The sequence below is a fragment of the Flavobacterium sp. HNIBRBA15423 genome, assembly GCF_052655965.1.
This window is the reverse complement of sequence record NZ_CP199751.1, coordinates 2,710,560-2,768,230: the sequence shown is the minus strand read 5'-3', so window position 1 is coordinate 2,768,230 and position 57,671 is coordinate 2,710,560. Positions and strand designations below refer to the sequence as shown.

Annotated in this window: 48 protein-coding genes (2 of these 48 cut by a window edge); 20 read left to right on the top strand and 28 right to left on the bottom strand. The window is 30.7% G+C overall.

Features of this window, described 5'->3' with window-relative positions; all coding sequences use genetic code 11:
* From rplJ to ACULEV_RS12505, 6 genes are all read left to right on the top strand, one after another.
* Positions 1 to 144 carry the end of a 50S ribosomal protein L10 gene (gene rplJ, locus ACULEV_RS12530; RefSeq protein ID WP_445455394.1) on the top strand. It extends 354 nt beyond the left edge of the window, so 144 of the gene's 498 nt are visible here — the last part of the coding sequence; its start codon lies beyond the left edge, outside the window; the stop codon is at positions 142 to 144.
* 59 nt (positions 145 to 203) lie between these two features.
* Entirely contained in the window at positions 204 to 572 is a 369-nt protein-coding gene (gene rplL, locus ACULEV_RS12525; protein WP_445455393.1) for a 50S ribosomal protein L7/L12, read from the top strand.
* A 123-nt stretch (positions 573 to 695) separates the two neighbouring features.
* Positions 696 to 4,508 carry a DNA-directed RNA polymerase subunit beta gene (gene rpoB / locus ACULEV_RS12520; protein WP_445455392.1) on the top strand — a complete coding sequence of 1,271 codons (3,813 nt, stop codon included), beginning with the start codon at positions 696 to 698 and terminating at the stop codon, positions 4,506 to 4,508.
* A 112-nt stretch (positions 4,509 to 4,620) separates the two neighbouring features.
* Entirely contained in the window at positions 4,621 to 8,919 is a 4,299-nt protein-coding gene (gene rpoC, locus ACULEV_RS12515) for a DNA-directed RNA polymerase subunit beta' (protein ID WP_445455391.1), read from the top strand.
* 72 nt (positions 8,920 to 8,991) lie between these two features.
* Positions 8,992 to 9,300, top strand: coding sequence for a DUF3467 domain-containing protein (locus ACULEV_RS12510; protein WP_445455390.1), 309 nt, complete (start codon positions 8,992 to 8,994; stop codon positions 9,298 to 9,300).
* A 159-nt stretch (positions 9,301 to 9,459) separates the two neighbouring features.
* Positions 9,460 to 9,969, top strand: coding sequence for a GNAT family N-acetyltransferase (locus ACULEV_RS12505; RefSeq protein ID WP_445455389.1), 510 nt, complete (start codon positions 9,460 to 9,462; stop codon positions 9,967 to 9,969).
* 67 nt (positions 9,970 to 10,036) lie between these two features.
* Here the strand turns inward: ACULEV_RS12505 and ACULEV_RS12500 are convergent, their stop codons facing one another.
* The 4 genes from ACULEV_RS12500 to ACULEV_RS12485 all read right to left on the bottom strand — a co-directional run bounded on the left by ACULEV_RS12500 (position 10,037) and on the right by ACULEV_RS12485 (position 14,501).
* Positions 10,037 to 11,377 (bottom strand): DEAD/DEAH box helicase, encoded by a 1,341-nt coding sequence (locus ACULEV_RS12500; RefSeq protein WP_445455388.1) that lies wholly within the window; start codon positions 11,375 to 11,377, stop codon positions 10,037 to 10,039.
* A gap of 194 nt (positions 11,378 to 11,571) precedes the next feature.
* The gene (gene rluF, locus ACULEV_RS12495) at positions 11,572 to 12,363 is read right to left on the bottom strand and encodes a 23S rRNA pseudouridine(2604) synthase RluF (protein ID WP_445455387.1); all 792 of its coding nucleotides are present in this window, start codon (positions 12,361 to 12,363) and stop codon (positions 11,572 to 11,574) included.
* Between the two features lie 262 nt (positions 12,364 to 12,625).
* Positions 12,626 to 13,405 (bottom strand): zinc ribbon domain-containing protein, encoded by a 780-nt coding sequence (locus ACULEV_RS12490; RefSeq protein ID WP_445455386.1) that lies wholly within the window; start codon positions 13,403 to 13,405, stop codon positions 12,626 to 12,628.
* 1 nt (position 13,406) lies between these two features.
* Complete coding sequence (locus tag ACULEV_RS12485) at positions 13,407 to 14,501, bottom strand: Nif3-like dinuclear metal center hexameric protein (RefSeq protein WP_445455385.1); 1,095 nt, start codon at positions 14,499 to 14,501, stop codon at positions 13,407 to 13,409.
* A 45-nt stretch (positions 14,502 to 14,546) separates the two neighbouring features.
* Here ACULEV_RS12485 and lpxK point away from each other — a divergent pair, with 45 nt between their 5' ends.
* Positions 14,547 to 15,554, top strand: a complete 1,008-nt coding sequence (gene lpxK / locus ACULEV_RS12480) for a tetraacyldisaccharide 4'-kinase (RefSeq protein WP_445455384.1) — start codon at positions 14,547 to 14,549, stop codon at positions 15,552 to 15,554.
* Positions 15,526 to 16,338: a purine-nucleoside phosphorylase gene (locus tag ACULEV_RS12475; RefSeq protein WP_445455383.1), complete on the top strand. Its 813-nt coding sequence runs from the start codon at positions 15,526 to 15,528 to the stop codon at positions 16,336 to 16,338. The genes lpxK and ACULEV_RS12475 overlap by 29 nt, the downstream gene beginning before the upstream one ends.
* On the opposite strand, the gene ACULEV_RS12470 is transcribed toward ACULEV_RS12475, so the two are convergent.
* A complete protein-coding gene (locus ACULEV_RS12470) occupies positions 16,322 to 18,526 on the bottom strand; it encodes an ATP-binding protein (RefSeq protein WP_445455382.1) in 2,205 nt (734 codons plus the stop codon). The two genes, ACULEV_RS12475 and ACULEV_RS12470, sit on opposite strands and share 17 nt — an antisense overlap.
* An 88-nt stretch (positions 18,527 to 18,614) precedes the next feature.
* Complete coding sequence (gene gap / locus ACULEV_RS12465; RefSeq protein WP_445458546.1) at positions 18,615 to 19,628, bottom strand: type I glyceraldehyde-3-phosphate dehydrogenase; 1,014 nt, start codon at positions 19,626 to 19,628, stop codon at positions 18,615 to 18,617.
* A gap of 104 nt (positions 19,629 to 19,732) precedes the next feature.
* On the opposite strand from gap, the gene ACULEV_RS12460 reads away from it, so the two are divergent.
* Positions 19,733 to 21,598, top strand: a complete 1,866-nt coding sequence (locus tag ACULEV_RS12460; RefSeq protein WP_445455381.1) for a mucoidy inhibitor MuiA family protein — start codon at positions 19,733 to 19,735, stop codon at positions 21,596 to 21,598.
* An 81-nt stretch (positions 21,599 to 21,679) separates the two neighbouring features.
* On the opposite strand, the gene lipA is transcribed toward ACULEV_RS12460, so the two are convergent.
* From lipA to recF, 7 genes are all read right to left on the bottom strand, one after another.
* Entirely contained in the window at positions 21,680 to 22,555 is an 876-nt protein-coding gene (gene lipA / locus ACULEV_RS12455; RefSeq protein WP_445455380.1) for a lipoyl synthase, read from the bottom strand.
* A 174-nt stretch (positions 22,556 to 22,729) separates the two neighbouring features.
* Positions 22,730 to 23,974: an MFS transporter gene (locus ACULEV_RS12450; RefSeq protein ID WP_445455379.1), complete on the bottom strand. Its 1,245-nt coding sequence runs from the start codon at positions 23,972 to 23,974 to the stop codon at positions 22,730 to 22,732.
* Positions 23,975 to 24,011: 37 nt separating this feature from the next.
* Positions 24,012 to 24,593 (bottom strand): RNA polymerase sigma factor, encoded by a 582-nt coding sequence (locus tag ACULEV_RS12445; RefSeq protein ID WP_445455378.1) that lies wholly within the window; start codon positions 24,591 to 24,593, stop codon positions 24,012 to 24,014.
* Positions 24,584 to 25,693, bottom strand: coding sequence for a glycosyltransferase (locus ACULEV_RS12440; protein WP_445455377.1), 1,110 nt, complete (start codon positions 25,691 to 25,693; stop codon positions 24,584 to 24,586). Before ACULEV_RS12440 ends, ACULEV_RS12445 begins: the two co-directional genes overlap by 10 nt.
* Before the next feature lie 15 nt (positions 25,694 to 25,708).
* Positions 25,709 to 25,912: a membrane or secreted protein gene (locus ACULEV_RS12435; RefSeq protein WP_445455376.1), complete on the bottom strand. Its 204-nt coding sequence runs from the start codon at positions 25,910 to 25,912 to the stop codon at positions 25,709 to 25,711.
* Positions 25,913 to 25,988: 76 nt separating this feature from the next.
* Positions 25,989 to 26,996: a UDP-N-acetylmuramate dehydrogenase gene (murB, locus tag ACULEV_RS12430; protein ID WP_445455375.1), complete on the bottom strand. Its 1,008-nt coding sequence runs from the start codon at positions 26,994 to 26,996 to the stop codon at positions 25,989 to 25,991.
* A gap of 42 nt (positions 26,997 to 27,038) precedes the next feature.
* Entirely contained in the window at positions 27,039 to 28,124 is a 1,086-nt protein-coding gene (gene recF / locus ACULEV_RS12425) for a DNA replication/repair protein RecF (RefSeq protein WP_445455374.1), read from the bottom strand.
* A 200-nt stretch (positions 28,125 to 28,324) separates the two neighbouring features.
* Here recF and ACULEV_RS12420 point away from each other — a divergent pair, with 200 nt between their 5' ends.
* The 7 genes from ACULEV_RS12420 (at position 28,325) to ACULEV_RS12390 (ending at position 34,576) form a co-directional block, all read left to right on the top strand.
* Positions 28,325 to 29,107, top strand: a complete 783-nt coding sequence (locus ACULEV_RS12420) for a tetratricopeptide repeat protein (protein ID WP_445455373.1) — start codon at positions 28,325 to 28,327, stop codon at positions 29,105 to 29,107.
* A gap of 4 nt (positions 29,108 to 29,111) precedes the next feature.
* Positions 29,112 to 29,597 carry a 6,7-dimethyl-8-ribityllumazine synthase gene (gene ribH, locus ACULEV_RS12415; RefSeq protein ID WP_445455372.1) on the top strand — a complete coding sequence of 162 codons (486 nt, stop codon included), beginning with the start codon at positions 29,112 to 29,114 and terminating at the stop codon, positions 29,595 to 29,597.
* Positions 29,598 to 29,708: 111 nt separating this feature from the next.
* Positions 29,709 to 30,008 (top strand): hypothetical protein, encoded by a 300-nt coding sequence (locus ACULEV_RS12410; RefSeq protein WP_445455371.1) that lies wholly within the window; start codon positions 29,709 to 29,711, stop codon positions 30,006 to 30,008.
* On the top strand, positions 30,009 to 31,871 hold the full coding sequence (gene mutL, locus ACULEV_RS12405; protein ID WP_445455370.1) for a DNA mismatch repair endonuclease MutL: 1,863 nt from the start codon (positions 30,009 to 30,011) through the stop codon (positions 31,869 to 31,871).
* Positions 31,871 to 32,674, top strand: coding sequence for a rhomboid family intramembrane serine protease (locus ACULEV_RS12400; RefSeq protein ID WP_445458545.1), 804 nt, complete (start codon positions 31,871 to 31,873; stop codon positions 32,672 to 32,674). Before mutL ends, ACULEV_RS12400 begins: the two co-directional genes overlap by 1 nt.
* A gap of 9 nt (positions 32,675 to 32,683) precedes the next feature.
* Positions 32,684 to 33,532, top strand: coding sequence for a rhomboid family intramembrane serine protease (locus ACULEV_RS12395; RefSeq protein WP_445455369.1), 849 nt, complete (start codon positions 32,684 to 32,686; stop codon positions 33,530 to 33,532).
* Positions 33,533 to 34,576: an endonuclease/exonuclease/phosphatase family protein gene (locus ACULEV_RS12390; protein ID WP_445455368.1), complete on the top strand. Its 1,044-nt coding sequence runs from the start codon at positions 33,533 to 33,535 to the stop codon at positions 34,574 to 34,576. It abuts the gene before it with no gap.
* A gap of 5 nt (positions 34,577 to 34,581) precedes the next feature.
* Here the strand turns inward: ACULEV_RS12390 and ACULEV_RS12385 are convergent, their stop codons facing one another.
* The 7 genes from ACULEV_RS12385 to ACULEV_RS12355 form a co-directional block, all read right to left on the bottom strand.
* Entirely contained in the window at positions 34,582 to 35,193 is a 612-nt protein-coding gene (locus ACULEV_RS12385; protein WP_445455367.1) for a WbqC family protein, read from the bottom strand.
* Positions 35,194 to 35,270: 77 nt separating this feature from the next.
* Positions 35,271 to 36,983: a signal peptidase I gene (gene lepB / locus ACULEV_RS12380; protein WP_445455366.1), complete on the bottom strand. Its 1,713-nt coding sequence runs from the start codon at positions 36,981 to 36,983 to the stop codon at positions 35,271 to 35,273.
* A gap of 46 nt (positions 36,984 to 37,029) precedes the next feature.
* Positions 37,030 to 37,392: a four helix bundle protein gene (locus ACULEV_RS12375; protein WP_445455365.1), complete on the bottom strand. Its 363-nt coding sequence runs from the start codon at positions 37,390 to 37,392 to the stop codon at positions 37,030 to 37,032.
* 52 nt (positions 37,393 to 37,444) lie between these two features.
* On the bottom strand, positions 37,445 to 38,143 hold the full coding sequence (dapB, locus tag ACULEV_RS12370) for a 4-hydroxy-tetrahydrodipicolinate reductase (protein WP_445455364.1): 699 nt from the start codon (positions 38,141 to 38,143) through the stop codon (positions 37,445 to 37,447).
* A 44-nt stretch (positions 38,144 to 38,187) separates the two neighbouring features.
* Positions 38,188 to 38,757, bottom strand: a complete 570-nt coding sequence (locus tag ACULEV_RS12365) for a DUF5683 domain-containing protein (RefSeq protein ID WP_445455363.1) — start codon at positions 38,755 to 38,757, stop codon at positions 38,188 to 38,190.
* Positions 38,757 to 39,653 carry a ParB/RepB/Spo0J family partition protein gene (locus tag ACULEV_RS12360; protein ID WP_445455362.1) on the bottom strand — a complete coding sequence of 299 codons (897 nt, stop codon included), beginning with the start codon at positions 39,651 to 39,653 and terminating at the stop codon, positions 38,757 to 38,759. The genes ACULEV_RS12365 and ACULEV_RS12360 overlap by 1 nt, the downstream gene beginning before the upstream one ends.
* Positions 39,654 to 39,659: 6 nt before the next feature.
* Entirely contained in the window at positions 39,660 to 40,424 is a 765-nt protein-coding gene (locus ACULEV_RS12355; RefSeq protein ID WP_445455361.1) for a ParA family protein, read from the bottom strand.
* Positions 40,425 to 40,949: 525 nt separating this feature from the next.
* Between ACULEV_RS12355 and ACULEV_RS12350 the strand changes: the two genes are divergently transcribed.
* Positions 40,950 to 42,578 (top strand): amidohydrolase, encoded by a 1,629-nt coding sequence (locus ACULEV_RS12350; RefSeq protein ID WP_445455360.1) that lies wholly within the window; start codon positions 40,950 to 40,952, stop codon positions 42,576 to 42,578.
* Positions 42,579 to 42,683: 105 nt separating this feature from the next.
* Here the strand turns inward: ACULEV_RS12350 and ACULEV_RS12345 are convergent, their stop codons facing one another.
* Positions 42,684 to 43,811, bottom strand: a complete 1,128-nt coding sequence (locus ACULEV_RS12345; RefSeq protein WP_445455359.1) for a methionine aminotransferase — start codon at positions 43,809 to 43,811, stop codon at positions 42,684 to 42,686.
* Positions 43,812 to 44,073: 262 nt separating this feature from the next.
* Between ACULEV_RS12345 and ACULEV_RS12340 the strand changes: the two genes are divergently transcribed.
* From ACULEV_RS12340 to ACULEV_RS12330, 3 genes are all read left to right on the top strand, one after another.
* Positions 44,074 to 44,772: a hypothetical protein gene (locus ACULEV_RS12340; RefSeq protein ID WP_445455358.1), complete on the top strand. Its 699-nt coding sequence runs from the start codon at positions 44,074 to 44,076 to the stop codon at positions 44,770 to 44,772.
* A gap of 317 nt (positions 44,773 to 45,089) precedes the next feature.
* Positions 45,090 to 48,359 (top strand): VIT domain-containing protein, encoded by a 3,270-nt coding sequence (locus tag ACULEV_RS12335; RefSeq protein WP_445455357.1) that lies wholly within the window; start codon positions 45,090 to 45,092, stop codon positions 48,357 to 48,359.
* Positions 48,360 to 48,895: 536 nt separating this feature from the next.
* A complete protein-coding gene (locus tag ACULEV_RS12330) occupies positions 48,896 to 49,804 on the top strand; it encodes a glycerophosphodiester phosphodiesterase family protein (RefSeq protein WP_445455356.1) in 909 nt (302 codons plus the stop codon).
* A gap of 59 nt (positions 49,805 to 49,863) precedes the next feature.
* On the opposite strand, the gene ACULEV_RS12325 is transcribed toward ACULEV_RS12330, so the two are convergent.
* The 7 genes from ACULEV_RS12325 to ACULEV_RS12295 all read right to left on the bottom strand — a co-directional run.
* On the bottom strand, positions 49,864 to 52,269 hold the full coding sequence (locus ACULEV_RS12325) for a T9SS type B sorting domain-containing protein (RefSeq protein WP_445455355.1): 2,406 nt from the start codon (positions 52,267 to 52,269) through the stop codon (positions 49,864 to 49,866).
* A gap of 236 nt (positions 52,270 to 52,505) precedes the next feature.
* The gene (locus ACULEV_RS12320) at positions 52,506 to 53,081 is read right to left on the bottom strand and encodes a transposase (RefSeq protein WP_445455354.1); all 576 of its coding nucleotides are present in this window, start codon (positions 53,079 to 53,081) and stop codon (positions 52,506 to 52,508) included.
* Positions 53,082 to 53,172: 91 nt separating this feature from the next.
* Positions 53,173 to 55,296 (bottom strand): methylmalonyl-CoA mutase, encoded by a 2,124-nt coding sequence (gene scpA, locus ACULEV_RS12315; protein ID WP_445455353.1) that lies wholly within the window; start codon positions 55,294 to 55,296, stop codon positions 53,173 to 53,175.
* Between the two features lie 9 nt (positions 55,297 to 55,305).
* Positions 55,306 to 55,599 (bottom strand): type II toxin-antitoxin system RelE/ParE family toxin, encoded by a 294-nt coding sequence (locus ACULEV_RS12310; protein ID WP_445455352.1) that lies wholly within the window; start codon positions 55,597 to 55,599, stop codon positions 55,306 to 55,308.
* Positions 55,589 to 55,822, bottom strand: coding sequence for a hypothetical protein (locus tag ACULEV_RS12305; protein WP_445455351.1), 234 nt, complete (start codon positions 55,820 to 55,822; stop codon positions 55,589 to 55,591). The genes ACULEV_RS12310 and ACULEV_RS12305 overlap by 11 nt, the downstream gene beginning before the upstream one ends.
* A 40-nt stretch (positions 55,823 to 55,862) precedes the next feature.
* Complete coding sequence (locus ACULEV_RS12300; protein WP_445455350.1) at positions 55,863 to 56,495, bottom strand: hypothetical protein; 633 nt, start codon at positions 56,493 to 56,495, stop codon at positions 55,863 to 55,865.
* Positions 56,495 to 57,671: the 3' portion of a methylmalonyl-CoA mutase subunit beta gene (locus ACULEV_RS12295; protein WP_445455349.1), read on the bottom strand. It continues 185 nt past the right edge of the window; 1,177 of the gene's 1,362 nt are visible here — the last part of the coding sequence; the start codon falls outside the window, past its right edge; it ends in the stop codon at positions 56,495 to 56,497. Before ACULEV_RS12295 ends, ACULEV_RS12300 begins: the two co-directional genes overlap by 1 nt.

The window sequence follows — 57,671 nt, the reverse complement described above, 5'->3', positions numbered from 1 at the left end:
GGAGATAACTTATTAGATAGTTTAGTTTCGATTAAATCTAAAGAAGAAGTTATCGCTGAAATTATTGGATTACTTCAATCACCAGCACAAAGAGTTATCTCTGCTCTTCAAAACCAAAAAGGAAAAGAAGAGGCTGCTGAATAATATAGAACGCGCTTTAATAAATTATAATTTTTCACAAAACATTTTAAAAGATAGAAAAAATGGCAGATTTGAAACAATTCGCAGAACAATTAGTTAACTTAACTGTTAAAGAAGTTAACGAATTAGCAACAATATTAAAAGATGAGTATGGAATCGAACCAGCTGCTGCTGTTGTTATGGCAGGTCCTGGTGGTGATGCTCCTGCTGCTGAAGAACAATCAGAATTTACAGTTGTATTAAAAGAGGCTGGTGCTTCTAAATTAGCTGTAGTTAAAGCTGTTAAAGAATTAACAGGTTTAGGTCTTAAAGAGGCAAAAGATATGGTAGATGCTGCTCCTACAAATGTTAAAGAAGGAGTTTCTAAAGATGAGGCTGAAGGTCTTAAGAAAGCTTTAGAAGAAGCTGGAGCTGTAGTAGAGCTTAAATAAGCTAAACTTAGTTTACAAAGCAGGTTTAGGTCTTGAGATTATCTCTCAAAGACCTAAACCATTTTGCGTATATTATCGTTTTATACGTTTTTAATTTTTTTCTTAATAAAAATTTGTCCATTGATGATTACTAATCAGACTGAAAGATTAAATTTTGCTTCTACTAAGAATATACCTAATTATCCAGATTTTCTTGATATTCAGGTAAAGTCTTTTAAAGATTTCTTCCAATTGGAAACGAAATCTGACGAAAGAGGCAACGAAGGTCTCTATAACACCTTCATGGAAAATTTCCCAATAACGGATACGAGAAATCAATTCGTTTTAGAGTTTCTTGATTATTTTATAGATCCACCAAGGTATACAATTGAAGAGTGTATAGATAGAGGTTTAACTTATAGCGTGCCTTTAAAAGCTAGACTTAAATTATACTGTACAGATCCTGAGCATGAAGATTTTGAAACTATAGTTCAAGATGTTTATTTAGGAACTATTCCTTATATGACTCCTAGTGGAACATTTGTAATTAATGGGGCTGAACGTGTTGTAGTTTCTCAATTACATCGTTCTCCGGGTGTTTTCTTTGGACAATCCTTCCATGCAAATGGAACTAAACTGTATTCAGCAAGAATTATTCCTTTTAAAGGATCTTGGATTGAATTTGCAACTGATATCAATAGTGTAATGTACGCTTACATTGATAGAAAGAAAAAATTACCAGTTACTACTTTATTTAGAGCTATCGGTTTTGAAAGAGATAAAGATATCTTAGAAATTTTCGACTTAGCTGAAGAAATTAAAGTTTCTAAAACTGGTATTAAAAAATATATTGGACGAAAACTAGCTGCTCGTGTTTTAAATACATGGCATGAAGATTTCGTAGATGAAGATACTGGTGAGGTTGTATCGATTGAGCGTAATGAGATTATTTTAGATCGTGATACTATTTTAGATAAAGATAATGTTGAAGAAATTATAGATGCAGATGTTAAAGCTATTCTTTTGCATAAAGAGGATAATAATGCTGCAGATTATACAATAATTCACAATACTTTACAAAAAGATCCAACAAACTCTGAAAAAGAAGCTGTTGAACATATTTATAGACAATTACGTAACGCAGAACCGCCTGATGAAGAAACGGCTCGTGGTATTATAGATAAATTATTCTTCTCTGACCAACGTTATAACTTAGGTGAAGTAGGTCGTTATAGAATGAATAAAAAATTACAGTTAGATATTCCTATGGAAAAGCAAGTCTTAACCAAAGAGGATATTATAACTATTGTTAAGTATTTGATTGAATTGATTAACTCTAAAGCAGAGATTGATGATATCGATCACTTATCTAATAGACGTGTAAGAACAGTTGGTGAACAATTATCTTCACAATTTGGAGTTGGTCTTGCTCGTATGGCAAGAACAATTAGAGAGAGAATGAACGTTAGAGATAACGAAGTGTTTACACCTATTGACTTGATTAATGCTAAAACGTTATCGTCTGTAATAAACTCTTTCTTTGGAACGAATCAGCTATCTCAGTTTATGGATCAAACAAACCCATTAGCAGAGATTACTCACAAACGTCGTTTATCTGCACTTGGACCTGGAGGTTTATCTAGAGAAAGAGCTGGTTTCGAGGTTCGTGATGTTCACTATACGCATTATGGACGTTTATGTCCTATTGAAACTCCTGAGGGACCAAACATTGGTTTGATATCTTCACTTGGAGTTTATGCTAAAGTAAATGGAATGGGATTCATCGAAACTCCTTATCGTAAAGTTACGGATGGTGTGGTAGATTTAGAATCAACTCCTATTTATTTAAGTGCGGAAGAAGAAGAAGGAAAAATGATTGCACAAGCAAACATTGAAATGGATGAAAAAGGTAAAATTACTGCTGAGAAAGTTATTGCTCGTGAAGAAGGTGATTTTCCAGTTGTTGAACCTAATGTGGTAGATTATACAGACGTTGCTCCTAATCAAATTGCATCTATATCTGCATCCTTAATTCCTTTCTTGGAACATGATGATGCGAACCGTGCATTGATGGGATCAAACATGATGCGTCAAGCAGTACCTTTATTAAGACCAGAAGCTCCAATCGTAGGAACTGGTTTAGAGAGACAAGTTGCTTCTGATTCTAGAGTTCTTATTAATGCGGAAGGTGATGGTTTAGTAACTTATGTTGATGCAAACAAAATTACTATTAAGTACGATAGAACTGAAGAAGAAAGAATGGTAAGTTTCGAAGAGGATGAAAAAACATACCAATTAATTAAATTCAGAAAGACGAATCAAAGTACTTCTATTAACTTAAAACCTATTGTAAGAAAAGGAGACAAAGTTAGCAAAGGACAAGTGCTTTGTGAAGGATATGCAACACAAAACGGAGAGTTAGCTTTAGGTAGAAATTTAAAAGTAGCTTTCATGCCTTGGAAAGGATATAACTTTGAGGATGCGATTGTAATTTCTGAAAAAGTAGTGCGTGATGATATCTTTACGTCTATTCATATTGATGATTATTCATTAGAGGTTAGAGATACGAAGTTAGGAAATGAAGAGTTAACTAATGATATTCCAAACGTTTCTGAAGAGGCTACTAAAGACTTAGACGAAAACGGAATGATTCGTATTGGTGCAGAAGTGAAACCAGGTGATATTTTAATTGGTAAAATTACTCCAAAAGGAGAATCAGATCCAACACCTGAAGAAAAATTATTACGCGCAATTTTTGGTGATAAAGCAGGGGATGTAAAAGACGCTTCATTAAAAGCTTCTCCATCATTGCATGGTGTAGTTTTAGATAAAAAATTATTTGCTAAAGCTGTAAAAGACAAACGTAAGCGTTCAAAAGATAAAGAAGATATTGATAAACTTGATATTGAGTTTGAAGTAAAATTCAACGAATTGAAAGACAAGTTAATTGAAAAGTTATTTGTTATCATTGATGGTAAAACATCTCAAGGTGTAATGAACGATTTAGGAGAAGAAGTATTACCAAAAGGTAAGAAATTCACTAAAAAAATGTTACAATCTGTTGATGATTTTGCTCACTTAACAAAAGGGCAATGGACAACTGATGACGCTACTAATAAAATGGTAAATGATTTAGTTCATAACTATAAAATTAAGTTGAATGACTTACAAGGTTGGTTAAGAAGAGAGAAATTTACAATTACAGTAGGGGATGAGCTTCCAGCTGGTATTTTAAAGCTTGCTAAAGTTTATATTGCTAAGAAACGTAAGTTGAAAGTAGGAGATAAAATGGCAGGTCGTCACGGTAATAAAGGTATTGTTGCTAGAATTGTACGTCACGAAGATATGCCATTCCTAGAAGATGGAACACCAGTTGATATCGTATTGAATCCACTTGGAGTACCTTCTCGTATGAACATAGGTCAAATTTATGAAACAGTTCTTGGTTGGGCAGGGATGAATTTAGGAAGAAAATTTGCAACACCTATTTTTGATGGAGCATCTTTAGACCAAATTAATGACCTTACTGATGAAGCGGGTGTACCAAGATTTGGACATACATACCTTTATGATGGAGGAACAGGAGAACGTTTTCACCAAGCAGCAACCGTAGGTGTTATCTATATGCTTAAATTAGGACATATGGTTGATGATAAAATGCATGCTCGTTCTATAGGTCCATACTCATTAATTACGCAACAGCCTTTAGGAGGTAAAGCACAATTTGGAGGTCAACGTTTCGGAGAAATGGAGGTTTGGGCACTTGAAGCTTATGGTGCATCTAGTACTTTAAGAGAGATATTGACGGTTAAATCTGATGATGTAATCGGTAGAGCTAAAACTTACGAATCAATCGTTAAAGGAGAAACAATGCCAGAACCAGGATTACCTGAATCATTCAATGTATTAATGCATGAATTGAAAGGTCTTGGTTTAGACATCAGATTAGAAGAATAAATAAACAGTAAACAGTCTCAGTCGCAGTAATCAGTTTTGCGACTGAAAACTGGGACTGAAAACTGTATAACTGAAGAAAAAGTTTTTTACAAAAATCGATAGTAATCATATCATGACAAGATTAAAAGATAAAAACACCGTTAAGAGATTTAACAGAATTACGATAGGATTGGCTTCACCAGAATCTATTTTGGCAGAGTCAAGAGGTGAGGTTTTAAAACCAGAAACTATAAACTATCGTACTCACAAACCAGAAAGAGATGGTCTTTTCTGTGAACGAATTTTCGGTCCAGTAAAAGATTACGAATGTGCCTGTGGTAAGTATAAAAGAATACGTTACAAAGGAATTGTTTGTGATCGTTGTGGTGTTGAAGTAACAGAAAAGAAAGTTCGTAGAGATAGAGTTGGACACATCAATTTGGTTGTGCCAATTGCTCATATCTGGTATTTCCGTTCGTTACCAAATAAAATTGGTTACATTTTAGGTTTACCATCTAAGAAATTAGATATGATTATTTACTACGAAAGATACGTAGTAATTCAAGCAGGTATTGCTAAAGGGCCAGAAGGTGAAACATTAAATAAATTAGATTTCTTAACAGAAGAAGAGTACTTAAATATTTTGGATACTCTTCCAATGGAGAACCAATATTTAGATGATACAGATCCAAATAAATTCATTGCCAAAATGGGTGCTGAATGTATCATGGATTTGTTATCAAGAATAGATTTAGATACTTTGTCATTTGAATTGCGTCATGCAGCAAATACAGAAACTTCTAAACAACGTAAAACAGAAGCTTTAAAGCGTTTAAATATAGTTGAATCTTTTCGTGAAGCTAATTTAAATAGAGAAAATCTTCCTGAATGGATGATTTTAAAAGTAATTCCAGTTATTCCACCAGAATTACGTCCATTAGTACCTCTTGATGGAGGTCGTTTCGCTACCTCAGATTTAAATGATTTATATAGAAGAGTAATCATCCGTAACAATCGTTTAAAAAGATTAGTTGAAATTAAAGCTCCAGAAGTTATCTTGCGTAATGAAAAACGTATGCTTCAAGAAGCTGTAGATTCATTATTTGATAATACAAGAAAAGCGTCAGCTGTAAAAACAGAATCTAATAGACCATTAAAGTCATTATCAGATTCATTAAAAGGTAAACAAGGACGTTTTCGTCAAAATTTACTAGGTAAACGTGTGGATTATTCTGCTCGTTCGGTAATTGTTGTTGGGCCTGAATTAAAATTATTTGAATGTGGTCTTCCTAAAGATATGGCTGCTGAATTATATAAGCCTTTTGTGATTCGTAAATTAATTGAAAGAGGTATTGTAAAAACTGTTAAATCAGCTAAGAAGATTATAGATAAAAAAGAGCCAGTTGTATGGGATATCCTTGAAAATGTAATTAAAGGGCATCCAGTATTATTGAATCGTGCTCCTACATTACACAGACTTGGTATTCAAGCTTTCCAACCAAAATTAATTGAAGGAAAAGCAATTCAGCTACACCCATTAGTGTGTACTGCGTTTAATGCCGATTTTGATGGTGACCAGATGGCAGTTCACTTACCACTTGGTCCAGAAGCAATTTTGGAATCACAATTATTAATGTTAGCGTCACATAATATCTTGAACCCTGCAAATGGAGCACCTATTACGGTACCTTCTCAGGACATGGTACTTGGACTTTATTATATGACTAAAGAACGTTTATCAACTCCAGAGAAGAAAATTTTAGGAGAAGGTATGACATTCTATTCTGCAGAAGAAGTTAATATTGCATTAAATGAAGGTAAAGTTGAATTGAATGCTCGTATTAAAGTAAGAGCAAGAGATTTTAATGAAGAAGGAGAATTAGTTTATAAAATTATCCAAACTACTGTTGGTAGAGTATTATTTAATGAAGTAGTTCCTGAGGAAGCTGGTTATATTAATGAAGTATTGACAAAAAAATCACTTCGTGATATTATCGGAGGAATTTTGAATGTTACTAGTGTACCAGTTACTGCTGCTTTCTTAGATAATATGAAAGATATGGGATATAAATTCGCTTTTAAAGGTGGTTTATCATTCTCATTAGGTGATATTAGAATTCCAGAACAGAAAGGACAATTAATAACTGATGCTCGTGAGCAAGTTGATGCTATTTCATTGAATTATAACATGGGACTTATTACTAATAATGAGCGTTATAATCAGGTTATTGATATTTGGACATCTGCAAATGCTCAATTAACAGAATTAGCAATGAAAAATATTAGAGAAGACCAACAAGGGTTTAACTCAGTATATATGATGCTTGATTCTGGAGCAAGGGGTTCTAAAGAACAGATTCGTCAGTTAACTGGTATGCGTGGTTTGATGGCTAAGCCTAAAAAGTCAACTGCTGGTGGTGGTGAAATTATTGAAAACCCAATTCTTTCTAACTTTAAAGAAGGTCTTTCTATCCTTGAGTATTTTATTTCTACTCACGGTGCTCGTAAAGGTCTTGCGGATACCGCTCTTAAAACTGCTGATGCAGGTTACTTAACAAGAAGATTACATGATGTATCTCAAGATGTTATTGTAAATTCTGTTGATTGTGGTACATTAAGAGGTATTGAAGTAACTGCTCTTAAGAAAAATGAAGAGATTGTTGAATCATTAGGAGAAAGAATTCTTGGACGAGTTACATTACAAGATGTAGTTAATCCGTTAACTTCTGAAGTATTAGTAAAAGCTGGTGAACAAATTACAGATGTAATTGTTAAGAAAATAGAAGCATCTCCTTTAGAAAAAATAGAAGTACGTTCTCCATTAACGTGTGAAGCTACAAAAGGTATTTGTGCTAAATGTTATGGTAGAAACTTAGCAACTGGAAAAATGACTCAAAAAGGCGAAGCTGTAGGAGTTATTGCAGCTCAGTCAATTGGAGAGCCAGGTACTCAGTTAACACTTCGTACATTCCACGTTGGTGGGGTTGCAGGAGGTTTATCTGAAGAATCTAGTATCATTACTAAGTTTAGAGGTCGTTTAGAAGTAGAGGATTTGAAAACTGTTAAAGGTGAAGATGCTGATGGTAACGCAGTTGATATTGTTATTTCTCGTTCTACTGAATTAAAATTAGTAGATGAAAAAACTGGAATTGTTTTAAATACACACAATATACCTTACGGTTCAAGCATCTTTATTAAGGATGGTGAAGTTGTTGACAAAGGAACTTTAATCTGTAAATGGGATCCTTATAATGGGGTAATTATTTCTGAATTTACGGGTAAAGTAGAATATGAAGATATTAAACAAGGGGAAACTTTCTTAGTTGAAATTGATGAACAAACAGGTTTCCAAGAAAAAGTAGTTTCTGAAGCACGTAATAAAAAATTAATTCCTACTTTATTAATTTATGGTAAAGATGGTGAATTAATACGTTCTTATAACTTGCCAGTTGGAGCTCACCTTATGGTAGATGACGGAGAGAAAATTAAAGCGGGTAAAATTCTTGTAAAAATTCCTCGTCGTTCTTCTAAATCAAGTGATATTACAGGAGGTTTACCAAGAATTACAGAGTTATTAGAAGCTCGTAATCCTTCAAATCCAGCTGTTGTTTCTGAGATTGATGGTGTTGTTACTTTTGGTAAAATTAAAAGAGGTAACCGTGAGTTAGCTATTGAATCTAAATTTGGTGAAGTAAAGAAATATTTAGTAAAACTTTCTAATCAAATATTAGTTCAAGAGAATGACTACGTTAAGGCTGGAACTCCATTATCTGATGGTGCTATTACTCCAGAAGATATTTTAAGAATTAAAGGACCTTCAGCTGTTCAACAGTACTTGGTAAATGAGATTCAAGAAGTATATCGTTTACAAGGGGTAAAAATTAATGACAAGCACTTTGAGGTAGTAATTCGTCAAATGATGCGTAAAGTTAGAATTGTAGATGCTGGTGATACTTTATTCTTAGAGGATCAATTAGCTCACACTAGCGACTTTATTGTTGAAAATGATAAGTTATATGGAATGAAAGTGATTGAAGACGCAGGAGATTCTCAAAACTTGAAAGCAGGTCAAATTATCTCTCCTCGTCAGTTACGTGATGAGAACTCTTTATTAAAACGTGAAGATAAAAATTTAGTAGTAGCTAGAGATGTTATTACAGCAACTGCTACACCAGTTCTTCAAGGTATTACAAGAGCATCGTTACAAACGAAATCATTCATTTCTGCTGCTTCTTTCCAAGAAACTACTAAAGTATTAAATGAAGCAGCTGTAGCTGGTAAAATTGATACATTAGAAGGATTGAAAGAAAATGTAATTGTAGGTCATAGAATTCCTGCAGGAACAGGTATGAGAGAATATGATAATACTATCGTAGGATCTAAAGAAGAATATAATGAATTAATGGCTGCTAAAGAAGAATTTAATTATTAGTAGTTGATTATAAAATATGCATATAATCAAAACCTAACAGATTTTCTGTTAGGTTTTTTAAATTAATGAATAATGGAAAATAATAACCAACAAGGGCAAATTAATATCGAATTAGATGAAAAAACAGCAGAAGGAATTTATTCTAATTTAGCGATTATTAATCATTCAAATAGTGAATTTGTGTTAGATTTTATTGCAATAATGCCAGGTGTGCCAAAAGCAAAGGTAAAATCAAGAATTGTACTAACACCACAACATGCTAAAAGATTATTGAAAGCTATGGCAGAAAATATCCAACGATTTGAGGCAGCACATGGTAAAATTGAAGAAGGGGAACAACCTCATATTCCTTTAAATTTCGGACCTACAGGACAAGCTTAATTAAGTATATTTGACTTTTTTTAACCCATTTAGAGGATTTTCTCTTTAGGTTTTTATTAGGGATTTTTATTTAAATGGGTTAAAATTAAGTCTTTACTAACTGATATTTGATGTCTTTTAAAACATTGCTCTTAATCATAATTGTCTAATAATAACATCATGAGAATAATTAAAATTGATAAAAGCCAATTACACATTGTTAAAGATTTAGCTTATGAGATTTGGCCATCTGCTTATGGAGAAATTTTGTCCAAAGAACAATTAGACTATATGTTAACTCGATTTTATGCTGTTGAAACTTTAGAACAACAAATGAATGAAAGAAAGCATGTTTTTTATATTGTTACAAATGATGTTGAAAAACCATTAGGATTTATTTCTTATGAATTAAATTGTGAACCTCAGAAAACTAAAATCCATAAAATATACGTTTTGCCAGAAACGCAAGGAACAGGTTTAGGAAAGCAATTAGTGGCTCTTGTAAAAGAAGAAGCTTTAAAAAATAATCAAAATGCTATTTTTTTAAATGTAAATAAATATAATAATGCCAAATTTTTTTACGAAAAATTGGGTTTTACTATTGTGAAAGAAGAAGTAATTGAAATTGGTAACGATTATGTAATGGATGATTATGTAATGGAAATGAATATTATTATAAAAAGTGTGTAGTTATAATAATAGTCTAGTCTCAATTAAATTTTGAATTTGATTGAAACTATCTATTTAATATACTAATTTATTTTTTCTTCTTTACAGGTATTTTGGCTTTCACGATATTCTCATTTTTATTTTGTAATAAATAATTAGCTAACATCTTCTCAATCAATTCGTCTTTAGTTAAATGATGAAAAACCGTTTTGATTTTATCTTTTAAAGCAGGAGAAACTTCGTTATTTGGTTTTGTTTTGAAAATTTGTTTTGCCCACAAAAAAGCATTGTTATCTTCAATACTTTGGTTGTCTGGCTTTTTAAATTCTGTAAAATTAATGCCTAATTCTTTTTGAAAATCAATTAATTCATCGGTTTCTTCTTTTTGTAAAATTGTCAACGATAAACCATTTGCTCCAGCTCTAGCTGTTCTTCCGCTTCTATGTACATACACTTCATACACATCTGGTAAATGGTAATTAACTACATATGAAATCTCTTTTACATCTATTCCTCTTGCGGCTAAATCAGTAGCAACTAAAATATTAATATGACCTTCACGAAACTGCTCCATAATACGATCACGAATTGGTTGTGACAGACTTCCATGCAATGCACCCGAAGAAAAACGGTTAATTGCTAAATTCTTGGCTAATTTATTAACAGCTGCTTTTGTTTTGCAAAAAATAATTCCGAGTTCTCCTTCTCTTGAAGTTAGAAAATGCATTAAAACATCTAATTTTTCGATAGGATCTACTACTAGATATTGATGATCAATACTAGTATTTCCTACAGTTTTCATGTCTGCATTTACTTGTGTAATGTGCTTAGACATGTAGTTTTGAATTAATTGTTTAATTGTACCAGGCATTGTTGCAGAAAATAATAATGTTCTTCTGCTTTTTGGTAGTGCTGTTATAATTTCATCTAAACCATCTTTTAAAGCAGTTACCATTTCATCAGCTTCATCCAATATTAAATATTTTGCTTCCTTAATAGTTATAGCATTTCGCTTAATTAAATCAATTAAACGACCAGGTGTAGCAATAACAATATGTGCAGATTTTGATAAGCGTTCAATTTGAGGTTTAATAGGAATTCCTCCACAAGTTGCAGCAATGGAAATTTCGGGTAAATATTTAGCAAATGTTTCCATGTTATTAAATATTTGATGTCCTAATTCTCTTGTTGGGACTAAAATTACCACTTGAACATTTTGGTTATCCGATTTTATTAATTGTAATAAAGGCAATCCAAAAGCAGCTGTTTTTCCAGTACCTGTTTTAGCTATACCAATAAAATCATCTGTTTTGTTTAATAAAATAGGGATTGTTTTTTCTTGAATCTCTGTTGGCGTTGTGATTTCTAAATCGGCTAAGCTTTTTAGTATTGGTAATGAAATTCCTAACTTGGAAAATTGATTTGACATCTTTTTATTGGTTTGTTATAATAAAAAATAACTATTTATAATTTTATATTTTAGGTTTAAAAGGAGCATACTTTTCTAAGTATTCAAACTTTAGAATAATTCATTGTATTTGGGTTTTAAGGTAGAGTATACTATGAATTTCTGGATTGTGTTTAATTTTTGAACGATTACTTTGAATTTTATAAAAAACCTATTTATCGATTTCTGTCACCATAATTCCTTTTACCAGTAAATTTGCTTTTATTACTTGGTAAACTTGCTTCCTCAGTTTTACTTGATGGAGCAATTAATTGGTTTAAATCTATAATTTCTTTTTCAGTCAATAAGCGATAGTTACCCACAGAAACATCTAGTGAAATGTTGATGATTCGAGTGCGTTTTAAAGCTGTTACTTCATAGTCTAGGTATTCACACATTCTACGGATTTGTCTGTTTAATCCTTGTGTTAATACAATTCTAAAAACATATTTGCTTACTTGTTCAACTTTACATTTTCTAGTAATAGTATCAAGAATAGGTATTCCATCGCTCATGCGTTGGATAAATCGATCTGTAATAGGTTTGTTTACTGTTACAATATATTCTTTTTCGTGATTGTTTCTAGCTCGAAGTATTTTGTTAACGATGTCTCCATCATTGGTAAGAAAAATTAAACCTTCACTGGCTTTGTCAAGTCGGCCAATAGGGAAGATGCGTTCTGGATAATTGATGTAATCTATAATATTGTCTTTTACATCAAGATTAGTTGTGCATTCAATTCCAGATGGTTTATTGAAGGCTAAATAAATTTTATCTTCTTTTTTTTCTTGAATTAGTGTTCCATTGACTCTTACTTCATCATTTGGACCTATTTTCGTCCCCATTTCTGGAATTACACCATTAATAGTTACTCTGCCTTGCTCAATCAATCGATCGGCTTCTCTTCGAGAACAAAATCCTGATTCAGATAAAAATTTATTAATGCGAACTAATTTTTCTTCTTCCATAGTGCAAAGATAGGTTTTTTAGTAATTAGTGAATAGTTACTAGTAATTAGTTATTAAAGTTTGAAAAAAGATAGGCAATATTTTTAAACAATTAATTGAGTGAATATAAAAACATGAACAAATAAAACCTTTGTTAATATCAATAATCTGTGGTAAAAAAAGAATAAATGTATTTGAAGCTAAATTATTATTTAATTCAGAAGTATACTTCAAAAAAAAACCCGAAAGTAGTTTCGGGTTTTTTTATATAAATTGAAGGAAATTATATTTTTGAGAATAATTTTTCCATTTCTTCTTTAACTTCTTCAGCTAAAACATTATCTACTAAGATTCTTCCACTGTGTTCATCTGTGATAATTTTTTTACGACCAGCAATTTCCATTTGAGTTTGTGGTGGAATTGTAAAGAATGATCCAGCAGAAGCACCTCTTTCAATAGAAACTACTGCTAATCCGTTACGAACGCTAGTTCTAATTCTATTGTAAGCATTTAATAAACGCTCTTCTATTTGAGTTTGATATTCTTCTGATTTAGCTACTAAGAAGTTTTCTTCTTTTTCAGTTTCAGACATAATATCGCTTAATTCTGCTTTTTTGTGTTTTAGATGCTGTTGTTTTGCTTCTAATCTTTCTTTTGATTGCCCTAGAACTTCTTTTTTGTGTTCGATAGAAGCTTTCATTTCTTTAATGTGCTTTTCAGTCAATTGAATTTCTAATTCTTGAAATTCAATTTCTTTTGTTAAAGAATTAAATTCTCTGTTGTTACGAACGTTTTTTTGTTGTTCTAAGTATTTTTTGATATTAGCTTTATGCTCATCAATGGCATTTTTCTTTTCTTTAATTTGCACATCGATTGTTTCTAAATCTGATTTTAATTTATCTAAACGAGTAGTTAGACCGGCAACTTCGTCTTCTAAATCTTCAACTTCTAGAGGAAGTTCTCCTCTAACATTACGTATTTCATCAATCTTTGAGTCAACTAGCTGTAAAGCATAAAGTGCTCTTAATTTATCTTCTACGCTAAGTTCTTTTTTGTTTGCCATATTAAAAGTATTGAACAGGATTTGTATTTTCTTCTGATAAAACGACTGCAAAATTAGTGATTTTTTCTTTAAGATAATCAACAATATAATTTTTTGTGTATCTTTCACTCTCGAAGTGACCAATATCTGCTAAAAGTAGCTTTCCTTCTGCTTCGTAAAATTGATGATATTTCAAATCAGAAGTTAAAAATGCATCTGCACCAGCTTGCAAAGCAGCTTTAATTGCAAAACTTCCAGAACCTCCTAAAACGGCTACTTTTTTTATCTTTTTATTTGTAAATATGCTATGTCTTATGCCACCACATTGCATTTTTTCTTTTACTAATGAAAGAAAATCGGTTTCATTTGTTGCATTTTCAAATTCTCCAATCATTCCAAGTCCTATGTTTTGATGCTTATTTGTTAATGCATAAATTTCGTAAGCTACTTCTTCATAAATATGATTTTTAAATAAGGCTTTTAAAATTTTTAATTCTAAATGCTTTTCAAAAGTAACTTCTATTTTTATTTCTGTATTTTCAACAAATTCGAAACGTGTACCTATTTCTGGATTACTATTTTCGTTACCTAAATAAGTGCCAATTCCTTGACTGTTAAAACTACAATCTTCATAATTACCTATTTTTCCTGCTCCAGCTTCAAATAAAGCATTTCGTAAAGTGGTTGCATTTTCAGGAACCGTATAAGTAATTAGTTTTTTGATATAATTTTCTTTTGGAATAAGAATTTTGGTGTTTTTCAGTCCAAGAGCATCACAAAATATTTTATTTACACCTTGCTGATGGTTGTCTAAAGCTGTGTGAATAGCATAAATGGCAATATCATTTTTTATAGCTTTAATTATGGCTCTTTCTACATAATTCTTACCTGTAATTTTTTTTAATCCACTAAAAAGAATAGGATGGAAGCAAACTACAAGATTACATTTCTTTAAAATAGCTTCTTCTATGACATTTTCTAAAGCATCATGACAAACTAAAATTCCATGGATGGTTTCTTTTTGGTCACCGACCAATAATCCTACATTATCAAAATCTTCTGCATAGGCTAATGGAGCTAGTTCTTCAAGAATTGGAATTATTTCAAAAAGTTTCATGTGTAGATATTTACTTCAAAGATAAAAAATTGCTACTTTCGTACTATGATTTTTTTGAGAAAAATATTATTCCCTTTAGCCTTGCTCTATTGGATAATAACATATATACGAAATTTTTTATACGATTTTGGACTATTTAAAAGCCAGTCTTTTACTATCCCAATAATTGCAGTAGGTAATTTAAGTGTAGGCGGAACAGGTAAAACTCCTCAAATTGAATATTTAATTCGTTTGCTGAAAGACTATAAAGTGGCGACTTTGAGTAGAGGTTATAAAAGAGTGTCAAAAGGTTATGTTTTAGCTAGCGAAAACACATCTCCTACAGATCTAGGAGATGAACCATTTCAGTTTTATTATAAATTTCCAAAAGTTTTAGTAGCTGTAGATGCTAATAGAAGAAATGGAATTGCAGAATTATTAAAGCATAAGCCAGATGTTATATTGTTAGATGATGCTTTTCAGCATAGAAAAGTAAAAGCGGGGTTTTATATTTTACTAACTACTTATAATGATTTGTTTAGTGATGATTATATTTTGCCTTTTGGTAATTTAAGAGAACCAGAAATGGGAAAAAAGAGGGCAAACCTGATAATTGTCACAAAATGTCCAAATGATTTATCCGAAATTGCACAGGTGAAAATCAAACAACAATTGATGGTTACTGTTCCTGTATATTTTAGTACTATTGTTTATGATACTTATTTGTATTCAGAAACAAATAAAATTGAGATTAAGACTTTTAAAGAAGAAAAAGTATTAGTGGCTGGAATTGCAAAACCCGATTTGTTTTTTGATTTTTTAGGTAACCAAAATGACGAAAAATTAGTCTTTCCAGATCATCATGATTTTAATGAGGATGATATTAAAAAGATTTTGGCTGTAGCCAATGACAGAAAAATTGTTACAACGGAAAAAGACTATGTACGGTTAAAGGGAAAAATACCAAATGAGCAGTTGTATTATTTGCCAATACAAAGTAAATTGATACAAAATGAAACTAATTTTAATACTAAAATTTTAGATTATGTGGGAAAAAGTAGCGGAAACAGTTAGTTTTATAAATGAGAAAACTAATTTTCAACCCGAATATGGAGTGATTTTAGGTTCTGGATTAGGAGATTTTGCAGATGATATTAATATAGAATATTCTATTTTATATAGTGATATTCCCAATTTTCCAGTTTCTACTGTTCAAGGTCATAAAGGGGCTTTATTGTTTGGTACTATAGGGAATAAAAAAATAATGGCAATGCAAGGTCGTTTTCATTACTATGAAGGGTATGATATGAAACAAGTTACGTTTCCCATTCGTGTAATGAAGCAATTAGGAATTGAAAAATTAATTGTTTCAAATGCTTCTGGTGGTGTAAATTCGTCTTTTAAAGTTGGTGATATAATGATTATTAATGACCATGTGAATATGATGCCAGAACATCCTTTACGTGGTTATAATGATGAACGATTTGGTCCACGATTTGTAAACATGAGTAATCCATATTCAAAAATTATGATTACTAGAGTAAAAGAAATTGCCAAAAACTTGCAAATAGAAGTACAAGAAGGGATTTATTTGGCTTTACAAGGTCCTACTTTTGAAACATTGGCGGAATATAAAATGGTGAAAAATATAGGTGCAGATTGCGTTGGGATGTCAACAGTTCCTGAAGTAATTGTAGCTAAACATATGAATATGGAATGCTTAGGTCTTTCGATTATTACTGATATGGGCGATGAAAAAAATATTGTAGAAGTAAATCATGAGGAAGTTCTAGAAGCAGCAAAAAAAGCAGAACCACATGTTAGAAAATTAATTAAAAACTTTATTCTTCAGTTTTAGATAGAAAAAGGTATAAAATTTCATAAAATTCTTCTGGGACAAATGGTTTCATAATAACTTCATCCATTCCATAAGATAGTAACATTTCTCTGTTTTCATTAAGCGAGATAGCCGTTAAAGCAATAATAGGAATTGTTGGGTTAAATTTTCTTATTTCTAATGTTGCTTCAGTTCCATTTATCCCGGGTAAATGAACATCCATTAAAATTAAATCATATTCATTATTTTTTAGGTGTTCAATGGCTTCTTCACCATTATCTATTGTAAAACAAGGAATGCCTTTTTGTTCTAACATTTTTTGTGTAATCATCTGGTTGATTTTATTGTCTTCAACCAATAATATTTTTTTCTTTTTTCCTAAAACTAAATTTTCTTTTGAAATGTTTTCAGCAATTTCTTTCACTTCTTCTTTACCTTTTTTGAATGTTAAATCAAATTTTAAGCTTGTCCCTTTATCTGTGTCACTTTCTAAATAAATTTCGCTACCTAAAATTTCTACTATTTTTTTTACAATAGACAATCCTAGTCCTGTACCTCCATAAGTTCTATTTACTTCAACAGAACCTTGACTAAAGCTTTCAAAAATTGTAGCTTGTTTTTCTTTTGGAATACCTATACCATTATCTTTTACCTCAAAAGATAAGACAACTTTATTGTCAAAATCGTCTTTCTTCTTTATAGAAAGCCAAACATCTCCATTTTTACTAAATTTAATAGCATTGTTTACTAAATTAATTATGATTTGTGAGATTTTTGTTGGGTCACCTATAATGTTTGGTTCAATACTTTTATCAATTAACAGATGAAAATTAATGTTGTTTTCTTCAATAAATTCGTTAAAGGAAGTTTTAATATTTTCAATAAGTTCTGGTAAATTAAAATTAATTTGTTCCACTAATACTTTATCTGATTCTAATCGATTTATTTCTAAAATATCATTAATAAATGCTAAAAGATATTTTCCCGAAAATTCAAGTGATTTTAAATAGTTTAATTGGGTTGCTTTTGGTTTTTCATTCAATAACAAGTAAGTAATTCCATTTATTGCATTTAATGGTGTTCTAAGTTCATGACTAACGGTTGCTAAAAATTCGGCTCTTGCTTTACTTGCTCTCTCTGCTTTGTTTTTTTCAATAGTAAGTTCTTTATTTTTTTCTTTTAGAAGCTTGTTAGTACTAATTCTAATTTTATTGTTTTTGTAAAGAGATAAACTAAGTAAGGATAAAATTGAAATTAGAGCTATGCTAAGAATACTTATTAATTTATTAAAACGAAGTGAACGTTGCTGAATTTTTTTGTCTTTATCGAGTTGTTCAATCGTTTTTAATTGCTTGTCAAATTGAATCTTATCAAAAGTACTTTCTGTTAATGAATGATTGTAATAATTACCTAGCGAATCCACAATAGCAACATATTTTTCTAAATATGCTTGTGATTTATTAAAATCATTATTGTTTTTATGTGTCAGACTTAGTTGTTTTAGAATTTTTTTTTGAAGTTGTATATTTCCTGAATTTTCTTCATTTAATTTTAAAGCAATTTCAAAGTTTGTAATGGCTTCTTCATAATGTTTATTAATGATTTCTATTTCTCCAATTTGGTAATAGGCTTCAATTTTTGTTCCAATAAAAGCATCATTAGTAATATTATTAATTACCGATGAAAAGATTGAGATGGCATTATCATAATCTTTTTTGTTTTTTTGGATAATTCCTTTTTGTGTGTTTATAAGCTGAATAGCATCTGTGAAATTTAATTTTTCATATATCTCACTAGCTTTTTTGAAATATATTTCAGAAAGTTCCACTTTGTTTTTCTCTAAATAGCATTTTCCTAAACTGTAATATGCGAGTGCTAAACTTGCTTTTGGTTCTTTGCCTTTGTAAAGATTGATACTTCTTATAAAGTTTTCAATTGCAGTGTCTGTTTTTTCTAAATCATAATAAATGCTTCCAAGAATTAAATAGCAATTTGGTAGTTTTTCATCTATTTTTTTCTTTTTTGCATAATGGATAGCTTTTTCGCTATAAATAATGGCTTTGTTGAACGAATGTTTATCTTCTTTGTTAAACGATGCAATTTCTAAATAATAATCAACACTATCATTTATTTGCGTTGTCTCTTTTAGAAGTGATTGAGAATTACTAAAAGTACAAATGAAAAAAAAAGCAATTAAGTAGCTTTTCATTAAAATTGAATTTTAAAGTTTCAGTTAAACAGTTATCAACAAAAATATGTTTTTTTTCTTTTGAATGCTACTTTTCATTAGGAATAAATCAGTCCAAATTCAAATTGTTTTTAGTAATATATTCTATAAGATTGATTAATCTGGAGGAATAACCAATTTCATTATCATACCAACCTACAATTTTGACCATGTTATCTATTACAGACGTTAATTGGGCATCAAATAAACAAGAGTGTTTGTTGCCAATAATATCTACCGAAACAATAGGATCCTCAGTATAATCTAAAATTCCTTTTAAGTGTGTTTCAGATGCATATTTAAATGCATTGTTGATTTCTTCTATGGTTACTTGTTTTTTTACGTTTAAAGTAATATCTGTTAATGAACCATCAGGAACAGGAACTCTAATTCCGCAACCACCAATTTTTCCTTCTAATTCTGGGAAAATTTTAGTTAAAGCTTTAGCAGCACCAGTTGTAGTAGGAACAATTGATTGGGAAGCACCTCTTGCTCTTCTTAAATCTTTATGGGGTTGATCATGTAAACTTTGATCGGTTGTGTAAGAATGGACTGTTGTTATGTAAGCTTGTTCAATTTCGCAAAGTTCTTGAATTACTTTTATCATTGGTGCAGCGTTGTTGGTTGTGCAACTTGCGTTTGATATGATGACTTCAGAACCATCTAAAATACCTTCATTTACTCCAAGAACAACAGTTTTTATAATTTCATCTTCTGGAGGAACCGATAATATTACTTTTTTCGCTCCAGCTAGAATATGTTGGTTAACCGTTTCCCAAGTTTTAAATTTTCCAGTAGATTCAATTACAAAATCAATATTTAAAGATTTCCAATTTAAATTTTGAATCTCTTTTTCATGAAAGAATAAATATTCTTTTTTATTAATAAATATTGCTTTTTCATCATGACTGACTTTTTCTTGCAAAACACCATGTATGCTGTCATATTTTATTAGATGACTCATGGTTTTAGTATCAGCAATATCATTTATAGCAATAACTTCAATAGTAGGGTGGTTTAGTAATAATCGGAAAACATTTCTACCAATTCTTCCGAAACCATTAATTGCAATTCTTGTCTTTATCATTAGAAAAAATTAGAGTGTAAAAGTAAGGAATTTATTATATTTGTTAAGTGTCGAAAGAGACATAATTTGATTCTCAATTAATTTTATATACGAAACTGATAATGAAATATCAAAAGATTTTTTTACTCCAATTAACTTGTTTGTTTTTAATAACCTCAAGTTTGTTTTCTCAGAACAAAACTAAAAAAGTAACTTCTAAAATTGAAAAAGTAATTGTTTTTTCGGAAGGAGCTCAAGTAACTCGAAAAGCGAAAGCCTCTTTTGAATTAGGAAAGACAGAATTAGTTTTTCAAGGTATTTCTCCAAAAATAGACAAGCAAAGTTTACAAGTAAAAGGGATTGGGAGTTTTACTATTTTATCAGTAATTCATCAAAATAACTTTTTGAACACACAACAACATAGAGAAGAGATAAGTAGCTTAGAAGCTGATAAAAGAAATTGGGAATTAAAGAAAACGACTGAAACCAATGTTTTATCCATTCTCCAAAATGAAGAAAATATTTTAGCAAAAAACCAAGTTGTTGGAGGAACCAATTCAGGTTTAAAAACAATCGATTTAAAAGAAGCAGTTGATTTTCACAGACAGAGATTAATCGATTTGGTTAAGAAAAAAACAGAAGTGTCTCAAAAAATCAGTGCCATAGATAGTACTCTGGTAAAATTAGACAAACAATTGAAAGCATTAAATAGTTCAGATGAAAGTGCCACAAGTGATATAATAGTTACCGTTTCAGCTAACACCGCAATTACAGATGCTACTTTTGAAATTAATTATTATGTGTTTGATGCAGGTTGGTATTCCAATTATGATTTAAGAGTTGAAGATGTAAATAATCCAATTGATTTATTATTTAAAGCCAATATTTTTCAATCCTCAGGAGAAGACTGGAAAGACGTAAAAATGGTTATTTCAAGTGGAAACCCAACAGAAAGTGGTCTAGCACCAACAATCAATCCGTGGTATTTGAATTTAAATCAAAGACGAGCATCACAAAGTTCGGTTCAAGCGTATGGACAATTAATTGGAAATACGGTTTCAGGAACAGTTTCAGATACTTATGGACCTATACCAGGTGTTAGTGTTATCGTTAAAGGTACTACTATTGGAACTACAACAGATTTTGAAGGAAATTACACTATTAAAGTACCAAGTATAAATAGTCAGTTAGTTTTTTCTTATGTGGGTTCACAAAAAATTGTCAATGCAAGAAATAAAGTAATAAATGTGGTTTTGGAGCCAGTTGCTATGGAAGAAGTTGTTGTTGTAGCGGGATATTCATCAAAAAAATCAAAGAGAAATAGAGAAGAGGATGATAACGATTCCAGTATTCCTATGGAAACCAGTGTGGCTTATCAACCTACCACAATTTCTTACGAAATTCAAGTGCCTTACACGGTTTTAAGTGATGGAAAAGTATATACGGCAGAAATTAAAACCTTCAATTTACCAGCCCAATACCAATATTTAAGCATACCAAAAATAGATGCTAGTGCTTATTTAACAGCAAAAATAACCGATTGGCAAGACTTAAATTTATTTGATGGCGAATTGAACTTATTTTTTGAAGGGGCTTACCTAGGCAAATCTTTACTAGATTTGCAAAATGCAGCCGATACTTTAGAAATATCCTTAGGAAAAGACAAAGGAATCAGTATCGCGAGAAAACAAATGAAAGAATATAAATCCAAACAGTTTTTAAGCAATTACAAAACTGAAAGTAGAGCTTTTGAAATTTCAGTAAAAAACAACAAGCCTTATCCAGTAGAAATTATAATTTTAGATCAATTGCCAATAAGTGCCACAAAAGAAATTACAGTAGATGACGAAGAATATAAAGAAGGAACACTAGCAGAAGAAACCAAAATTGTAACATGGAAACTCAATTTACCTTCAAAAACAGAAAAGAAACTTAATATGAAGTATAAGGTAAAAAGTCCAAAGAATTCATCTCTTATTCTCGATTAAAGATTAGTGTTAAAATTAAAAGCCTTCAAATTGAAAATTTGAAGGCTTTTAATTAAATCATTTTAAATACTTAAACTAAAGTTATAGAATATGTTTTTCAGCATGATAAGAAGAACGCACAAGTGCACCACTTTCAACATGTCTAAAACCTAATTCTTTCCCTATTTTTTCGTATTTCTCAAATTGTTCAGGTTTAATATATTCTTTAACAGGTAAATGCTTTTTAGAAGGTTGAAGATATTGCCCAATAGTAACAATATCAACATTTGCATCTCTTAAATCATGTAAGGTTTGAATTACTTCTTCTTCTTTTTCACCTAAACCAAGCATAATCCCTGATTTAGTTCTTTTGATGCCTTTTTCTTTTAAGTAACGTAAAACTTCTAAACTTCTTTCATATTTAGCTTGGATGCGTACTTCACGTGTTAAGCGTTTTACCGTTTCCATATTATGAGATACAACTTCAGGAGCTACTTCAATAATTCTATCAATATTTCTTTCATTTCCTTGAAAATCTGGAATAAGAGTTTCTAAAGTAGTATTAGGATTCATTCTTCTAATCGCTTTCACTGTTTCAGCCCAAATAATAGATCCCATATCTTTAATGTCATCTCTATCTACACTAGTAATAACAGCATGCTTAATTTGCATTAATTTAATAGAACGAGCTACTTTTTCTGGTTCGTCCCAGTCAACTGTTTCTGGTCTTCCAGTTTTTACACCACAAAATCCACAAGAACGGGTGCAAATATTGCCTAGAATCATAAAGGTAGCAGTTCCTTCGCCCCAACATTCACCCATATTTGGACAACTCCCGGAGGTACAAATAGTGTTTAATTTATATTTATCAACTAAACTTCTTAATTCGGTATATTTTTTACCAGTAGGTAACTTTACCCGCAACCATTTTGGCTTTGGTTCTCTTGGTGGAAAAACATTATCTAAAACTGTATTCATCGTATCAATTTTGGACTACAAAGATAATAAGAAGTTAGAAGTTAGAGGTCAGAACTTAGAAAAAAAGCGAACTTTAATAAAATGTTATGATTTATTTTGGATTTTGAGAGTTACTACTTATTATACATGAGGATGTAGTTACCATTTAATCTTAAAAAAATGGTTTAAAGTACTTTATTCTATAAAATCTAAATCTGTATTATGAGTTTCAGGAATAGTTAAAGTGGCATAAATACCTAATGCAAAAACCGCAAAACCTACAATTGCTGCAGCCATTATGACTCCATTATCGATTTTTAAGAAATCAAAACTAAGTAACATTACAGGAAGTAAACCTCTTACCATGTTAGGAATAGTGGTTGCTGCTGTGCTTCTTATGTTAGTGCCAAATTGTTCTGCACCAACAGTAACAAACATTGCCCAATAACCAGTTCCTAAGCCAAGCCAAGCACAATAAAAGTAATACATGTTTTCTGTTTTTGTACCTCCAAAAAGCATTAAGCATACTCCAATTATAGTAAATAACATCATATAAAAGATGGCCTTTTTGCGAGAATGTAGCCAATGTGAAATAAAACCGCTAGCAAAATCACCAACAGAAATACCAATGTAAGTCCACATGATAGCTTTACCTGGATTGATGTTTTCTATACCAAAAGCACTTGCAAATTGATTTCCCATAACAGCCAAGATTCCAACACAGAACCAAGTTGGTAAACCAATAGCAATGCATTTTAGATATTTAATAAATCTATCAAAATTATTTATAAGTAATAAAATATTGCCTTTTTTAATTTCATTAGATTGTTTAAGGTCTTTATAAATTCCAGATTCTACAACACCTACACGTAGAAAAAGGAGTAACAGGCCTAAACCACCTCCTATAAAGTAAGCAATTGTCCAATCACCAGCTAATTGAACCGTTAATTGAGCAACAACAGCTCCTAGTAATCCAAAACCAGCTACTATAGAAGTTCCAATGGCTCTTAATTCTTTTGGTAAAGATTCAGATACCAATGTGATTCCTGCTCCTAATTCACCAGCTAGACCAATTCCAGCAATAAAACGAAGTAGGGCATAAATTACAGCAATATGTTCTTGTGGAAAATAAGGTAAAAATCCACAAGCAATATTAGCTAATGAATAGACTAAGATAGAACCAAAAAGAACAGATAATCTTCCTTTTTTATCACCAAAAATCCCCCAAATTATTCCTCCGATAAGTAAACCAACCATTTGGTAATTTAAAATCATGGAGCCAGAATTATTAACATCCAATCCTAAGGATTCTAAACTAGGAACACGAACAATCCCAAATAATAATAAATCATAAATATCAACAAAATAACCTAATGCAGCAACTATAACAGGTAACGAGAATAAATGTTTTAGCTTTTGTGAAGTAGTAAATTGGGTCATTAATTTCTAAATTGGATTATAGCCAAATATAGAAAAGTTATTTAGATTTTTTCTTATCTTTTTTAGTAATAATTTCGGCTAACAATTTTTTAGCGCGAAGCAATTTAATCTTAATGTTATTAAGTGGTTCTTCTAATGTTTCTGCCATATCTTGATAACTCATTTCTTGGAAATAACGCAATTGAATAACTTCTTGGTAAGCAGGCTTCAATCGCTTAATGTAATTTAAAAGTTGGGAAAGGTTTTGTTCTGTAATAATTTCATCTTCAATGGAAGGAGTTTCATCTACAACATTAAAAGCATGATCATCATCACTATCAGAAATATCTATAAACAGAGACGATTTCTTCTTACGAAGCATGTCTATATGAACATTCTTTGCAATGGTTATTAACCAAGTGTTAAAGCCAAATTCAGGATTATAAGTAGTTATCTTGTCAAAAGCCTTGGCAAATGTTTCTATCGTAATATCATCAGTGTCAGTTTCATTTTCTGTTCTTTTTAACATAAAACCATATACTTCATTCCAAAAAAAGTCGAGTAGAAAAGTAAAAGCAACTTGATCACCTGTTTTTGCAAGCTCAATGTTCTTTTGGATAATTTCAGAGTTTATTTCCAATGTACTGGTTTTGAAAAAAGATTAGTAAAAAAAACATTTAATTGTGTGAATATAAGTATTAATTCAATAACAGGAAACCAAGGCAAAGTATCTTTCTCATTTAATTTTCCAGCAGCATATCCAATACTAATCCATGCAAAAATATATCTAAAAATAATAAGCCCTAAAACAAGCATCCATCTGTATTCAAAGAGTAATAGTAATACAGAAAGCATAATGAATAATAATTGTGAAAAATAAAATAAAGCCAATTGAAAACGATCAAAACCTGAATATAATTTGGCTGTAGAGACATGCCTTCTTTTTTGGTTAAACCAATTTTTAAAAGTTTTTTTAGGTTCAGAATAAGTAAAACTTTCTGGAGTGTAACAAGTTGCGGTATTAGATTTGTTACTTACTTCATTAATAAATAAATCATCATCACCAGAACGAATTTTCATGTGATTTACAAACCCACCAACACTAAAAAACAACTCTTTTTTGTAGGCTAAATTACGTCCAACACCCATATATGGTTTTCCGGATTTTGCCCATCCAAAATATTGTGTTGCTGTTAAAAGAGTTTCAAAACGAATGATTTTGTTTAAAAACGAGTTTTTAATTTTTTCATAAGCACCATAACCTAAAACAATGTCTTTTTTTGAAGAAAAGTGACTACTCATAGTGGTAATCCAATTCTCAGAGTTGGGAAAACAATCTGCATCTGTAAAAAGCAGGTGTTCATTTTTTGCAGCTTTAATTCCTAAGGTTAGAGCATACTTTTTATTTCCCCAAAAGGTTTCGTTGTTTTCAACTTTTACCACTTTTACATTGGGATATTTTTTTTCGTAAGCTTCAAATAATTCTAATGTATCGTCAGTTGAGGCATCGTCTATTAAAACTAATTCATATTCAGGATACTTTTGTGAAATTAGAATAGGAAAAAATTTCTTAATGTTCTCTTCTTCATTTTTAGCACATACAATAACTGAAATAGGAATTTTAACTGGAGAGATTGTTGTTTTTTTTGCAAATGAAAATCGTCCAAAAATAAATATATAATAAATAAATTGGATACCAACTACGGTCACTAAAGCAATTAGCAAGATTGTGAAAACCATATTAGAAATCTAAAATTAAGAATGTGAGCTTTCTTTACAATCTTTCATTTCGTCTGGTGTTTTACCGCAAAAACTACAGTTTTCTCCATCAGGGTTTAAGAAAGGACTTTGGCTTGCACAAGTACCAGCAAATTTTCCGTCTTTTTTTGCCCAAAGTTTTATTGCGATTCCTAGAACTGCAATAGCAAGAAGACCTATTGTAAGTAAAATTAATTTCATCTTTTTAAATAAAAATATTTGATGCAAAGATACAAAAAACAATTTTGAGTTGTATGTTATTTTTGTAATTTCAGCTTTATATAATATTCACTTCAGCTTCAATAGAAATACCAAATTTATTTATAATGGTTTCTTGTATGTCTTTAGAAACGGCTAATATTTCTTCTCCTGTAGCATTCCCATAATTGACTAAAACCAGAGCTTGGTTTTTGTGAATACCAGCATCACCAAATCGTTTTCCTTTAAATCCTGCTTGTTCAATAAGCCAACCAGCAGGAACTTTTACCTCGCTTTCTGAAATTTTATAATGAGGCATGTCTGGATAATTTGCAATCGCTTTTTTGTAAATTTCAATTGGTATTATTGGGTTTTTAAAAAAGCTACCACTATTTCCTAGTTCTTTTGGATTAGGTAATTTGCTTTCTCTTATAGCAATTACAGCATTACTCACATCTTTTAATGTTGGCGAAACTATGTTTTGGGTTGCTAATTCGGTTTCAATTGCACCATAAGAAGTATTTAAAGTATGGTTTCTTTTAGTTAACTTAAAAGTAACTGAAGTTATAATGTATTGGTTTTTTAATTCGTTTTTAAAAACACTTTCTCTATAGCCAAATGTACAGCTCTCTTTATCAAAAGTGACAAGTTTTTGTGTGTCAATTTTCATAGCTTCACAACTAAAAAAAGTATCTTTAATTTCTACACCATAAGCACCTATATTTTGAATAGGAGTAGTGCCAACGTTTCCTGGAATTAAAGAAAGATTTTCAATGCCACCATAATTTTTTTCAATACAATATAAAACAAAATGATGCCAATTTTCACCAGCATTCGCTTTTACCCATACAAAATCTTCATTAGTATCGATTACTTCTATGCCTTTAATGTCAATATGTACAACTAGTTTATTTATGTCTTTAGTTAGCAGCATATTGCTTCCGCCACCTAAAATAAAAATGTCTTTATGATTTTTTAGCAAGTTGGCCAATTCTTCTTTTGTGTGAATCGCTACAAATTGTTCTGCTTTGGCATCAATACCAAAAGTGTTATATTCTTTTAATGAAAAATTAGTTTCAAAAATCATACTTAAATTAAGTTTAATAAGGTAAAAATAATAATTTATTTACTATGAATTAAGATTGTAAATGGTATACGATTGATGGGTGTTTTTTATAATGTCTTCTGTTCGTTCAGCATGTGTGTCTGAAATAAAAATTTGTCCAAAAACTGCATCATTAACCATGGAAACAATTTTCTCAACTCTAGTTTCATCTAGTTTGTCAAAAATGTCATCGAATAATAATAAAGGTAGTTCACCGCTTTGTTGTTTTATAAATTCAAATTGGGCTAACTTTAAAGCAATTAAAAAAGATTTTTGTTGGCCTTGAGAGCCAAATTTTTTAATAGGATAGCCTTCAATTTCGAAAGATAAATCATCTTTATGAATACCACTACTAGTGTATTGCAACGCTCTGTCTTTTGAAAGATTTTGTTTAAAAAGCTCATTCATTGTTGAATTAGAAAGCTGACTTTGGTAAACCAATTGAACGGATTCACTTTCATTGGTAATAATACCATGATATTTTTGAAAAATAGGAGTAAACTGTTGGAGAAAATTTTCTCTTTTTTCAAATATGCTTTTTCCTAATGGTTCTAATTGTTCATCGTAAACAGAAAGGTTGTCAAAGTCAAAAACCTGATTTAGAGCAAAATATTTAAGTAATGCATTCCTTTGTGCAATTAGTTTTTGGTATTGAATTAATTCATTCAAGTATTTGTGATCTAATGTAGAAATAACACTATCGATGAATTTACGTCTAGTTTCACTTCCTTCAATAATTAAATCGGTGTCAGATGGAGAAATAATTACTAATGGAATAAAGCCAATGTGTTCTGATAGTTTATCGTAAATTTTATTGTTCCGTTTGATTACTTTTTTCTGACCTCTTTTTATACTACACGATATTTTTTCTTCCTTCTCTTTTTTAATAATAATAGCATCTAATAAAAAAAAGTCTTCATCATGTTTTATATTTTGTGTTGCCAATGGATTGAAATAACTTTTTCCATAAGCTAAATGGTAAATGGCATCAAGTATATTCGTTTTGCCTACACCATTTTTGCCTACAAAACAGTTTATCTTACTGTCAAAATCTAAAGATTTAGAAGCAATATTCTTATAATTTAATAAGGTGAGATGTTTTAAAAACACTATCGTTATTTCTTTAATTGGTGTAGAGGAAACAAAAGTAATAGTAAATAAAGGATTTATGAACTGTTTTTAAAAGAAAATATAAAGGAGAATATGGCAAAGTGATAGTTTTGTTGTATAAATAATGATTATTTTAAAATATTTTTTGTGTGTGTTTGAATAAAAATTATATTTTTGCACCTCTAATAAATGTATTATAAATGGCAACATATAACAAAAGAGGTTATAAAACACCAAAACCAAAAGAAGTTTTAGATAACGAAAATGAATTTGATGAAGTGTTAGAATCAGGTGAAAGTACTACAGAAGAAGTATTTAATACGCTTGATCAAACAGCATCTAGAACGGAAGAGTGGGTGGCTAAAAACCAAAAATTGATTTTAGGAATAGTTGGTGTTATAGCATTGGCAACTATTGGATATCTATTGTTTAATAAGTTTGTGGCTGAGCCAAAACAAGATAAAGCATTAAATGATATTTACCAAGCACAGGTATATTTTAATGAAGCATTAACTAATACACAAAACCCTGACTCATTATTCAATTTAGCACTTAAAGGAGGTGAAGGAAAATTAGGATTAGTAAATTTAGCAGATGAATATTCAGGTTCAAAAGCAGGTAACATTGCTAATTATTATGCTGGTATGTCTTATTTACATATTAAAGATTTTAAAAATGCTGAAAAGTATCTTTTAAATTATGATGCAAAAGATGTTACTACAAAAGCAATTGCTTTAGGAGCACTAGGTGATGCATATTCAGAATTAAATAAAGTAGAAGAAGCAATTAATTCATACAAAAAAGCAGCTGAGGTTGATGAAAATGATTTTACAACTCCTAAGTTTTTAATGAAAGCAGCTCAACTGGCTTATTTAAATAATAAAAAAGCTGAAGCACATGCTATGTTCACAACAATTAAAGAAAAGTATGAAACTTCTAGAGAAGCAGTAAATATTGATGCTTTAATCGCGATGACAGAATAAGCTTATGGCTACTGAAAATAAAAATTTATCTCAATATGATAAAAACACAATCCCAAATGCGAAAGACTTTCGATTTGGGATTGTTGTTTCAGAATGGAATGACACCATTACTAATGGTTTGTTTGAAGGTGCTAAGGCAGCTTTATTAGACTGTGGAACTTTACCAAAAAATATTATTCGATGGGATGTTCCTGGTAGTTTTGAATTAATTTTTGGTTCTAAAAAAATGATTCAAACTCAAAATGTAGATTGTGTAATTGCTATTGGCTGTGTGATAAAAGGAGAAACTATGCATTTCGAATTTGTATGTGAAGGAGTAACACAAGGAATAAAAGATTTAAATGTTCAATATGATGTTCCAACTATCTTTTGCTTGTTGACAGATAATACAATGCAACAATCTATTGATAGAAGTGGAGGAAAGCATGGTAATAAAGGAACTGAAGCAGCTATAGCAGCCATAAAAATGGTGGCATTGAATAATAAATAATTATTGTTTTTTATAGAATTAAAAAATCCCGATTATATCGGGATTTTTTGTTAACAAAAAATTCAGATAAAAAAGCGCAAAAATCCTTAAATTTGAAAAAAATAGTTTCGCATGATTAAATTTGGAAGAGGTCAATTCAAGTTGCCAAAAAATAAAAAGTTTAACTATACACCTCGTCATTATGAAGGAAAAAAAATCGATAATTTATATGATTTTGATTCTTTGATAAGAAAAGATAGAGATGCGGTTAGTTATAACGACCTTAGAGCACATTGGAGTGAAGCACGAACTAATAGTAGACACAAAGGGAATAGACAATTTAATTTAAGAATTTTAATCATTGTTTTAGTTTTATTGTTACTTTTTATGTACATAATAGATTTCGATTTGTCTATTTTTAAAAAGCAATAAATGTCTAGTATAATTCAGTTATTACCCGATCACGTTGCTAATCAAATTGCTGCTGGTGAGGTTGTGCAACGACCTGCATCTGTTGTAAAAGAATTGCTTGAGAATGCTATTGATGCTAAAGCAACAGATATAAAACTAATTGTAAAAGATGCAGGTAAAACATTAATCCAAGTTATTGATAACGGACTAGGAATGAGTGTTACCGATGCACGTTTGTGTTTTGAACGACATGCTACTTCAAAAATTCGTAATGCAGAAGATTTATTCGATTTGCATACAAAAGGTTTTCGTGGTGAAGCATTAGCGTCTATAGCTGCAATCGCTCATGTAGAATTAAAAACCAAACAAGACCAAGAAGAATTAGGCCATCATATTATTATAGAAGGTAGCAAATTTGTGTCTCAAGAAGTTGCAGTTTTGCCAAAAGGAACGTCTTTCTTAGTCAAAAATTTATTTTTTAATATTCCAGCAAGACGTAATTTCTTAAAATCGGAAACGGTTGAAATGAAACATATAGTGGATGAATTTCAACGTGTAGCATTGGCACATCCTTCTATATATTTCACATTAATTCATAATGGAAGCGAAAATTTTAATTTACCTTCTTCAAATTACAGACAGCGTATTGTAAATATGCTTGGAGGTAAAACCAATGAGAAATTGGTTCCAGTGTCTGAAGATACTGAAATTGTCACTATTAGTGGTTTTATTGGTAAACCAGAGTATGCAAAAAAGAGTAGAAGTGAACAATTCTTTTTTGTAAATGATAGATTCATAAAAAGTGGTTATTTGCATCATGCTATTATGAGTGCTTATGATGGTTTACTTAGAGAAGGCAATCAGCCAAGTTATTTCTTATATTTAAAAGTACCACCGCATACTATCGATATCAATATTCATCCTACAAAAACAGAAATAAAATTTGATGACGAACAAGCTTTATATGCTATTTTACGTTCTTCTGTAAAGCATAGTTTAGGTCAATTTAATGTCGCTCCTATTTTAGATTTTGAAAGAGATCCTAATTTAGATACTCCTTACGAATATAAAAATAAAGGTACTGATGCTCCTTTAATTCAAGTAGATGCTAATTTTAATCCATTTGCAGATGAAAAAGCAATAAAATCATCTTCTAATTCTTATGCCTCTAGTGGAAATTATACAAAAAAAGATACATCTAACTCTTGGGAAAGTTTGTATGTAGATTTACGTCAAGATACTAGAGAAGTAGAAAGCATTTCTTTTGAAAGTGAAGAGGTAACTGGATCATTTTTTGAAAGTAAAGAAACAGAAATAACACCTTCAAGAACTTATCAAATTCATAAGAAATATATTGTAAGCTCTATTAAGTCTGGAATGCTTGTGGTGGATCAAAATAAAGCACATCAACGTATTTTGTACGAACAATATCTTACAAATATAACGGTTAAAAAAGCGTCAAGTCAACAATTACTTTTTCCTTTAGAGTTGCATTTTTCAATAGAAGAGATGTCTTTCATAAAAGAATTATTGCCATCTTTAGAAAATACGGGTTTTATTTTTGATGGAATGCATAAAGATGGTATTCATATTACTGGAATTCCTGTTTCTATTCAAGAAAGTGAAGTTAGCATTTTACTGGAAGAATTAATTAATGGTTTACAAAATGATATTCCAGAAAGTACGTTTTCTTTAAATGATGGTATTGCTAAAACAATGGCAAAAAGTCTTGCAGTAAAAACGGGAACTTATTTAACAGAACTAGAACAAGAAAATTTGGTGAATGGTCTATTTGCATGCAAAGATCCTAATGTTTCACCTTTTAATAAACCAACCTTCATTACAATAAGTGTTGAAGATTTAGATAAAAAATTTGCATTATGATGAGAATGACAGATATGGTTAAGCACTTGCTAATCATTAATATTATATTTTTTGTTGGGAGCTATTTGGTTCCTAATTCTTTTGATTTATTGGCGTTGCATTATTTCGAAAGTGATAAATTTCAGCTTTGGCAGCCTATAACTAGTATGTTTATGCATGGAGGAATTGGTCATATTTTCTTTAATATGTTTGCCTTAGTTTCCTTTGGAAGTGCCTTAGAACAACTTTGGGGAGGAAAGAAGTTTTTATTTTTTTATTTTTCATGTGGTATAGGTGCTGCATTACTTCATACAGTTGTTAATTATTATGAAATACACCATATATTAAATTTTGTTGATCATTTAAATTTATCAACTGCGGAAATTCATAAATTACTTAATATTGATTATAGTTCTTTGTTTGATGATAATGGAGTAATGGTAAAAGGAGAAATAAGTTCAATTTTAGATAGAGTTAATGCAAATCAGGAAGATTTTAACTATATAGTTAAAGCTGCAAGTATTGCGGGAATTTCAGCTGTAGGAGCTTCGGGTGCTATTTATGGTTTATTAGTTGCTTTTGCATATCTTTTTCCAGATGCAGAATTAGCATTAATGTTTATACCAGTGCCTATAAAAGCAAAGTATTTTGTTCCAGGATTGTTAGCAATTGATTTGTTTTTAGGGTTAAAAGGTAATTCCTTGTTTGGTAGTGGAGGAACAGGAATTGCTCATTTTGCTCATTTAGGAGGAGCTATAATTGGTTTAATTATCATTTGGTATTGGAAAAAAAATCAGTTTAATAAACATCGTTGGGATAGATAATTTTAACTTATGAATATTTTAGAAGACATAAAATTGCAATATAAAATGGGAGGCATTGTTCAAAGGTTACTCTTTTGGAACATTGGTGTTTTTATTTTGTCGATTGTTTTTTTCTTTTCTTTTTCTACTAGAAATTTTAATTATCCAGATTGGTTGGGCTTGTATTCTTATAATAACCAACTTATAACTAAACCATGGACAGTAATAAGTTATATGTTTTTGCATGCTAGTTTTTTACATTTGCTATTCAATATGTTAGTATTACATTTTTCTGGTAGACTATTTTTAACTTATTTCACAGGAAGACAATTATTTGGAGTCTATATTTTAGGAGGAATTTTTGCAGGAATAGTATTTATAATGTTATATTATATACTTGGAATACATTCTGTCTTAGTTGGTGCAAGCGGAGCAATCATGGCTATTCTAATAGCTACTGCAGCTTATGCTCCTTATATGTTATTACGTATTCCATTAATAGGAACGGTGAAGTTGTGGCAAGTAGCTTTTGTGATTGTTTTATTAGATTTAATTCAATTACCAATGAATAATGGAGGAGGACATTTAGCTCATTTAGGAGGAGCTTTTTTTGGTTTTTTATATGTAAAATTACTTCAAAAAGGTACAGATTTATCCAAAGGAATTTCAAAGTTACAAGATGTGCTGGAAGGAATTATTTCACCAAAGAAAAAAACTCCTTTTAAAAAAGTACATAAGAATAAGAACACTATCTTTACCAATGCTTCTACAGATATGAATCAAAAAAAGATTGATGATATCCTAGATAAAATTAGTAAGTCAGGTTATGACAGTTTAAGTAAAGAAGAAAAAGAATTTTTATTTAAAGCAGGCAAATAATTGAAAAAAGAATCATTAATAAGTAGGGTAGCCTTTTTTTGTAACAAAGTTTTAGCTCTGTTAACATTCCTTGCTTATATTTTGCCTTTTCTAGCCCCAAAATTATTCCCTTTTCTAAGCGTTCTTACTTTATTATTGCCTTTGTTTCTCTTACTTAATGCTGCTTTTTTTATTGTTTGGGCATTACAATTAAAAAGAAAAATGTTGCTTTCTGGAATGGTCTTATTAATAGGAATTACTTTTATAAGTAAATTATATCGTTTTAATGAAACGGTCTTAGAAGTTGAGCCAGATGATTTTACATTGATGAGCTATAATGTTCGTTTATTTAATAAATATGAATGGTTACCCAATAAAAAAGTGCCAAATGATATTTCAGATGTAATTCAAGATTGTAATCCAGATATTTTATGTCTACAAGAATATACATCAGATGAAGAGGTAAGATTAAGAAATTATCCTTATAAAAATATTGAATTAGAAGGACATAAAAATAAATACGGACAAGCTATTTTTTCAAAGTTTGAAATTATTAATACGGGTAAAATTACTTTTCCAAATTCGAGTAATAATATCATTTTTGCAGATATTCTTAAAAAAAATGATACAATACGAGTATATAGCATGCATTTGCAATCGGTTAAAATTAGTGCGGACATTCATGAAAAATTAGATGAAAGTAAATCCAAATTCATTTTTAAACGAATTAGTGAAGCTTTCAAGCAACAGCAACAACAGTCTGAACTCATAAAAACACATTATGAAAGTTGTTCTTATCCAAAAATTATATGTGGCGATATGAATAACAGTGCTTTTTCCTATGTTTATAGAAATATTAAAGGAAATATGAAAGACGCATTTCAGGAAGCTGGTTCTGGTTTTGGGAAATCGTATAATTTTAAATATTATCCAGCTCGAATTGATTATGTATTTGTAGAAGATTCTTTTTTAGTGAAAGAATTTGTGACAAACAATCAAGTAAAATTAAGCGATCATTTTCCAGTAATTACACGTTTGAAAATGATTGATAAAATACAAAAATAAAATCTTTATAGTTTTTGTTTTAACAAATAGTCTTTTGCATGTCTTCCTTCATTAAATAATAAGTCTAAAATGCTTAAATTAGGAATGAAACCTTCTTTTTCATTAAAAACTTGTGTGTAAGGATCATTAGTAAAAGTGTCTTTTTTACCATTGGCTAAAAGCCTAAAATCATTATAATTTATTGCTTCATGAAAGTATTCTTCTGTTTTAGAAAAAGATAAAGAAATACCTAAACAATTATTTATAATTTCAAAAATTTCAAAATTCAATTCCATTATGAAGGTGTGATTTTTTTCAAAAATGGGAAGAATATCATCTTCAAAATATTCAAAAAAAGGAGAAGTTCTATAAGCAGCTTCTAAGGATTTAAAATGATTTTTCTGCCAATCGAAAGCATTTTCAATCCTAACATCTTTGTATTTCTGATGCTTTTCTTTACTATGTTTTATGGGAATATTTAGCATTTGAATGCCATTAGGACTGTAAATATACATGCGATTACGATTCGTTTGCTTCTGAAAATTATCTTCCATTTCAAAAGTAATAGAATCTGCCTGAAGCATTGCTGTGTAATGACTTATAGAAGGGAAATAGGTAGGATGTAATAAGATATTCATCAATTCAAATTGTTTAAGAATGTATAAGAGTTTAACTAAGCCGAAACTAGGTTAAACTCTTACACTATAAATAATTTTTAAACGTTTTCTTTAGCTTTCTTTTTCTTTTTATAGAAATGCTCACCAACAAAATAAAGTGCTAATAAGACTAAAAAGTATTTAAAATAGGATTTTGGTTGTCCATCACCACTTACTGTTGTAAATAATCTTTCCCAGCGAATTTTATTTATTCCTTTTCCATTTGAATTCCAACTCATCCAGATGAATACTGGTTTTCCCACAATATGATCTTCTGGGGTATAACCAAAATAACGGGCATCCAAGGAATTGTGACGGTTGTCTCCCATCATCCAATAGTAATCTTGCTTGAAAGTATAGGTTTTTGTTACTTGACCATTGATTTTAATTTCATCTCCATTAACTTCAAGTGTATTTCCTTCATATTCAGTAATAATAATTTTATATAAAGGAAGTGTTTCTTTTGTTAGAGTAACTGTTTTTCCAGCTTCAGGAATATAAATAGGACCATAATTATCAGAATTCCAATCTCTAATTGGAGATTCTTTTCCGTCTTTAAAATCTGGAAAAATACCATCTTCAGGTCCTTTTTTAATACGCCTTTTTGTAGATATAATTCTAGAATCAGATTTCATTCTTTCAACTTTATCAAAAGTCAGATTTCCAAGCGTATAATTACTTGATATTTTTAAGTTTAATTTATCAAATACTTCTTGTGAAATACTTCCAGAAATTATAGATGTTTCGGTATCTCTTTCTATTTCTTCTATTGAAAAATTATTAATTAAATGTTCTTTTACCTCTGGTCTGTCCCATATTTTGTTTTCAATTTCAAATAAATAAGAACTCTCGGTTATTTCATAATCATTTAGTAAATTTTGTGAAATAGATTCTTGAGTCTTTATTATATAAAAATATTGTGGTTTTGCTCTTTCAGGTAAGATTAATTCTTTCCCATTAATAAAGACAATTCCATTTTTTATTTCTAATGAATCTCCAGCAATACCTACACAACGTTTTACATAATTTGTCTTTTTGTCAATAGGCTTATCAATTCTTATGTTTGAAGGATGATACATATTGTCTAAAGTATCTCTTGGCCAGTTAAAAACTACTATATCATTGTTTTTAATCTTTTCTAATTTTGGAAACCTAAAATAAGGAATTTGTGGTTTTTTCAAATAAGATAAAGTTCCCACTAAAGGAAGAGAATCATGAACCATAGGAGCAGCAATAGGAGTCATAGGTGTTCTTGCTCCATAATTAAACTTACTCACAAATAGAAAGTCACCTATTAATAATGATTTTTCTAATGATGAAGTAGGAATAACATAAGGTTGAATAAAATAAGTATGTACAAAAGTAGCTACTACAATAGCAAATGCTAGAGAACCTAAAGTATCCATTGCTTTAGTAGGAGCTTTTAAGTCACGATTGGCATGATATGTTACTTCTTGGGTATAATTTACATACATAATGTACAAACCAAGTGTAACTACTCCTAAAACCATATCTAAAGTGGTTTTTTTACCAAAAGTCCTCAAAGTTTCAATCCAAATGATTGGAAACATAAACAAATTAATAATAGGTATAAAAAGTAACAACGTCCACCATGTAGACCTATTGATGATTTTCATTAAAGCTATAGCATTGTAAATAGGGACAAATGCTTCCCATCCTTGTCTTCCAGCTTTAATGTATAATTTCCAAGTTCCTAATCCATGTATAACTTGTACTATTAAGATGAATAATAACCAACCTTGTACTGACATATTTTATTTTTTTAAGAGTGAAGAAAATAGAGCATAGAAAATAGACTTAGTCTAATCCATTTTGAAACGACATTGTCATTCTCTGAAATTCTTCAATTTTGTTTTCTAATTTGTTAAATGTTTCTTCGTTTATGTATCTTCTGTGTTTTGCAACTATCAATTGAGTAATTAATTCAAATGATGAACCCAAAGAATAATCAATAAAATTGCTAAAAGATTTATTAGTTCTAGCTGAACCTTCTGCAATATTACTTGGAATAGAAACTGAACATCTGCTAACTTGTGAACTCAAATCATATCTTTCATGTTTTGGAAAGTCTAATAAAATATCTGAAATATCATTTGCTATCTCGATACTTATTTGCCAAATTTTAAGATTCTTGTAATTATGTCTCTTATTAGCATTCATTATCTATAAGTAACTATCTTTCTTCTATTTTCTTTACTCTATGCTCTATTTTCTAAATTCCTAAAACATCCTTCATAGTAAAAACTCCTTTTTTTCCTAACAACCATTCGGCAGCTACAACAGCACCTAAAGCAAAACCTTCTCTTGTATGAGCGGTATGTTTTATTTCAATTTGGTCTACTTCACTATCATAAAAAATGCTATGAGTGCCAGGAATATTTTCAATACGTTTTGCTTCTATATGAATTTCAGAAGATGTTGCATTATCTAAAGTCCAATTTGTATAATGGGCATTCTTAATTATTCCGTTTGCTAATGAAATGGCAGTTCCGCTTGGAGCATCTAATTTTTGAGTATGGTGAATCTCTTCCATTGAAACGTTATACTGTTTCAAGTTGGCCATCATTTTTGCTAAATATTCATTTAGTTCAAAAAAGACATTCACTCCCAAACTAAAATTAGAACCATAAATAAAACTTCCGTTTTTACTTTCACAAAGAGCAATTATATTTTCATAGTCTTCTAACCAACCTGTTGTTCCTGATATAACAGGAATATTTCTTTCAAAACAAGCTGAAATGTTAGCAATAGCACTTGTTGGAATACTAAAATCTATGGCAACATCAGCATTTTCAAGTCCGTCATAATTGTCATTTCTCCCTTTTTTTAATACAATTTCATGACCTCTATCCAAAGCTATTTTTTCAATAACTTTTCCCATTTTTCCGTATCCTAAAAGTGCAATTTTCATGAAGTATTTGACGTTTTTATTTGGTATTGTTAGCCAATGAAATGTTAAAAATTATAAGTAAGTTTTATACCAGTTTTGAACTGGTAATCCGTTTCATTTTGATATAATTCAGGTCTTACCGATAAATTTTCATTTACATTAAATTGTAGTAAATGTGCATCTACATTAGCATCAATTATATTTAAAATATAAATTCCCGCAGTTATAAGAGCAGATAAATCACGATTTCGTTGATGGAATTTCTGTCCTCTAATTAATCCGTCATTTGTAAGACTACCATAAACAGGATGATCACCAGGCTTGGTGGTACCATCTAAACGAGCTTTATATTCGTCTCTAAATTCGTGGTATTTTTTATTATTCCAAGTGTAAAAATAAATTCCAGCGCCTAAACCTCCATAAACTAATGGAATCTTCCAGTATTTTTTATTATAGGCTTGTCCAAGACCTGGTAAAACAGCCGAATAAAAGGCGGCTTTTGCTGGTGATAATGGATTTATTTTGGTGTATTTAGTTGCTACAGTATCTTTTACGACTAGAGAAATTTCCTCTTGTGCTATACCTTTACTACTAAAAAGTAAACAAAAAAAAGATATGATGAATAGCTGTCTCACTAATTATTAATCAATTTCAAAATGCGATTAAAATCTTCCTCAGAATGAAACGGAATAGTAATTTTTCCTTTACCATTTCCTGCCACTTTTACATCAACTTTTGTTCCAAAAAATCCAGTAAATACTTTTTGATCTGTTTCTGCTACTTCAAAACTTTTTGTAGTTTGTTTTGCTGCTTGCGGTTTTAAACTATCTTGATATTTTTTTACTAAAGCTTCTGTTTCTCTAACAGAAAGATTTTGGCTCACCACTTTATGATAAATATCGGATTGAGCATCATCATCTTCAACAGAAATTAAGGCTCTACCATGTCCCATAGAAATAAAACCATCTCTCATACCCGTTTGAATAATTGGGTCTAATTTCAACAAACGTAAATAATTAGTAATAGTAGAACGTTTTTTTCCTACACGATCACTTAATTCCTCTTGTGTTAAATTAATTTCATCAATTAATCTTTGGTAAGAAAGCGCTACCTCTATTGGATCTAAATCATGACGTTGAATATTCTCCACTAAAGCCATTACTAATGACTCATTGTCATTTGCAATTCTAATATAAGCAGGAATAGTTTCTAAGCCAGCTAATTTAGAAGCACGAAGTCTACGTTCTCCAGAAATTAATTGGAATTTATTAAAATCTAATTTACGAACAGTAATAGGCTGAATAACACCTAATTCTTTAATAGATTTTGCTAATTCTTTTAATGTTTCTTCGTTAAAATTACTTCTCGGTTGAAACGGATTTATCTCAATTGCATCTAATTCAAGCTCGATAATATTACCTACTACTTTATCAGCACCTTTGTCTTCTACCGATTTAATATCGTTTGAAGGGTCTTTTAATAAAGCCGATAATCCTCTTCCTAATGCTTGTTTTTTTTCTGCTTTCGCCATCTTTTTCTACTTATTTTTCTTGATAATTTCTTCCGCTAAATTAATATAATTGGTAGCACCTTTACTTGTGGCATCATAATTAATAATGCTTTCACCATAACTAGGAGCTTCACTTAATTTAATATTTCTTTGGATAACCGTTTCAAAAACCATATCGTTAAAATGTTTTTGAACTTCTTCCACTACTTGATTCGATAAACGTAAACGAGAATCATACATGGTTAGTAATAAACCTTCAATATCTAAATCTGGATTGTGTATTTTTTGAACACTCTTAATCGTGTTTAGTAATTTTCCTAAACCTTCAAGAGCAAAATACTCACATTGGATAGGAATAATAACACTATCTGCAACGGTTAGAGCATTTAAAGTTAGTAAACCTAATGAAGGAGCACAATCAATAAGTATATAATCGTATTTATCCTTAACAGATTCTAATGCTTTTTTCAGCATATACTCACGATTTTCTTTATCAACTAGCTCAATTTCGATAGCTACCAAGTCAATATGTGCTGGTATAACCCAAACATTAGGAGCATTAGTTGCTATTGTAGCTTCGTCTGGAGTGTTACTATGTTCTAAAACTTGATAACTACCTATCTCCACACTTTCTACATCAATTCCTAATCCTGAACTAGCATTTGCTTGAGGATCGGCATCAATTAAGAGCACTCTTTTTTCTAAAACACCCAGTGATGCAGCAAGATTGATAGACGTTGTTGTTTTTCCTACACCACCTTTTTGATTTGCAATTGCTATGATTTTACCCATTTGATTTCTAAAAATTTTTGAGTGGTAAAAATACAATTATTTATGGTTTTTTCAAGTCAAATTTGTTAACATTACATTAAAGTACAACAACACCTCTATTTTAAAGAACAAATCCACTTTTTTTATTTTTTTGAAGCACACAATTCTTTTTTTAAAATAAAAACAGTCCCGCTATTCACTCTATCTTTTTTACTATTTTTTTTGGAAAGAAAAGGAGAGTTACTAGTAAAAAAGGATGCCGTTACTATCGGGGCTAATTTAGAGAAGTAGTATTTTAAAACAAAAAAACACGAAATAAATCGTGTTTGTGATTAAATGTCTCTTTTAGGACTATTTTTTTTATCTCTTTTTTCAGCTTTCTTCTCTTTAGCAGTTCTGGTGGGCTCTTTTTTTGCTGTTTTCTTAGCATCTTGACTCTTTGCCATAATTTTTATGTTTTAGTATTAGTAAAGGTAGTATAAATAAGTTTTCAAGTAGTAAAAATTAAGATATTCTTATAAATTTGTTTTCTTAAACAACTATAACATGAAAGTTTTAAAAACAATTGCCTTTTTTTTGCTATTTATATTATCATCGTGTATCAAAAACAAAGAATCTGTTGATTTAATTATTGCCAATGCTAAGATTTATACCGTTAATGAGACTTTTCAATTAGTAGAAGCCTTTGCCATTAAAGATGGAAAAATTATTGCAGTAGGTACTAGTAAAGAAATAAAAGAAAAATACCAAGCAAAAGAAACAATTGATGCTAAGAATCAGTTTGTTTACCCTGGTTTTTATGACGCTCATGCACATTTGTATCGATTAGGTATTACCATGCAAACTGTTAATTTGAGAGATACAAAAAGTTATGACGAAGTAATAGCAAGAGTCATAGCCTTTCAAAATAAAAAGAAAGTCGATTTTATTGAAGGAAGAGGTTGGGATCAAAACGATTGGGAAAACAAAGAATTTCCTTCTAGAGAAAAATTAGATTCCTTATTTCCAGAAACTCCAGTAGTATTAACAAGAATCGATGGTCATGCTATGTTAGTAAATGGCAAAGCATTGGAATTAGCAGGAATTACACCAGTTACTAAAATTGAAGGCGGTCAAATTGAAGTGATTGCGGGTAAAACAACAGGAATTTTAGTTGATAATGCGATGGAACTAATAAAAGCAATTACTCCAGAGCCTAATTTAAAAACTAAAATTCAAGCGTTGAAAGATGCCCAACAAACTGTTTTTAACTATGGAATAACTACTATAAATGAAGCAGGTTTAGAACGAGATATTATCGAATTAATAGATAGTTTACAAAAAGCCAATCAATTGGATTTGAATGTGTATGCTATGGCTCTTGCTTCAAAAGAAAATTTAGACTATTATACCCAAAAAGGAATTTATAAGACAGATAAATTAAATGTGCGTTCATTTAAATTCATGGGTGATGGAGCTTTAGGCTCAAGAGGGGCTTGTTTGCATTTGCCTTATTCCGATAAACCAAAACAATTTGGAGCTTTGTTAACACCAATTGATGAAACTAGAAGAATTGCCCAACAAATTGCTAATTCAGATTACCAAATGAACGCTCATGCAATAGGAGATTCTACAAATACAGTCTTATTGAAAATATACAAAGAAGTTTTAAAAAATAAACCGAACCGAAGATGGAAAATTGAACATGCACAAATTATGCAAGAGCAAGATTTCGATTATTTTACTTTGGGAATCATTCCATCAGTACAGCCTACACATGCTACTTCCGATATGTATTGGGCAGAAGATAGAGTAGGTGCTGACCGAATTAAAAATTCTTATGCCTATAAAAAAATATTGGACAAAGCTGGTTTAATTGCTTTGGGAACCGACTTTCCTATCGAAGAGGTTAATCCCATGTTAACGTTTTATGCTGCTGTAGCCAGAAAAGATTTAAAAAACTATCCAGAAAACGGATTCCAAATGGAAAATGCTTTAACACGTGAACAAACCTTAAAAGGAATGACCATTTGGGCAGCCTATTCTAATTTTGAAGAAAAAGAAAAAGGAAGCCTAGAAATAGGAAAATGGGCCGATTTTACTATTTTTTCAGAAGATATTATGACGATGGATATTGATAAAGTCCCCTACACATTGCCAACTCAGGTTTTTGTGAAAGGAAAGAAAGTGAAGTAATAAATCCAATTAAAAAATCACGAATTAGAACATCTGTTTAGCTGTTAATTCGTGATTTTTTTAATTTCCATTAACCATTAACCATTAACCATTAACCATTAACCATCAACAATTAATTAATTTTTTTGCAGCAGCAATCAAAGTCTCATCTGTTTTAGCAAAACAAAAACGAAGCATTTGTTTGTCGGTTGCCTCTTTGTAAAAAACAGAAATTGGAATAGTGGCAACACCATGTTTAGTAATTAATTCTTTTGCAAAATCCATATCGTTTTTAGTACTAATTCTTTTGTAATTCACTACTTGGAAATATGTTCCTTCACAAGGCATTAGTTCAAAACGACTGTCTTTTAATAAACTTTGAAATAAATCGCGTTTGTGTAAATACATTTTAGCTATCTCGCTGAAATCAACCACATCTAAATAGGCTGAAATTACATGTTGAGAAAAACTATTCACACTAAAGACCAAAAATTGGTGCACTTTTTTAATTTCTTGCATTAGTTTTTCGGGAGCAATTAAATAGCCTACTTTCCAACCTGTAACGTGTAATGACTTTCCAAAAGAAGAGGCAATAATGGTTTTGTTAATCAATTTTGGACGCGTATTTACAGAAATATGGGGATGAGCAAACGAAATATATTCATATACTTCATCACTTAAAAGTAAAATTTTTGGATGTTTCTCTAACAAATCTTCCAAAGCCTCAAATTCGCTTTCATTCCAAATTCGACCCGTTGGATTATGAGGATTATTAATTATGATTAGTTTTGTTTTAGTAGTAATTCCTGCTTCAATTTTATTAAAATCAGGAGAATAATCATCGTTTAAGGAAATACGAACTGGTTTTCCACCAGCAACCAAAACAGAAGGTTCATAGCTGTCATAACTAGGATCCAAAATAATTACTTCATCACCTTGATTGATTAATGCATTAATTGTTGTGTAAATTCCTTGTGTTGCACCTGCGGTAATTAATAATTCTGTAGTGGTATTTACTTTTCTTTGATAGCTTTTCACAGTCAAAGCTGCAATTTTTTCCAATAATGCAGGCAAACCAGCCATAGGAGTATATTGGTGTACATTTTCACGAAGCAAGCGTTCCGAAATTTGTAATAAACGGTCGTCTACAGGAAAATTTGGAAATCCTTGTGATAAATTAATAGCTCCATGCTCATTTGCTAATTGAGACATTACTGAGAATATACTTGTGGGAATATTGGGTAGTTTTGACATGTGGTAAAAATAGAAAAAAGTTGGGAATTTTGTATCATTCAACTAGGTATGCTGTTTTACAGGTAAAAAACACTTGTTTTAGCTTCATATATACTAGTATATGCATCATGTGTTCTATTTATTATATAGAGAATTAAATATATTTATGAAATGAATTAGTATATATTTATTTTTTTTTGTCTAAAATTAATATTTGTATAAAAAATAAATATTAATACTAATACTAATAATAATATAAATATTTACTTATAAACTAAAAATTATGAAAACAAAATTACTGTCTATTTTCTTGTTATCTGTTGCATTTTCTTTTGCTCAAGTTGTCATAACAGATCAATCTACTCCAGAAGCAGTAGAACAAAACCAAAATATAACACTTAGTTTTACATATACATCTACTGTTGAAGTATATGATTTTCAAATTAAACTACTAATATTAGATGGAAACGGAGATGAAATGACAATGTCAGATTCTCAGGTGTATGTGGGTAGTGGATATTTAGGAAACGCACCTCAGCCAACAAATGTATTAACTGGTCCAAATAGATTACCTATTGCTAGTACACCTACAACTGTTACTTTTTACTCATGGATAAATCCATCTACTGTGCCAGTTGGTACAAATTATAGATGGAATGTTAATTTAAATGGCGGTACTGATCCTGGATTTAATGTTTTTGGACCCTATGCACCAGTTACAGTTGTTCCTGAAGGATCACTTGGCGTAAAGGATTTCTCCATCAACAAAGATGAAATGTACATTAGTCATGAATTGAAATCACTAGTAGTAAATACAAGTAATGTTGCATCAGAAAGTGCTTCAGTTTATAATATAATGGGTAAAAAAATTGTTTCTATTGATAATTTAAAAGAACAAGCTTCTTTTGATTTTTCAACGTTAGGAAACGGAGTGTTTGTATTACTTACAAACGATAATCGTACATTAAAATTTGTTTTATAATAATGTTAAAGTGAGTTAGTTATTATCTGATTTTGTGTTGATTTTTAGATTTGGAAAACTGCTTAGAAGAATATATTTTTTTGTGATAGGTCAGTTATAGATATTTAAAGTAAACAAACAACAAATTTGAATTTGATTTTTAGCAGAGAATTGTAAACCAGACAGAGGAAACTTTGTCTGGTTTTTTATTTGTTTTAATTAGTGTTACGCTTAAAATCAAAGTGATTATACAAACTTAAAAAAAACAAACCCCATCCCAACCTTTTCATCTCAATTATACTCTATATCTTTATAACCTCTCTTTAAAAGATTATAAGATGAAAAAAGTCATTCTATTTTTCCTGTTTGTAAGCCATTTTGTAATGGGTCAAAATCCACAATTAACTGTAAAAGATAAAGATTCTTCCTTAGTGCGATTGAGCCAACTGAAAGTAAATGTAAAGGTGGTTGGCAATATTGCTTACACCACAACCGAGATGCATTTCTTCAATGCTTCTTCTCGTGATATGGAAGCAGAATTATTGTTTCCGTTACCAGAAGGCGTTTCGGTATCACGCTATGCTATTGATATTAACGGAAAAATGAGAGAAGCCGTTCCTGTAAATAAAAATAAAGGAAAACAAGTTTTTGAAGCTATAGAACACCGAAGAGTAGATCCAGGACTTTTAGAAAGGGTAGAAGGAAATAACTTTAAAACCCGTATTTATCCTATTTTACCAAATAAGGAACGCATTGTAATCATAGGTTACGAACAAGAATTGAGTACTTACGATACCTCGCATTTAGGCTATCAAATGGTGAGTGCTTATACTAAAAAAATAGACGATTTCGAGTTGCTAGTTTCCGTTGTAGGGTCGAATGAAAAACCGATTATTACCAATGATGGAAAGGAAATTACAATTGAAAAATTCAATACGATTTATCAAGCAACTATTCAGCAGAAAAATTATTTACCTAATGATAAATTGTTGGTCAAAATTCCAATTACTTCTGCTATTCCAACAGTAATTGCTCAAGCGAATGACAATCAGTATTATTTCTATGCCAATATGCATTTGGAAACCGAAAAGAAAGCCAAAGTGTTACCAAAATCGATAGGTTTGTTTTGGGATGTATCTTTAAGTAGTGCGAAGCGAGATGTAAAAAAAGAATTAGAATTACTAGATGCTTATTTTAAAAAGTTAGCTACTGTTGAGGTGAGTTTGTATTTCGTTGGTTTTACTTTCGATAAAAAAGCCGATTTTACGATTACCAATGGGAATTGGTCTGCTCTACGAACGGTTTTAGAAACAGTAAATTATGATGGAGGTACTCGTTTTTCAGAAATTAAATTTCCTAAAAAAGACGAAATTCTATTTTTTACAGATGGATTGTCCACTTTGAGTGACGCTACTTTATCTGAAAGTAAACAACCAGTGTACACCATCACCTCTTCTGTTACTGCTGATTATGCATTTTTGAATTACAATGCGATGAAAACTGGTGGAACATTTGTAAACTTAAACCAAGTAAAGAAAGAAGAAGCTTTAGATCACTTATTGTATAAGAGTTTGTTGTTTTTTGGGATAAAAGATAATCCCACATTGGTGGAAACCTATCCAATGATTGGCACTTCAGTGACTGATAATTTTAGTGTTTCGGGTATTTCGCTATTACCAACTAATGAAATTACGTTACTATTTGGTTATGATGCCAATACTCTTTCGGAAAGGAAAATTCAGTTAGACGTAAAAAATCAAGCTATTGTAGAAATTAGTGTAGAGAAGCTTTGGGCACAGAAAAAAATAGCCAATTTGGAGATTCAGTATGAGAAAAATGCGGAAGAAATTGAAATCATGGGTAAAAAGTATGGTATCATTACACCAAACACTTCCTTAATTGTACTGGAAGATATAAACGATTATATTTTGTATGATATTATTCCACCAGCAGAATTAAGAGCAGAATTTGATAAAATTAAAAAAACTCAATTAGCAGAAAGAGAAGTTGTAAAAAAGAACAATTGGGAAAGTATTGAAAATTATTTTAATGGATTGTCTTCTTGGTGGAAAAAAGATATTAAATATGTGAAGCAAAAACCTGTAAAGACTAGAAAACCATCACAAAATAATACTGTAACAAGAACCAATTTACAACCAAATCCTACTGGAGAAGTAAGACAAATTACAATTACTGTTAGTGATGTATTAGGGCCATTAGCAGGAGCTACTGTTCAAGTTAAAAATACTACTACTGGTACTAGTACAAATTTTGATGGTAATGGGAGTTTAAGCGCTAAGACTGGTGATGTGTTGGTTGTCAGTTTTGTAGGTTTAAGAGCGCAAGAAATTAGAATCGAATCTCCATCCAATTACACCATTACTCTTGAAAGCGACGGTTCGGATTTGCAAGAAGTTGTAGTTGCTGCTTACGCAGTTGAAGATAGAGGTAATAGAAGAGAGAGAAGAAGAGCCGAAAGAAGAAGCGCTAGTTCAGTTCCAATGGACACTGTTGAAACTGTTGAAGCCGTTGAAGCTGTTGAAGATTTTAATGGAGAAGAAAATGATTCCAAATTAAGTGTAGGATTAAATTTTGAGCAAGCTTTAGCTGGACAAGTTGCAGGAGCAGCAATTACAACAGATTCAACTTCTATTTCAAATGAGACATTAAGTAATTCATCAAACCCAAGAACAGTAAAAACAAGCAGTTGGAATCCAGATCGAATTTATTTAAAAGCTTTAGACAAAGCAACTAAAGAAGAAAAATATGCTTTGTATTTGCAATTGCGAGAAGTCAATAAAACCAATCCAAGTTTTTATTTTGATGTTGCCAATCATTTCTACGAAACTGGAGATAGAGCCAATGCCTTATTAGTTTTGAGCAATATTGCCGAATTGGATTTAGAAAATCATCAATTATATAAATCCTTATTGTATTTATTACGTCAGTGGGAAGCAAATGAAATAGCCTTGCATGTAGCAAAAAAGATTGTGGCTTGGAGAACACACGAACCGCAATCTCATAGAGATTTAGCCCTGACTTTAGAAGATAATAAACACTATCAAGAAGCCTTTGATGCCTTAATAACCGCTTTGGAGACCAATTATTATGGTGAAATGAGTGGTGTTTATGAAGGTATTGAAGATATTATTCTAATGGACATCAATCGAATGATTGCCTCACATAAAAGTATCAATACTAGAAAGTTAGAAAAAAAATATTTAGAGCACATTCCAGTAGACGTTCGCATTATTTTAAATTGGAACCAAATGGATACCGATATCGATTTGCATATTGTTGAACCCACAGGAGAAGAGTGTTATTATTCTCATACCAGTACAGAAATTGGAGCACGATTTTCTAAAGATTTTACACAAGGTTATGGACCAGAACAATACTTATTGCGCAATGCAGTAAAAGGAAAATACCTAATTAAAACAAATTACTTTGGAGAAACAAAATTAACACAAAACGGACCAGCAACGGTTATGGTTGAAATATACATTAAAAGAAAAAATGGCAAAATAGAACGTACTTTACAAACCATTCAACTAGGAAAAGTGAAGCAAAATGAAAATTTAGCAGAGATTGAAATTGAGCAAGAATAAGGAAAAGGATTGTATTTATTTTTAGGAGCACAAAAATAGTTTTTCAGAAGAAAAGTAGTCCTGCTATCCGTTCTATCTTTTCTTTTTTAAGAAAAAAAGAAAAGGATGTCACTCCTATCAGGGCTAGAATAGCACTTTTTTCTTTTTAAACTATATTCCAAAAGTAGGCAATCTTGGATTTGAAGACTCGCTTCGTGTTTACTAGTCTTACTTATGATTTCTAACGTCAGTTCAAGTTTTTTCAATGGAATGCAATGGAATTGAAAAATGCCTGTCCGCCTATGGAGGATATCGAGAACTCTTGTACTGAAAACAAAAAAGTTGTAGCAAAATATTTTTTTTAAAAGAATTGCTACAAAAAGTGTAGCAATATTTTCAAAAAATAAAAAATGCTACAAAAAATGTAGCAAAATAAAATTTTTACAAAAAATGCTACAAGAAAAAGAATGATGAATTTATCGATTAATTAACATTTGCTCAATGGCTAGAATTCTTAGAATACCTACTTTTGTGCTTCAAATTTTAAAAATACTATTTTGAAGAAGATATTGGTTTTTGTCGTAGCACTTTGGAGTGTTTTTTCAGTTACAGCTCAAGAAAAGTTGTATACATTAGATTTTGAAAATAATGCAGCTTTTAAAACATTTTTTAGAGCATCAAGTAATTTTTATCCTTTGGTAAGTGCACATCGTGGTGGTCCAACAACGGGTTTTCCTGAGAACTGTACAGCTACTTTTGAGAACACTATAAAATATAATGCTGCTGTTATTGAAACCGATATAGCTTTAACCAAAGATTCGGTTTTAGTAATGATGCATGATAATACTTTAGATAGAACGACTACAGGAACTGGTGCTATTAATGATTATACCTATAAAGAGTTGCAACAATTATTTTTGAAAGATAACGAAGGGAATATAACCAACTATAAAATTGAAACCTTGGATGAAGTTTTGCAATGGGGAAAGAGCAAAGTGGTTTATACTTTAGATGTAAAACGTGGTGTGCCTTTTAAAATGATAGTAGAAGCAGTAAGACGCAATAAAGCAGAGAATTATTCGATTATTATAACTTATAATGCTAATCAGGCAGCTGAGGTTGCTACATTAGCTCCAGATATGATGCTTTCAGTTTCTGCTAGAGGAAAAGAAGATGTAGAACGTATGGAAAACTTAGGAGTAAAAGCTGAAAACATGGTCGCTTTTGTAGGAACAACATTTCCTAAGACTGAAGTTATCGACTACATGAAATCAAGAGGAATTACTTGTATTTCTGGTACAATGGGTAACTTAGATAAAAGTGCTATTGCAAATGGCGATAAAATTTACCTAGATATTGTAAAAGCAGGTGTCATGATTATTTCAAGTGATAGACCTGCGGAAGTAGCTAAACAAATGGACGTTTATATTAAAGAGAACAAATTGAAAAGTAAATACATAAACTAAAAAACGTGTTTATTACCCATAAGAAAGACCTAACGGATAAAAAGAGTTAGGTCTTTTTTTTATCTAATTAAACTAAAATGAGACTTAAACATTTTCATAGTATTATTTTCTATAAAATTTATAGTAAACCAATAATCGCTTGCAGGTAATTGCTTTCCGTTAAAAGTACCATCCCAACCAGAAGAATGGGGAGAAAGTTGTTTTATTAATTTTCCATAGCGATCAAAAATTGAAATTGTAGAGTAGGAAAAATTATTGGATAAGTTAATAGACCAAGTATCGTTAATTCCATCTCCATTGGGTGTAAAAAAATAAGGATAATTAACAATGAAAATCTCTTTTGTTAAAGATTCCGAACAACCATTTACATCCATTACTGTAATAAAATGTTGTCCATAACTTACGTTTTCAAAAACAGCATTTTCTTGAAAAACACCATCATCAAGTTGGTAAAGATAATTTCCACTAGAAGATTCAGCTATTATCGTAATAATTTGATTTTCTGAAAAAGCAGTAGATAGGTTATAATTTAAACTCGTTAAAGCAGATTGTAAAACCAACACGGATATGGTTTGCGATATAGCACATTGTCCAGGATTTGGTGTAAATGTATAGGTTCCAGAATTAATATTATCTATTATAGAAGGATTCCAAGTGCCTGTTATTCCATTAGGAGAAATGTTGTCTAAAATGGGCGGTGTTGCACCTAAACAGAAAGTTATAGTATCATTAAAGTTTGGACTAAAACTATTATCAACAGTTATAGCTAATTCGTATGGAGCAATAGTTGTACACTGCAAAACTTGAGGTGTAAAAGTATAAATAGTGGTTCCAAAAACAGAAGTATTTATTGTAGAAGGATTCCATGTACCAGTAATTGGTGTTGTGTTTGAAGATGTTGTAGGCAGAGTAGGTGCACTTGCGTTTAAACAATATAATAAGGATATACTAGGAAAGGTAAGATTTACAGTTTGAATAGGATTTATGTTTATAGTAATTGTTTCTGATGTACCATTGCATCCATTTACTGAAGGAGTAATTGTGTAAACCACTGTTCCAGTTGAGTTTCCTGAAGCATTCAAAGTTTGTAAAATTGTATTTCCAGTTCCAGTTGTAGCACCAGTACTATTATTCTGTGAGACAGTCCAACTAAAAGTAGTATTTGGATTACTAGTGGAGAGAGAAATTGCTGTAGTTTCTCCTGAACAAATGGTAGTGTTACCATTTATAGTCATTATAGTCATTGGATTTAAGGTAACTGGTGTTCTGTTGTTGCTTATACAACCCGTTGCATTTACTGTTTCTGCATAGTAAGTTCCAATTGTTGTTGGTGTGAAAGAAGTAGCATTTGTCAATAATAAATTACCATTTGTAGAAGCATCATACCAATTTACAGTTTCATTTGGGTTAACCGTTACTGATAAAGAAGTATTTGAATTACTACAAGCTGTAGGATTTCCATTGCTTACAGGTGCATTTGGTAATGGACTAACAATTACACTAAAAATATCGGATAAAGTCGAACAAAAATTATTGTTTATATTGGCCAAATCTTGAGCTACTTTAACTCGGTAATAGGTTGTAGTTGCTAAAGCAGGAAAGGAATAAGTAGTATTATTTTGTCCCATAATATCGGTGTAATTGACATTGTCATTACTTTGTTGCCATTGGTAAAAATGTGAGGAAGAACTAGAAGTTGTAACTTCCAAAGTATTATTCGCTATAGCTTCATTAGGACATACCGTTATGGTATTTCCAGATGTAATTGTATTGGCAATAGATGAATAAGCTCCACAAGAACGAAACATTATATCATCGATGGCTAAATCATTTCCACAACCACCAGCACCATTGTTTTTCATTTTTAAAACGACAGCCGTTTGTCCAGCACCCATAGTAAAAACTAAGCCATACTGTGTCCAATTGGGCGTTGAAGTTCCAGCAATATTTCCTGTACTTCCAGATTGCAAAAGAATAGTTTCTGTTGCGTTCCAAATTTCAAAAGAAACATTAATAGGAATTCCAGTGCCAGAACAACCACTAGAAGCCGCATTATAGATATTTAATAGCCAAGCTGAAAATTCAAAAGTAGTGTTGCTACATAAGCCTGTAACTACTCTTCTGTAAAATTGGCCTAGTGTATTACTCGCATTTACAATTAAACATTTTCCATTTGTGCCATCAGGTTGCGTATCAGGAGTATGATCTAATGAATACAACCAGTTTTGAGAATTAGGAATTAAATTGGTTCTATGGAACAAAGTATATTGACCGTCTTGCGGAAAACCACTTGCTACATAGGTATAATTTGTTACACCAGTAGCCAATTGTGGACCATAATTTGTTCCACTTCCAAAATTTTCAAAAAATATAGGAGCACCACTACTTCCATTGCAAAAGTTCAATTGTCCAAAAGTGAAGGTATAGTTGATTAAAAATAGTACTAGAAGGTATCTTTTTTTCATTATTGCTAAAATTGTAAAAACTAAATATCATATTTACTAAATATAATGTCTTAATTTTTAGAATTGTACAAATTGAAGCTTATAAAAACTATACAGAAACTAGAATCTTTAAGAGATTGGGTTTAAGTAAGTCATAGGATTAGGTTTGATATAATTTTAAAAAGCAAATAGCCTAGTTATTGGACTAAGCTATTTCTTCTTGTTGAGGTGTTGTAAGGGTGTAAATAAACACGAAATTAAACCTCTAATGCTTGCTCAAGAGGAAAAAAGTTTCCTTTTTCTTGATGCATATATTTAAAATTATCTAAATCACTAAACATTTCGATAACTTCTTTTCGTTTAAGTTTAGTTGGTTTTTCAGAAATACAACTTAGATACGAACTCCAAGGATATTGTATAGGATACTCACAAATGTTGTGATGTATTGGATTATTATGGATGTAGGCAACTAGGTTTTGAAAATAAGTGTTGTCGTTAATTTGTTTTCGTCTAAAAGGTCTTTCAAATAAAGCACCGTGTCGCTTATAGCTTTTATTATATGCTTTTGTGTAAGCATTAAACAAATTTGAAAAAGATTGAGAAGGTAAAATAATTTTCTCTGAAGTAATTTCAGGAATTTCCTTTATTCTTACCAAAAAATGAAAATGGTTTTTCATTAAACACCAAGCAAAAGTCTCGGCTATAGGGTCAATATGAATTGAATAAAGTTTAAGGAAATGTTTGTAGTTTTCTTTAGTGTTAAATAGTGTTACACTATTTATTCCACGATTGTAAATGTGGTAGTATTTACCACGTTCTAAGGCTTGTATCATAATTATTTTGGCTTATATATAAGACAAATATAAGAAAATAACTGAACTATTTAAACCTGACAGGTTTCTAAAACCTGTCAGGTTTAAATAGTTATTCTTCTAGCAAAATCTCTAAAATACTAATAGCAGCTTCACTAATTTTTGTACCAGGACCAAAAACGGCTACAGCACCAGCATCGAAAAGAAATTGGTAATCTTGTGCAGGAATTACTCCACCTACAATAACCATAATGTCTTCGCGACCATATTTCTTAAGTTCGGCAATTACTTGAGGTACTAATGTTTTGTGTCCTGCAGCTAAAGAAGAAACACCTAGAATGTGTACGTCATTTTCTACCGCTTGTTTAGCAGCTTCTTGAGGAGTTTGAAATAACGGACCAATATCTACATCAAAACCTACATCTGCATAACCTGTTGCGACTACTTTGGCACCACGATCGTGACCATCTTGACCCATTTTGGCAATCATAATACGAGGACGACGACCATCTTTCTTAGCGAAAGCATCGGCTAATTGTTTTGCTTTTTCAAAGCTTACGTCATTTTTTATTTCTTTGCTATACACTCCGCTAAAACTTCTAATTTGCGCTTTATATCTTCCGAATACTTCTTCTAAAGCATCGCTAATTTCTCCAAGAGTAGCTCTATTACGTGCTGCTTCTACTGCTAAAGATAGTAAATTTCCGTTTCCTGTTTTAGCACATTCGGTTAATTTTGCTAAAGAAGAGTTTACTTCTTCAATATTTCTTTCAGATTTTATCTTGGCTAACAACTCTAATTGTTGTTTTCGAACCATTTGATTATCTACATCTAAAATATGCAACGGATCTTCTTTTTCTAAACGGTATTTGTTAACGCCTACAATAATATCTTGTCCACTATCAATGCGAGCTTGCTTTCTAGCAGCGGCTTCTTCAATTCGTAACTTTGGAATTCCTGCTTCGATAGCTTTTGTCATTCCTCCTAGTGATTCTACTTCTTCTATTAAAATCCAAGCTTTTTCTGCAATTTCTGCGGTTAAGCTTTCTACATAATAACTTCCAGCCCAGGGGTCAACTGTTTTACAAATTTTAGTTTCTTCTTGAAGAAAAATTTGTGTGTTTCTAGCAATTCGAGCTGAGAAATCTGTTGGTAAAGCAATTGCTTCATCTAATGCATTAGTATGCAACGATTGTGTTCCTCCAAAAGCAGCAGCAGCAGCTTCAATAGCAGTACGTGCTACATTATTAAAAGGATCTTGTTCTGTTAAACTCCAACCCGAAGTTTGACAATGGGTACGTAATGCTAAAGATTTTTCGTCTTTTGGATTAAATTGTTTTACTAATTTTGCCCAAAGCATTCGACCAGCTCGCATTTTTGCAATTTCCATAAAGTGGTTCATGCCAATAGCCCAAAAGAAGGAAAGACGAGGAGCAAAGGTGTCAATATCCATTCCAGCAGCTAATCCTGTACGAATGTAATCTAAACCATCTGCTAAAGTGTAAGCCAACTCAATATCTGCTGTAGCACCTGCTTCTTGCATGTGGTAACCAGAAATTGAAATGGAATTAAATTTTGGCATATTTTTACTTGTATATTCAAAAATATCTGCAATGATTTTCATGGAAGGAGTAGGAGGATAGATGTAAGTGTTTCTAACCATGAATTCCTTTAAGATATCATTTTGGATGGTTCCTGAAAGTAAATTGGCAGCAACACCTTGTTCTTCAGCAGCTACAATATAGAAAGCCATTATGGGTAAAACAGCACCATTCATCGTCATAGAAACCGACATTTCATCTAATGGAATTTGGTCAAATAAGATTTTCATGTCTTCCACAGAATCGATGGCAACACCAGCTTTTCCAACATCACCCACAACACGCTCATGATCAGAATCATACCCTCTGTGAGTGGCTAAATCAAAGGCAACTGAAAGTCCTTTTTGTCCTGCTGCTAAGTTTCTTCTGTAAAAAGCATTACTTTCTTCGGCAGTAGAAAACCCTGCATATTGACGAACTGTCCAAGGACGACGAACATACATGGTAGCATAAGGACCTCGAAGATTTGGCGTAAAGCCAGCAGCAAAATCTAAATGCTCTACGTTTTCAATATCTTGCTTAGAGTATGTGGGTTTTATTTCTATGTTTTCTGCGGTTAGAAAATTTTCTTTCTCATGAGCTTCTAACTTTGTATTTCTAACTTCTAACTTTAAATGTTGTATGTTTTTTCTCATAGTAATATACTATTTCGGATATTTTTTTGAATCTCTTGACGTATGGAAACAAGAGAGAATTTTTATTTGTTGTTGTTTTTCCTCAATTATGAAAAATAAAATAAAAGGAAAATTTGTTATGGTAATACCTCTGAAATTTTTATATCTTTTTTGATAGTAAGGATTTACTGTAATATTTTGATAAGCTGAATCCAATTGTATATAAAATTTTGAGGCAAGATTTATATTTATTTCAGCATGATATTCTACTGCATTTTCAATTTCAAACTGTGCTCTTTTTGAAATAATTAAATCAAAAACCATATTTTTTTCTAATTTTTTCTAAAGATTCATTTGAAGAAATATATTCCGTTTCTGGTTCTTTTACTCTATTGTCTAGGATTTTTTTTTCACGCTCAGAAAGCATCAAATCATTGTCATTTTTTACTAAAATAATCACTTCAACTTCTTCTGTATTAAAATCTTCGGGTAAAGTAATAGTTATCTGATGATTTTTTACTTTAACAAATTGTCTAATGGCTTCCATAGTTTTTCTTTTTTGAAAGTTACGAAATTTACACTAAAATTTAAAGCCTTATTTTTTCAATATAAGGGTCAAAGTCGAATAAAACTGGTGTTTCTAAATTAACAAAGACACTTTTTTTATTGTAACTGATGAAGTAAACGTATTTGTAAACAGCAACAGTTGCTTTTGGCAATTTTATTTTATAAATCACTTTAAATATGCTTAAATTTTTATTGCCTTTGAATTGAGATTCCATTATTTCAAAAGTAGTTTCTGGATGATTATTAGATTTAATGGCTTTATCTATAATGGCTAACATGTATTTTGCATCAGAATTGTTAAATTCGACATATCTTTCTGGTAAGATGTTTACCATACTTCCACCTTTAAAGTACTCAAAGAAGTATATTTTTCTCCCTGTGTCTTTCACAAATTCCAATCTTTCTTTTTCTGAATTGAAGATAGAAATTTCTCTTGTTCTTTGAATTTCTTTTAAATAATTGCTTTCTGAGATATGCTTAAACTCTTCGGGTAAAAAGATTTTAATTTTTTCTGATTTAATAGTATGATATTTCCCAATTAGCTCTTTTTTTTCAACTCCAGCAATTGTTTCAACTGTTTTCTCGGCAACTTCCTTGCATGATGAAAAGAAAGAAAATAAGATTAATATTATATAGAGGTACTTTTTTATCATTATTCTTGTGCTAATCGTTCTTGTTCCAATTTTTCTGCTAATCGTTTTTCAATTACAGGTGTAATTAACGTTTTTCGTGAATGTGTTTTTACAAATGGGAATAATTCCAAATCATCTTTCATTCTGTCATTTTTGTTAGGATATTTATTAGTTCCTAATAAAATTTCTTTTCCAGAATCGAATAATTCTTGTTCTTTTTCTGCACTTTCTTTTATTTTTCTTTGAATAGTGCCTTCTATTAATTGGGTGATAAAACCTCCATTTACTTCAATATCTTTAAAAAGTGCTAAAGCTTTTTCTGCTAGTTGTTCTGTTAAGGTTTCTATGTAATAAGTTCCATCAGCTGGATTGTTTACTTTGTCGAAATAGCTTTCATTTTTTAAAACTAATAATTGGTTTCTTGCGATTCTATCTCCAAATTCGTTGTCTTTGTGATATAAAGCGTCATAAGGTAAATTAGCAATTGAATTTGCTCCGCCAAGAATGGCACTCATGCACTCGGTTGTGGTGCGAAGCATATTTACATTGTAATCGTATAATGTTTTGTTCCTCTTCGTAGGTGTTGCTAGAATATGACAATCGAAATTATGGTTGTATTCTTTGGCTAATGTATTGAAAAGGATGCGTAAGGCTCTTAGTTTTGCAATTTCAAAAAAGTAATTTGTTCCAACAGATACTTCTATGGTAATAGGTTGATTAATAGTGGAAATTCTATTAAAATATTCGTTAACATGTGCTAAAGTGTAAGCCAATTGTTGGATTATATTTGCTCCAGCATTTTGATAGATTCCTGTTTTTAAGTTTAAAAATGGAATGGTTGTTTTTGAAGTAAGTATGTTTAATTTTTTAAAATCTTTTTCTAGGTTTTCAAACCAATTTCCTTCTTTTACTAATTGGCCAATTGGGTCTATTTGAATGGAAATTTGGGCTTTATTTTTAGTAGCAAAAGCCTCTATTTGATTTACGAAATCGTTTGATAAAAAGGGTAAATAAAAAAAATAGTGGGTATTTTCTAATGGAAGATTTTGCATTAAATCAGTAATAGAAACTGAGTTATTTTCTAATGTAAAACGAATGCTGTTAGCACCTCTATTTAAAGTGTCTATCGCTTTTTTATTAGATTTTGCTACATCATGAACAAAAATGTTTTGTACAATTTTAAATTGGGAAGCATTG

Bases quoted from the DNA above. Each gene is read 5' to 3' on its own strand.
- rplL (WP_445455393.1), top strand. From the start codon at position 204: ATGGCAGATTTGAAACAATTCGCAGAACAATTAGTTAACTTAACTGTT.
- rpoB (WP_445455392.1), top strand. From the start codon at position 696: ATGATTACTAATCAGACTGAAAGATTAAATTTTGCTTCTACTAAGAAT.
- rpoC (WP_445455391.1), top strand. From the start codon at position 4,621: ATGACAAGATTAAAAGATAAAAACACCGTTAAGAGATTTAACAGAATT.
- ACULEV_RS12510 (WP_445455390.1), top strand. From the start codon at position 8,992: ATGGAAAATAATAACCAACAAGGGCAAATTAATATCGAATTAGATGAA.
- ACULEV_RS12505 (WP_445455389.1), top strand. From the start codon at position 9,460: ATGAGAATAATTAAAATTGATAAAAGCCAATTACACATTGTTAAAGAT.
- ACULEV_RS12500 (WP_445455388.1), bottom strand. From the start codon at position 11,377: ATGTCAAATCAATTTTCCAAGTTAGGAATTTCATTACCAATACTAAAA.
- rluF (WP_445455387.1), bottom strand. From the start codon at position 12,363: ATGGAAGAAGAAAAATTAGTTCGCATTAATAAATTTTTATCTGAATCA.
- ACULEV_RS12490 (WP_445455386.1), bottom strand. From the start codon at position 13,405: ATGGCAAACAAAAAAGAACTTAGCGTAGAAGATAAATTAAGAGCACTT.
- ACULEV_RS12485 (WP_445455385.1), bottom strand. From the start codon at position 14,501: ATGAAACTTTTTGAAATAATTCCAATTCTTGAAGAACTAGCTCCATTA.
- lpxK (WP_445455384.1), top strand. From the start codon at position 14,547: ATGATTTTTTTGAGAAAAATATTATTCCCTTTAGCCTTGCTCTATTGG.
- ACULEV_RS12475 (WP_445455383.1), top strand. From the start codon at position 15,526: ATGTGGGAAAAAGTAGCGGAAACAGTTAGTTTTATAAATGAGAAAACT.
- ACULEV_RS12470 (WP_445455382.1), bottom strand. From the start codon at position 18,526: ATGAAAAGCTACTTAATTGCTTTTTTTTTCATTTGTACTTTTAGTAAT.
- ACULEV_RS12460 (WP_445455381.1), top strand. From the start codon at position 19,733: ATGAAATATCAAAAGATTTTTTTACTCCAATTAACTTGTTTGTTTTTA.
- lipA (WP_445455380.1), bottom strand. From the start codon at position 22,555: ATGAATACAGTTTTAGATAATGTTTTTCCACCAAGAGAACCAAAGCCA.
- ACULEV_RS12450 (WP_445455379.1), bottom strand. From the start codon at position 23,974: ATGACCCAATTTACTACTTCACAAAAGCTAAAACATTTATTCTCGTTA.
- ACULEV_RS12440 (WP_445455377.1), bottom strand. From the start codon at position 25,693: ATGGTTTTCACAATCTTGCTAATTGCTTTAGTGACCGTAGTTGGTATC.
- ACULEV_RS12435 (WP_445455376.1), bottom strand. From the start codon at position 25,912: ATGAAATTAATTTTACTTACAATAGGTCTTCTTGCTATTGCAGTTCTA.
- murB (WP_445455375.1), bottom strand. From the start codon at position 26,996: ATGATTTTTGAAACTAATTTTTCATTAAAAGAATATAACACTTTTGGT.
- ACULEV_RS12420 (WP_445455373.1), top strand. From the start codon at position 28,325: ATGGCAACATATAACAAAAGAGGTTATAAAACACCAAAACCAAAAGAA.
- ribH (WP_445455372.1), top strand. From the start codon at position 29,112: ATGGCTACTGAAAATAAAAATTTATCTCAATATGATAAAAACACAATC.
- ACULEV_RS12410 (WP_445455371.1), top strand. From the start codon at position 29,709: ATGATTAAATTTGGAAGAGGTCAATTCAAGTTGCCAAAAAATAAAAAG.
- mutL (WP_445455370.1), top strand. From the start codon at position 30,009: ATGTCTAGTATAATTCAGTTATTACCCGATCACGTTGCTAATCAAATT.
- ACULEV_RS12400 (WP_445458545.1), top strand. From the start codon at position 31,871: ATGAGAATGACAGATATGGTTAAGCACTTGCTAATCATTAATATTATA.
- ACULEV_RS12395 (WP_445455369.1), top strand. From the start codon at position 32,684: ATGAATATTTTAGAAGACATAAAATTGCAATATAAAATGGGAGGCATT.
- ACULEV_RS12385 (WP_445455367.1), bottom strand. From the start codon at position 35,193: ATGAATATCTTATTACATCCTACCTATTTCCCTTCTATAAGTCATTAC.
- lepB (WP_445455366.1), bottom strand. From the start codon at position 36,983: ATGTCAGTACAAGGTTGGTTATTATTCATCTTAATAGTACAAGTTATA.
- ACULEV_RS12375 (WP_445455365.1), bottom strand. From the start codon at position 37,392: ATGAATGCTAATAAGAGACATAATTACAAGAATCTTAAAATTTGGCAA.
- dapB (WP_445455364.1), bottom strand. From the start codon at position 38,143: ATGAAAATTGCACTTTTAGGATACGGAAAAATGGGAAAAGTTATTGAA.
- ACULEV_RS12360 (WP_445455362.1), bottom strand. From the start codon at position 39,653: ATGGCGAAAGCAGAAAAAAAACAAGCATTAGGAAGAGGATTATCGGCT.
- ACULEV_RS12355 (WP_445455361.1), bottom strand. From the start codon at position 40,424: ATGGGTAAAATCATAGCAATTGCAAATCAAAAAGGTGGTGTAGGAAAA.
- ACULEV_RS12350 (WP_445455360.1), top strand. From the start codon at position 40,950: ATGAAAGTTTTAAAAACAATTGCCTTTTTTTTGCTATTTATATTATCA.
- ACULEV_RS12345 (WP_445455359.1), bottom strand. From the start codon at position 43,811: ATGTCAAAACTACCCAATATTCCCACAAGTATATTCTCAGTAATGTCT.
- ACULEV_RS12340 (WP_445455358.1), top strand. From the start codon at position 44,074: ATGAAAACAAAATTACTGTCTATTTTCTTGTTATCTGTTGCATTTTCT.
- ACULEV_RS12335 (WP_445455357.1), top strand. From the start codon at position 45,090: ATGAAAAAAGTCATTCTATTTTTCCTGTTTGTAAGCCATTTTGTAATG.
- ACULEV_RS12325 (WP_445455355.1), bottom strand. From the start codon at position 52,269: ATGAAAAAAAGATACCTTCTAGTACTATTTTTAATCAACTATACCTTC.
- ACULEV_RS12320 (WP_445455354.1), bottom strand. From the start codon at position 53,081: ATGATACAAGCCTTAGAACGTGGTAAATACTACCACATTTACAATCGT.
- scpA (WP_445455353.1), bottom strand. From the start codon at position 55,296: ATGAGAAAAAACATACAACATTTAAAGTTAGAAGTTAGAAATACAAAG.
- ACULEV_RS12310 (WP_445455352.1), bottom strand. From the start codon at position 55,599: ATGGTTTTTGATTTAATTATTTCAAAAAGAGCACAGTTTGAAATTGAA.
- ACULEV_RS12305 (WP_445455351.1), bottom strand. From the start codon at position 55,822: ATGGAAGCCATTAGACAATTTGTTAAAGTAAAAAATCATCAGATAACT.
- ACULEV_RS12300 (WP_445455350.1), bottom strand. From the start codon at position 56,495: ATGATAAAAAAGTACCTCTATATAATATTAATCTTATTTTCTTTCTTT.